Here is a 57,671-nt window from a genome sequence, read left to right as displayed (position 1 = left end):
AGGGAAAACTCTTCGCCGGAAAGAAATTCTTCAATCACGACAGATGCGCTCGCATCACCGAATTTTTCATCTTCAAGAAAATCATGCAGACACGCGATGGCTTCTTCCTCCGTCATCGCAACGGTTACGCCTTTTCCAGCCGCCAGTCCGTCCGCTTTAATGACAATCGGAGCGCCTTTTTCCTGCACATAAGCCTTGGCTTTTTCAAAGGATATAAACGTGTCGTATTCTGCGGTCGGAATGTCGTATTTCTTCATTAAATCCTTTGCAAACTGCTTGCTTCCTTCGATGATCGCAGCGGCTTTTGACGGACCGAACACACGAAGACCGGCTTTTTCGAACTCGTCAACAAGGCCTTCAATTAAAGGAACCTCAGGTCCGACAATGGTCAGCCCGACCTGATTTTCTTTTGCAAATGAGACAAGCCCGGCGTGGTCGCTTTCCTCAATGTTTACAAGCTGTGCAGAAGATGCGATGCCGTCATTTCCCGGAGCGGCAAATACCGTATCAACAAGGCTGCTTTGCGCCACCTTCCATGCCAGCGTATGCTCTCTTCCGCCTTTACCGATAATTAATACATTCACGTCGTTTTCATCCCCTTAATGTTTGAAGTGTCTGATGCCGGTGAATACCATGGCAATGCCGTACTCGTCCGCTTTTTTAATGGAATCCTCGTCACGGATAGATCCGCCTGGCTGGATGATAGCTGTAACGCCCGCTTTTGCCGCTTCTTCGACTGTATCAGGCATTGGGAAATATGCATCTGATCCGAGTGCGCTGCCTTTCGCTTTTTCTCCGGCCTGCTCGATTGCGATTTTCGCTGATCCGACGCGGTTCATTTGTCCGGCTCCTACACCTACTGTCATGTTATCTTTTGCGAGAACAATCGCATTGGATTTCACATGTTTCACGACTTTCCAAGCAAGCTTCAAATCTTCCCACTCTTGCTCGTTCGGCTCTCTTTTTGTCGGAATGCTGATCTCAGCATCAGCAAAGCCGTGCATATCTAAATCTTGAATCAGCAAACCGCCTTGTACAGATGTCAGCTGTTTTTCTTTTTGAACGGCAGCTGTCACATCAAGTGTCAGCAGACGGAGATTTTTCTTCGCTGTCAGGATATCAAGCGCTTCTTGGCTGAATGAAGGCGCAATGATGATTTCTAAGAAAATATGATGAAGCGCTTCGGCTGTTGCCTTGTCCACTTCACGGTTCAACGCGATAATGCCGCCGAAGATCGATGTTTTATCTGCTTCGAACGCTCTGTCAAACGCTTCTGCGATCGTTTCGCCAGTTCCCACCCCGCACGGATTCATATGCTTCACAGCGACCGCAGCAGGCTCAGTGAATTCACGAACAATTTGAACAGCTGCGTCCGCATCTTTAATGTTGTTGTAAGAAAGCTCTTTGCCGTGCAGCTGTTCTGCTTGCGCAATAGATCCTTTGACAGGAAGCGCGCTTTGGTAGAATGTGGCTTCTTGATGAGGATTTTCCCCATAGCGAAGCGATTGTTTTTTCTCAAACGTAACGGTGAATTGCTCTGGTTCTTTTTCACCGACAACATTTGTCAGATAGTCAGCGATCAGCGCGTCATATGCCGCAGTGTGGCGGAATACTTTTGCCGCCAGCTCGCGTTTTTTCTGAAGCGAAACATCGCCTTCTTCTTTGATTTGATTCAGAACAGGGCTGTAATCCGCTGGGTCAACGATAACCGTCACGTCCTGATGGTTTTTCGATGCCGCACGCAGCATGCCAGGTCCGCCGATATCAATGTTTTCAATAGCCTCTTCGTACGTCACATTCTCTTTAGAAATCGTTTCTTTAAATGGATAGAGGTTGACGACAACCAGGTCAATTGGCGCAATCCCGTGTTCATTGATCTGCGCCATATGCTCTTCGTTGCCGCGAACTGCAAGAAGACCGCCGTGAATATTCGGATGAAGCGTTTTTAAGCGCCCGTCCATAATTTCCGGAAAACCTGTCACTTCAGAAATTCCGATGACATCAACACCGTTTTCTTGAAGAAGCTTTTTTGTGCCGCCGGTTGAAATAACTTCAACGCCAAGCTCTGTCAGTTCTTTTACGAAAGGAACAAGATTTGTTTTATCTGAAACACTGATTAGTGCGCGTTTAATGGTCATGCCTTTTCACCTCTGTTATTTAATCCTAATAGCTCTTTAATCACACTCGGATACCATTTGTGCTCAAGCTTGTGAATGTGATGTTCAATGGTTTCTAATGTATCATCTTCGGTAATTTCAATTGCCTTTTGAGCGATGATCGGCCCTGTATCCATTCCTTCATCGACATAATGAACCGTAATCCCGGCAACCTTCACACCCGCCCGGTATGCCTGTCCGACTGCGTCTATTCCAGGGAAAGCGGGAAGAAGGGAAGGATGGATGTTGATGATTTTCCCTCCGTATGCCTGAAGCAACGTATCACCGATCAGTCTCATATAGCCGGCAAGAACGATCAATTCTGCTTCATGAAGATGAAGCTGTTCAATAATGGCCCGTTCAAATGCGGCCTTGTTTTCATAAGACTTCGGCTCAAATGCAAAGGATGGAATCTGGAATCTTTCCGCCCGCTCGATGACTTTTGCCTGCGGCTTATCGCAAACGAGGAGCGAAACGGCTGCATCCCAGTTCTCCTCTTTCAAACGCGTGACGATGGCTTCAAAGTTTGAGCCGTTTCCGGATGCAAATACCGCAAACTTTTTCATGAAAGTGCAGCACCGCCGAATGTAACGCCTTCACCATGTTTCACTCGCCCGATCAAATAGGCTTTTTCGCCGTGGCTTTCAAGCGTTCCGATGACTTCGGTGAGATGTTCTTCTTTTACTGCAAGAACAAATCCGATGCCCATATTAAAGACGTTAAACATGTCTTCTTCTTTCAGCTTGCCATGTTCCTGCAAGAAAGAGAAGATCGGCGGGATCGGCCAAGAGCCGTGATCGATTTCCGCACTTAAGCCTTCAGGAAGCATACGCGGAAGATTTTCGATAAATCCGCCGCCTGTTACGTGCGCCATTCCATCAATGAATCCGCTTTTCACAGCCGCAAGCACAGGCTTCACGTAAATTCTTGTCGGCTCAAGCAGTTCTTCGCCGAGCGGGCGTTCAAACGGCGCATACGTTTTGTCGAGATCAAGCTCTGCATCGTCCAGAAGCACCTTTCTCACAAGGGAAAAGCCGTTGCTGTGAAGGCCGCTGGAGCTCAGACCGATTAAAAGGTGGCCTTCCTTGATGTTTTCGCCGGTCACGATTTCATCCTTTTCCGCCACACCAACCGAGAAACCTGCAATATCGTATTCATCAGCTGTATATAATCCAGGCATTTCAGCGGTTTCTCCGCCGACCAAGGCTGAACCTGATTGCTCACAGCCATCCGCAACACCTTGTACGATCTGCTCGATTTTCACAGGGTCCGCTTTGCCGACCGCTAAATAGTCGAGAAAAAAGAGCGGCTCCGCACCTTGCGCAAGCACGTCATTGACACACATTGCAACAGCGTCTACACCAATCGTGTCATGTTTATCCATGGAAAAAGCCAGCTTTAATTTTGTGCCGACACCGTCTGTTCCCGAAATTAAAACAGGTTTCTGATAAGAAAGCTCCGACAGATCAAACATGCCGCCAAAGCCGCCAAGGCTGCCCATAACGCCAAGCCTTTTCGTGCGCTCCACATGTTTTTTCATCCGTTTTACAGCTTCATATCCGGCTTCGATGTCAACTCCTGCTTTTTTATATGCTTCAGACATCCTATTCACTCCTTTAAGGCGCTTTTCAAAATATCTCTCCGAACAAGGGCAGAAAGAGAAAGGCAGCCAAACTGCGCTGCCTTTATGTCATTTTCAAGTTTTATTTGGTTAACACCGCTTCTTTTACATGAGGAAGCACAGTGTCCTGATAAATTTCAGTCGGATATTTCCCTGTAAAGCAAGCAAGACATTGCCCGCAATTCGAGTCTTCGTATTTTCTGCCGATTCCTTTCAGCAGCCCTTCGACACTCAAAAATGAGAGAGTGTCGGCTCCGATTTCCTGACGGATTTCTTCAACCGAGTGGGAAGACGCGATCAGCTCTTCATGTGTGGACGTATCAATGCCGTAAAAGCACGGATGAGCGATCGGCGGCGAACTGATTTTCACATGCACTTCTGTCGCACCCGCTTCTCTGAGCATCGTTACGATCCGACGGCTTGTTGTTCCGCGCACGATGGAGTCATCCACCATAACGACGCGTTTCCCTTCTACAACACCGCGCACCGCAGAAAGCTTCATTCTGACGCCCTGCTCACGAAGAGCCTGAGACGGCTGAATAAACGTTCTGCCCACATAACGGTTTTTGATTAACCCAAGCTCGTACGGGATGCCTGTTGCTTCCGCGTAGCCGATCGCCGCTGAAATACTGGAATCCGGAACGCCTGTCACGACATCAGCTTCAACCGCTGATTCCTGAGCGAGCATTTTTCCAAGGCTTTTACGTGCACTGTGCACGTTAATGCCGTCAATATTGCTGTCAGGTCTTGAGAAATAAATGTACTCCATGCTGCAAATGGAACGGTTGATATTCATGGAGAAGCGCTCTGATTTCATGCCATCATCATTGATAATCAGCATTTCTCCCGGCTCCACCTCACGAAGGTACGTCGCACCGACGACATCAAATGCGCATGTTTCTGAAGCGACGACATAAGCGTCTCCCATCATGCCGATTGACAGCGGTCTAAGCCCGTTCGGGTCAAGCGCGACGATCATTTCTGTTTCAGTCATGATCAGGAACGCGTAGGCGCCTTTCAGCATAGAAAGCGAGTTTTTAATCTGATCCTTCAGCGTGAAGTGGCCGCTTCTTTTGATCAGGTGAGCCAAAACCTCTGTATCCGAAGAAGTCTGGAAGATGCTCCCTTGATTTTCAAGCTGCTGCTTCAGCTGAGTGGCATTCACCAAGTTTCCGTTATGGGCAAGCGCCAGGCTGCCGTTGTTTTGAGAGCGGAAGAGGAGCGGCTGAACATTTTCATATCCGCCGCCGCCAGCCGTTGCGTACCGAACGTGCCCGATTGCGCCTTTCCCCTTTACTTTGCTGAGCTCACCGTTTTGAAATACTTCAGTGATCAGCCCTTGGCCTTTATGTGCCGTCAGCTTTTCACCGTCAGTCGCCACAATGCCCGCGCCCTCCTGTCCTCTGTGCTGGAGGCTGTGAAGGCCGTAATACGTGATTTGCGGGGCTTCTTCATGCCCCCAAATCCCAAAAACGCCGCATTCTTCATTTAAGCCTTTGATTTCAGCAAGCATGGGATAGCTCCTTTCCACGCGCGTTCAAGCTCTTTTGTCTGCGCGTGAATCAATTGTTGTCCGTCTTGGTTTTGAATCGCCAGAAGTCCGTCAGCTGTTACCTCACCGATATGAACCGCATCTTGTACAGCTGCTTCAAACGCTGCTTGATGTTCTTTTTTCACAGAAACGACGAAGCGGGATTGAGATTCAGAGAATAATAACGCTGCTTCCCCTTCAACAGTCACGTTAGCGCCAAGGTTTTCCGTCGTCATGACACTTTCAGCAATCGCTACACCTAAGCCGCCTTCAGATACATCGTGCGCTGATTGAACAAAGCCTTGTTTAATCGCGTCAAGCAGTGCCTTTTGGCGTGCCTGTTCTACATCCAGATCGATTTGCGGCGCTTTGCCGTAAATGCGGCCTTCTGTCATTTTTTGCAGCTCGCTTCCGGCAAACTCAGGATTTGTTTCGCCGATGACGTACACGAGGTCGCCCGCTTGTTTGAAATACTGCGTTGTGATGTGTGCTGTATCTTCAATTAAACCGACCATGCCGATCACAGGTGTCGGGTAGATCGCCGTGCCGTTTGATTCGTTGTAAAGCGATACGTTTCCGCCGATCACAGGTGTGCTGAGAACGTTGCACGCCTCACTGATGCCGTCAGCCGCTTTTTCAATCTGCCAGAAGATTTCCGGTTTCTCCGGGTTTCCAAAGTTCAGGTTATCTGTAACCGCAAGCGGTTCTGCACCTGAGCAAACGATGTTGCGCGCCGCTTCAGCGACAGCGATTTTTCCGCCGACCTCTGGATCAAGGTAGAGATAACGGGCGTTACAGTCAGTTGTCATCGCCAGCGCCTTTTTCGTTCCGCGGATTCTGAGAACACCCGCATCAGACCCAGGAGCGACAACTGTATTCGTCCGCACCATGTAGTCATACTGGTCGTAAACCCACTCTTTGCTTGCGATCGTCGGCTGCTGCAGGAGCGCCTTCAGTGTTTCATTCGCATCGTCAATTTGAGGAGCCGGGACATCCGTCTCTAAAAATTCACGGTAGTAAGCAGGCTCTTGAGAAGGCTTGTGGTAAACCGGCGCCTCTTCTGCCAAGGCATCAACAGGGAGCTCGCATACAACCTCACCTTTATGTGTCAGGCGCAGCAGTTTATCATCTGTTACACGTCCGACAGAAACCGCTTCAAGATCATACTTGTCAAAAATATCGATGATTTCCTGCTCACGTCCGCGCTCGATAACAAGCAGCATCCGTTCCTGTGATTCAGAAAGCATCATTTCATAAGCAGTCATGCCTGTTTCACGCTGCGGAATCAAGTCAAGATTCATTTCAATGCCTGAACCCGCTTTACTTGCCATTTCCGCGCTTGAGCTGGTCAGACCGGCAGCTCCCATGTCCTGAATGCCCACTAGGGCGTCACATTGAATGACTTCCAGACATGCTTCAAGCAAAAGCTTCTCCATAAACGGATCGCCGACTTGAACCGCGGAACGCTTTTCTTCAGAAGCATCAGACATTTCTTCAGACGCAAACGTAGCGCCGTGAATTCCATCACGCCCTGTTTTAGCGCCGACGTACATGACCGTGTTGCCGACACCCTTTGCCTGGCCTTTTTTGATGTCTTCATGATTGATTAATCCGACGCACATTGCGTTGACAAGCGGATTTCCTTCATAGCTGCTGTCAAATTGCACTTCGCCGCCGACTGTCGGGATTCCGATGCAGTTCCCGTATCCGGCGATACCCGCTACTACTTCTTCAAACAAGTACTTCACGCGCGGTGAAGTCAGTTCACCAAATCGAAGAGAGTTTAATACAGCGATAGGACGCGCACCCATTGAAAAGACATCACGGATTATGCCGCCTACGCCAGTCGCAGCGCCTTGGTACGGTTCGATGGCTGATGGATGGTTATGCGATTCAATTTTGAACACAACCGCTTGGTTGTCACCGATATCAACGATTCCGGCACCTTCCCCCGGACCTTGCAGCACGCGTTCGCCGCTCGTCGGGAATTTACGCAAAATCGGCTTTGAGTTCTTGTAGCTGCAATGCTCTGACCACATGACAGAAAAAATTCCGATTTCTGTGTAGTTCGGCAATCTGCCAAGAATGGATTCAATCAATGCAAACTCATCATCACTGACACCCATTTGCTGATAGATTTTCTCTTCTTTAATTTGTTCTTTACTTGGTTCAAGCAGTAGTGACATGAGTTTCCCTCCAATTTTTCACGATAGACTGAAACAATTTAAGACCGTCGGCGCTTCCAAGCAGTTCATCGACCGCGCGCTCCGGATGAGGCATCATGCCTAATACATTTCCTTTTTCATTTACAACACCGGCAATATCGCTGACACTTCCGTTAATATCTGAACCGTATGTGAAAGCAATTTGATTGTTTTCTTTTAATGAAGCAAGCGTTTCGTCATCACAGTAGAAATTCCCTTCACCGTGGGCAACCGGAATCTTAATCGCTTGGCCCTTTTCATAGGAAGAGGTGAATAATGTTTCGTCGTTCTGGACGATTAATTCAACCGGACGGCAAATGAACTTCAAATCTTTGTTGCGTCTCATTACACCTGGCAAAAGGCCAAGCTCCTGTAAAATCTGAAATCCGTTGCAGACGCCGAGGACAGGTTTTCCTTCAGCCGCTGCCTGTTTTACAGCTGGCATAATATTCGCAAAACGGGCGATGGCGCCGCATCTCAAGTAATCTCCGTAAGAAAAACCTCCCGGAATTAACACCCCGTCAAAGCCGTCAAGGCTTGTTTCCTCGTGCCAGACGTATTCCACATCATGACCGAGTTCATCCTTTACAGCGTGAAACATATCGATATCACAGTTAGAGCCAGGTAACACAATCACCGCAAATTTCACTGTGCGACTACCTCCTCAACCTCGTATCTGTAATCTTCAATCACTGTATTCGCAAGAAGTTTTTCGCACATTTCTTTGACTAGCACGTCAAGATCACGGTCAGACTTTTCGATTGTTAGCTCCATGTATTTCCCGATGCGCACGTCTGCGACTTCCTTGTAAGACATACTGTGCAAGGCATGCTGGACAGCGCTCCCTTGTGGATCCAATACACTTTCTTTTAAGCTGACATAAACTTTTACTTTATACATGATGAATGCCTCCCAGTCTTTTGAAAATCTCTTCGTATGCGTCGGTTAAGCTTCCCAGATTGCGTCTGAATAGATCTTTGTCCAGCTTTTCGTTCGTGTCTTTATCCCACAAGCGGCATGTGTCAGGTGAAATTTCATCCGCCAAAAGCACTTTCCCGTCTGCATCTAAACCGAATTCAAGCTTGAAATCTATTAATCTGACGTGACAATCGTCAAAAATGCTTTGAAGCTCTTCATTTACTGTTTTTGTAATGGACTTAATGGTTTCTACCTGTTCAGGAGTCGCCGCTTTTAAGAGCCAAATATGATCTTCTGTGATGAGCGGATCACCCAGCGCGTCATCCTTGTAGTAAAACTCGATAATCGGCTGTTCAAGCTTCGTGCCTTCTGGAATGCCGAGACGTTTGGACATGCTTCCTGCCACAACATTTCTGACAACGACTTCCAGCGGCACAATCGTTACCTTTTTAATGAGCTGCTCTGTTTCCGAAATGCGCTCGATAAAGTGGTTGTTAACCCCTTTTTCGTGAAGGTGTTTGAAAATCAGGCTTGAGATCTCATTGTTTAAGCGCCCTTTGCCGCTGATTTCCGCCTTTTTTTCTCCGTTAAAGGCAGTTGCAGAATCTTTATACACCACATACAGCGTGTTTTCGTCATCGGTTTTGTAAATCTTTTTCGCTTTTCCTTCATATAAAAGTTCATTCTTCGCAATATTCACGGAAGGCCTCCTAACCCGAATGTTTGGAATTTTCAAACTAAGGCGGCACGGAAGAAGCCGCCTAAAAGCTTCTTCTATGCTAAACCTAAACGTTCAAAGATCAGATCCACATTTTTCAGATGGTAGTTGTAATCAAAGCAGTCAGCAATTTTTTCCGGAGAAAGGCGGGAAGTGATTTTCTCTTCCGCTTCCACAAGCTCACGGAACGGTACTTGCTTTTCCCAGGCCTCCATTGCTTTCGGCTGCACTGTGTCATAAGCTTCTTCACGAGTCAGGCCCGTGTCAATCAATGCCAGCAGCACGCGCTGTGAGTAGATCAGCCCCAATGTGCGGTCCATGTTGCGCTTCATGTTTTTCGGGAAGACCGTTAAGTTCTTCACGATGTTGGAGAAGCGGTTCAGCATGTAATTCAGCGCGATTGTCGCATCCGGAAGAATAATCCGTTCCGCTGAAGAATGAGAAATATCGCGCTCATGCCATAACGGAACATTTTCGTAAGCTGTCATCATGTAGCCGCGAATGACACGCGCTATACCTGTCATGTTTTCAGAACCGATCGGATTCCGTTTATGCGGCATAGCTGATGAACCTTTTTGCCCTTTCGCAAAAAATTCCTCGACCTCGCGTGTTTCACTCTTTTGCAGTCCGCGAATTTCAACCGCGAATTTCTCAATGCTTGTCGCAATCAAAGCAAGTGTCGCCATATAATCAGCATGGCGGTCGCGCTGAAGCGTTTGTGTTGAAATCGGTGCGGCTTTCAGGCCGAGTTTCTCACAAACATACTGCTCTACAAACGGATCAATGTTCGCATATGTGCCGACAGCACCGGAAATCTTACCAACCTCGATGCCTTCCTTCGCTTGTTTAAAGCGTTCCAGATTGCGTTTCATTTCTTCGTGCCAAAGCGCCAGTTTTAAACCAAATGTTGTAGGCTCTGCGTGTACGCCGTGTGTACGGCCCATCATGACTGTGTATTTATGTTCTTTCGCTTTTTCTTTTATAATGTCAACAAATCTCTCAAGGTCCTTGAGCAGAATGTCATTTGCCTGTTTTAATAAGTAAGAAAGAGCGGTATCTACGACGTCAGTTGACGTTAAGCCGTAGTGCACCCATTTTCTTTCCTCGCCCAGTGATTCGGATACAGCGCGCGTAAAAGCAACTACGTCATGGCGCGTGTCCTGTTCGATTTCTAATATGCGGTTGATGTCAAATGACGCGTTTTCGCGCATCAGCTTTACGTCTTCTTTTGGAAGAACGCCAAGCTCCGCCCACGCTTCACAGGCAAGAATTTCAACCTCTAACCATGCTTGAAATCTGTTTTCATCCGTCCAAATCGCGGACATTTCAGGTCTTGAATAACGTTCGATCATTCTGCTTGTCCTCCGTCTCTATTTCTCCATTTATTTGTAATCTCCTGAATCCATTCGTCTTCAGGCTGCTTCATAAAAGTAATATGCCCCATTTTGCGGCCTTTTTTGATTTCATGTTTTCCGTATACATAAAGCTTTGCTTCTTTTAAAAGCTCTGGCTCTTCCTCTGGGATCTTCACTTCATCGCCGAGAAGATTCACCATCATGCCAGGCTTCAGCAGCTCCGTTTTTCCAAGCGGAAGGCCGCAGACCGCTCTGATATGCTGTTCAAACTGGCTTGTTTCGCAAAGATCCAGCGTGTAATGTCCTGAATTGTGCGGTCTTGGCGCCAGTTCATTTACCAAAAGCTCATCGCCCTCTGTCAGGAACATTTCAACAGCAAGCGGTCCGACAAGGTTCAGCTCATCTGCGAGCTTAACGGCCAGCTCAGCAGCCTTTTCCTGAATCCTTTCTTCAACCCGTGCAGGCACGATGCTTTGGAACAGAATATTATTGTGGTGAATGTTTTCTGCGGCCGGGAACGTCGAAATCTCTCCGTTTACCGATCTGACAACAATCACGGACAGTTCCATTTTAAAAGAAACCCAGCTTTCGAGAATGCAGGTTCCGTGCTCTAAAAGAGCCGAAGCCTCTTCTATTTGTGACGCTTCCTTGATGACAAATTGGCCTTTGCCGTCATATCCGCCGCGGCATGTTTTCAGCACTGCGGGAAGCCCCAGCGACTGAACCGCCTCTTTCAGCTCACCCTTTGTTTTGACGATGCGGTAAGGTGCAACTTCACAGCCCGCGGATTGAATCGCTTTTTTCTCTGTTTCACGGTTTTGGGTAATGAGCAGCAGCTCACTTCCTTGCGGGAGATACGCATGACCTTTCAGCCAATGCAGCGCATCATAATCGATGTTTTCAAACTCATACGTGATAATATCGCTGATCTCAGCCAATTTCCGAATCGCTTCGCGGTCGTTGTATGAAGCGGTGATTTCAATATCCGCGACCTGCCCGCACGGCGAGTCTTTTACCGGATCGACGACCGCGACTTTATACCCCATTTGTTTTGCGGAGACAGCCATCATTTTTCCAAGCTGTCCGCCGCCGATAATGCCGATGACGGCTCCCGGATAGATGATTTGATTAGACAAGCTGATCACTGCTTTCTAACACTGTTTGTTTTGTATTTTCTCTTCTTTCATCTAACTTTCTGGCCAGATCCTCGTCAAAAGCTGACAAAATTTGCGCCGCTAACAGACCTGCGTTCACAGCGCCCGCTTTTCCGATGGCTGTTGTGGCAACTGGCACGCCTCCAGGCATTTGCACGATGGAAAGAAGTGAATCGAGTCCGTTCAGCGCCTTGGATTGAACCGGAACGCCGATGACCGGCAGCGTCGTTTTAGCAGCTGTCATCCCCGGCAGGTGCGCCGCTCCTCCCGCACCCGCGATAATGACCTTGATGCCTCTTTCTCTGGCTGTTTCAGCGTACTCAAACATGAAATCAGGCGTCCGGTGAGCGGAAACCACCTTCTTTTCGTACGGCACTTCAAGTTCTTCAAGTATGTCGCATGCGTTTTTCATTGTCTCCCAATCGGAAGTGCTTCCCATGATGATTCCTACTAGCGGCTGCATTCTGTTCCCACCTTCTAATGCTTTAGTTTTCAGAAAATAAAAAATACCCGGCTTTGTATTGACTTATGAGGAAGCAATACAAACCGGGCATGGTGCATGTATCGGCAGTCGTTCGCTTCTGCGATATATCCATGTCAGTTTTATCGATCACTTTCCTGCATAGTCCGGCAATTTACGGTTGCCGGGTAGAAACTTATGGGCCATATTCCCAAGATTATATGAGGTCGTGTTTTGATTTCATGTTTATCTTAACAACGGACTTGGATAATGTCAACGATATTATCGAACGATACAAAAATTCATTCTTCTAATGTTCGTGTTTTAGATCAATTTCCCTTCAAATACGATTTTTTTTCCGCACGGAACGATCTGAATTGACCCATTTTCCATCTTTTCCTTAAAAATCGGCTCTTCCATTCGACGTACAGGCATATATCCTTCTTCTTTCATTTGCTGAAGCACTGCTTCTATCGTTTGCTGTTCTGTCACTTCAAACTTTTTCTTCTTCGGCTTTGCCATTATTCTTTAATTCTCCTCTTCTTCACCGCTTTGACCCAGAAGCCGCCGTGGATCGTTTTTGGTTCATACGCAATAATAAAAGCTTTCGAATCAAGCGTTTTAATCGTATCATACAGCTGCAGCTCATATCTTCTCGGCGTCAAAATCTGCAGGGCCGTGCGGTCGCCTTCAAGCCCGCCGGCCACCCAATTCGTTACGCCGTAGCCTTTTTCACGAAGCTGCCTTGGAAGATCGAGGTCAAGCTCTTTTGTAATCACATTGACCATAATATAGCCAAGCGCCAGTTTTTCTTCGATTTTCATGCCGACAATAACGCCCAAACCATAGCCGAGTGCGTACGCAATCACGTTTTGAATCTGGTCTAAGTTATCAAGCACAAGGCTCAGCCCTGTCACATAAACCAGAATTTCAATGGTGCTGATTCCGGCCGCTAAATACCGCTGGCCTTTCAGTGTTAAAATCATTCTTATCGTAAAAAATGATACATAAACAACATTGATAATCAGAATAATGAGAACCATTGCTAATCCGTTTGATAATAAGGTTTGCATCATTTTATAAAACCTCCTTACTCATTCAACTTACGTAAAGCATTCATATTCTACTAGAGAAATGAACCCTTTACAATCAGCTATGGCCGTCATCGCAGGCAAAATTTTTCGACACACTCTCTTCATCACTCAGCAATAGTTTACCCTCTTTCTGTCCTTTTCAAAATCCAAACAAAAAAGCCCGCTTTTCAGCAGACTCATTTTTCTTTATCTATTGTCACATCTCTTTTTTCATTTTCCGAAGGGAATCATATTCTTTCTCAAGTTCACTCAGCGTATAATCAGCGAGCTGTTCCCCTCTTCCGCGATAAAATTCTGAGAGCATTAATTTGGTTTTTAAAAATTCCTTCTTTTGATAAATCGCCTGACGAAGTAAATGGGCCATGTCCATCATCCTCCACCGCATTTTCCTCATCATACACGGATTAATCCTACAATTCAACTGTGTTTTTTAGATATATTTGTAAAAACTGTGACATCAAAAAAACCGGCCTTTTCAGCCGGTTTTTTTACATTAAAGCGGGATAAGCGATGCCGTAAAATATTCAGAAATAAACGGCCAAGTCACTGCCGCAAACAGCAGCGCAACGGCTAAAACAGCAAACACACAATAGATATAGTCAATCGGTGCCTCGCTTGCCGCCTGATACAGACGCTGTACATACAACGCCATCATAAAGAAGATCGAAAACAGGATTAACACTGTGAAAAGGACAGTCAGCATCGGTACATTCACGATCGCAAATATCATCCAAATGATTGAAACGGCGATCACCGGAACAAGCAATGAGCCAAAACCAGCTGCAGCTTCCTTGAACGATACCTTTTGCTTCATCATATACCGAGACACGGCCCATATCGAGAAGACCATAACAGCAAAAAAGACGAGCATATACACAAGAACAACAAAAAATCCGTCATAAAACGCGTGATGGCGCTCTCCAAAACCAAGCGGCCTGTTCCAGCTCGCCTTTAACTGAAACCAGTTTCCGATTGAAAAAACGATACTGAATATGAGCATTGAAATAAGACCATATTTATAATGAGAGAAACCATCTGCCACAACCGTTTTCGCCGGAGATTTCAATATTGAAAAAGCAAAGCCGCAATATCTGTTAATGGCTGCCCAAACAGAGGCTAACTTTTCTTTCGCAGACGATTCTACGCGTTCCTTATGTTGTTTCTGCTTTTGTTTCTGCTTCTGCTTGCTTTGGCGGCTGGCCTTTCTGGACATCCGCGAAAGCGGCTCTTCATCTATTCCTTCATTCTGGTTAACTTCTTCTTCAAACGTTTCTTTTCTTTCTTCCGTCATGTTAGCAACTCCTATCAAAAATATACGGCGGAATACCATTCAGTAAGAAAATAAAACACTTATATAAGGTACCGAAGCCTTCCTGAACAGTCAAGTCATTTCCATTTAAGTAAACAATGGCGGCACATCTACATGACGGTATATGATATGAAATGGTTTTGCCTTTCGCAACAAAATAAAAAACCAGCCGCAACATCGCAGCTGGTTTTCATTCATTATTTCAAGAAAATAAAGTAAAGAATAAATACAACAAACAGTCCGTACATGATCGGATGAACCTCTTTGGCTTTACCTTTGCACACCATTGTAATCGGGTAGAAAATAAATCCGATCGCAATCCCAGTCGCAATGCTGTACGTTAGCGGCATCATGATCATTGTAAGGAAAGCGGGAACCGCCACTTCGAACTTATCCCAAGCGATTTTTCCAAGCGGCGCTACCATTAGTGCACCGACAATGATCAGTGCCGGAGCTGTTACATTTGACGTAACGACTGATAGAAGCGGCGAGAAAAACATAGCGAGTAAAAAGAGAAACCCAGTCACAATTGCCGCAAATCCGGAACGAGCGCCCGCAGCAACACCCGAGCTTGATTCCACATAAGACGTTGTCGTAGACGTCCCAAGCACGGAGCCGATAACGATGGAAGTTGAGTCAGCTAAAAGCGCACGGCCCGCACGCGGCAATTTGTTTTCCTTCATTAAACCAGCCTGTGTTGCCACAGCAACCAGTGTACCAGCCGTATCAAAAAATCCGACAAACAAGAATGTTAAAATGACGATCAGCATTTGCACAGAGAAAATATCCGGCAAGTGAATCCAAGCTTGTCCAAAGGTCGGTTCAAGGCTCGGCACACTTCCGACGATTTGAGACGGAACCGGAACCAAACCGAAAATCATCCCGGCAATCGCCGTTAACAGCATCCCGATAAACACGCCAGCGTTCACGCGAAGCACCATCAAAATAACCGTTACGATGACACCGAAAATCGTTAACAGCACAGGACCGCTGTGAATGTTTCCGATTGTGACAAGGGTTGAAGGATTCGATGCAATAATTCCTGAGCCCTGCAAGCCGACAAATGTAATAAATAGACCAATCCCCGCTCCGACTGCCAATTTCAGCTCAGGCGGAATGGCATTAATGATTTTTTCACGAAAACCTGTTAAAGAAAGAGCAACAAAGATAAGTCCTGAAATGAAAACACCAGACAAAGCGGCCTGCCAGGAAATCCCCATACCGAGAACAACAGAAAACGCAAAAAACGCGTTCAGCCCCATACCGGGCGCAATGGCAATCGGATATCTCGCAATCAATCCCATTAAGATACAGCCTGCTGCAGACGCCAAAGCTGTCGCCGTAAAGACCGCGCCTTGATCTATTCTCAATGCTTCCGGAAAATCTTTCACACTTTCCAAAGCAAGCGTAATCGGATTGACGAACAGGATATACGCCATGGATAAAAAGGTCGTTAATCCGCCGATGATTTCGTTGCGATAGCTGGTGCCCAGCTCATCAAACTGAAAAAACTTTTTCAAGCTATATGACTCCCTTCACTCTTTGCTATTTATCCTGCCCTGAAATCGCCAAATAAAAAACGCCCCAATACATTTTGGGACGCTTGACTACAGACGGATTTCAGTTTGAATAAATAAACCTGTTTTATTTATATCAAACGAAAGAAATGTTTACGTAGTCAAGCCATTTACGGTAGCTTGGTAGAAACTTGCGGGCCATATCCCCGCGATTATACGAATTCACCTTATTTGATTTCTGAGTCTATTGTACCAACTTCAATTTGAAATGACAATATAAATAACGAACATTACTTATTAAAAAAATTGGTTTATTCGTCTATTGACTAATGGGCGACAAAGATAAAAACCGTATGCATGACTGCATACGGCTTTTCAACTTTTAATTATTTTTTTCGGCAGGCTGACTCACCTGATGCACGGGTACAGTAAATGAGAATGGCTTTAGTTGAATCAAGTGATTTAAAACGCCGTTATCAATATACAGACCGTACTCACTAAGCTCAAAATGCTTTAAAGACAGCTTATCATTATAATCATCATCCAGATCAAAAGTAGATACCATTTCGGCTGTGTTCATATTTTTCACTTTAGCTATATTTGCTTTCAAATAATAACCTTCTTCATAATCACCCACTGGATCAGGCCAAGATTGCATTTTTTTCATATCACCAAGGCCAATCGTTTCACCTATATTCACTAAATCATTTTCATTCATGCTTGATGTATCAATTCCAGTGAAGCGGTAATGAACCAATACTTTCCTCCCTTCTTGTTTAATGTTCTCGATTTCAATCCCTATGTTTTGATGGTTTGTTTCTGAAACATGAAATGGCATCTCTGCATTTAGCGGGACGATTTTACTGACCTCTGCCTCAGATTTAATGTTTGCTATTAATGTTAGCTTTTTCGCTTTTGGATTGATTGGTGATTCTAACAGTGTTTGTCCTTTTGCTCTTACCGTTCTCTCGTTTACTTTTTTGCGGTCTCCAAGTTCGATGTTTGACGATGTCATCTCATATGTGTTTCCTAAATCATCTTTGACTTCGTTAATTTCAACCGTATCATGCTTTGCTATGCCTTGATAATCTATTGTAAATTGAAGGACAGAACCGAGCTTTCCGTTCTCTACTTGAATATTGGAAAATTGATAACGATTGTGATGCACTGATACTACTTTTGAGCTTTCTAAATAACTCGCATTCTTTTTGGTAATAGGCAGTTTGAAACTCCAATTCCCCTGTATTTCATTGATATGAGTAATCACAAAAGGCGTGGTATCCCCATTTTTTATTTCGGCTCCTTTTGTATAAAGCCTTAATTGACCAGCGTATTGTTTGTTATTTAATTTTTTGAGCATTAAGGAATCAAGATCGATTGAAAAATGATCGTTAAAACTCGCTTTGCTCACATTATAGCTGAGCTCTTTTTCATCAGACTGGAGGTTATCAACAGCAAAGTTATAGACAAGCTGTCCGGCATCGTAGTATGAACTGTTCACAGATATAGTAATGCCTCGCGACTCCGCTTTTTCATTCAGATTTGTAACCAAATTGCTTTTAAACAATGATAGGCCAACTTTATCTTGAAACTCCTTATAAATTTGGCCGACAATGGGTATGCTTCCCATCGCTTTGTTAACAGATGGCAGAAAAAGACCGGACGTTAAATACAGTATACCTACCACAGCAGCAACAGCCATTCCATTTGTAATGGTTCGTCCCCATTTAAAACGGCGCTTTGTGTTACTTTCATTTTCAGCACGAACGACAGCTTGATGTATTGCTTTTTTGAGTGCTCTCTTTGGCACTTCTATGTCATCATACAACTGCTTTACTTGGTGTTTTTCCATATTTTTTTATCCTCCTTTTCCAGCTCCTGTTTTAGTGATTTTCTTGCTCTATGTAAATGTGTTTTTATCGTGCCTTCTGCCATTCCTGTTTGTTCAGCTATCATTGAAATCGAATAATCTTGAAAATAATAGAGCTGAATCGTGAGCTGAACATGTTCATCAAGTGAATCAATCGCATTTCGCAAATCCATGTATTCCTCAATATTGGCTTGATCGGTTCCAGTATCATGATGCTGCTCAAACGGAACCAAATCGCCTTTCTTTTTATTCATGGCAAAAATGGAATTGATCAATATTCGGGTTAGCCATGTTAAAAAATACTTTGGCTCTTTTAGTTTTTCTATATTCATAAAAGCTTTATAAGCCGTTTCCTGTACAGCATCAAGTGCATCTTCTTTATTTCTTAAATAGAGATAGGCTGTTTTATATAGAGTCTCCTGATGTGCCAGCATAAGCTTTTCAAAGGCTCGAGTATTTCCTTTTCTCGCCTTTGTAATCAATCTTTCTTCCTTCACCTTATCCACCTCCTATGTTGTTAGATATAAGAACTGCCAAAACGGTTTCAAAAAGTTAACAAAAAAAACGCCCCTTTTATAAAGGGACGTTTTTCTTAGGTATTTACTTATTCCCACTCAATCGTCGCAGGCGGCTTACTTGTAATATCGTACACCACGCGGTTGATATGCTTTACTTCATTTACGATACGTGTAGAAATGACTTCAAGCACATCCCAAGGGATACGCGCCCAGTCAGAAGTCATGCCGTCAATCGATGTAACGGCGCGAATTCCGATTGTGTAATCATACGTTCTCGCGTCACCCATAACACCAACGCTGCGGATGTCCGGAAGAACAGTGAAGTATTGCCAGATATCACGCTCTAAACCATGATTAGCAACTTCTTCACGCAAAATCGCATCTGATTCACGAACGATTTCCAGTTTTTCTTCTGTTACTTCGCCAAGAACGCGGATGCCGAGTCCCGGTCCTGGGAACGGCTGGCGCCACACGATTTCATCCGGAATGCCGAGCTCTGTGCCAAGCGCGCGCACTTCGTCTTTGAAGAGCGTGTTTAACGGCTCGATCAGCTCAAACTGCATGTCTTCAGGAAGCCCGCCGACATTGTGGTGAGATTTGATCGTTTGCGCCGTTGCTGTACCGCTCTCGATGATATCTGTGTAAAGCGTACCTTGTGCAAGGTAGTCGATGCCTTTGAGCTTGTCCGCTTCATCATCGAATACGTAAATGAATTCATTACCGATGATTTTACGCTTTTGCTCAGGATCAGAAACACCTTTTAGCTTATTTAAGAATCTGTCTTTTGCGTCTACTTTAATCACGTTCATGTTAAAGCCTTCGCTGAATGTTTTCATAACGCCTTCAGCCTCGCCTTTACGGAGCAGGCCATGGTCTACAAAGATACAAGTCAGCTGGTCGCCGATCGCTTTATGAATCAAAACAGCCACAACAGAAGAATCAACGCCGCCGCTAAGCGCGCAAAGAACCTGTTTGTCTCCGACCGTTTCACGGATTTTTTGCATTTCGATATCGATAAAGTTCTCCATTGACCATTTGCCTTCGCATTCGCAAACGCCGAATACAAAGTTTTTCAGAAGGTCATTGCCGTATTCAGAATGGCGCACTTCCGGGTGGAACTGAACGCCGTACCATTTTTTATCCGCTTTGCTCATTGCTGAGTTCGGGCAGTGATGGCTTGTCGCATCAACAGTGAAACCTTCAGGCACTTCTACAACCAAGTCACCGTGGCTCATCCAAACCACTTGTTCATTCGGAAGATCTTTGAACAAATCAGGTGTTCCTTCGATGTGGATGTTCGCTTTACCGTATTCACGCTGGCTGGCAGCTTCTACTTTACCTCCAAGGTAATGAGTCATCAGCTGCATGCCGTAGCAAATTCCCAATACAGGAACATCTAATTCGAAGATTTTCTCGTCACAGCGGAAAGAGCCTTCATCATATACACTGTTCGGACCGCCGGATAAAATAATTCCTTTTGGATTCATTTCTTTAATTTCTTCAGCCGTCAATGTATGCGGATGCAGCTCACTGTATACACCAAATTCACGGATGCGGCGTGTAATCAGCTGATTGTACTGACTGCCGAAATCAAGGACAAGAATCATTTCATTCACTAACTTTGTCATGGTTGTCACCTAATCTCCTCTAAGTTTTTTGACACAGAAAAAAACGAGGACAGATATGAAACACGCTCCGCCCTCTTTGGCAAGGCCGTTTGCCGGAGTCAGGCAACTCGCTCCCAGACTCCGATAATATTCACTAATTCTAACAACACGTCGATAAGCGGTCAAGACCATCTTCTTTTAATTAAATTTTCCCATAACTCTCTGGAATCATTCCAAAGCTTTGCCGAATCGTCATTTCTGTACAGCGCCCGTTCATAGTTTGCTGTCAGCTTTAACATGTCTTCAGAATGATATGTTTCGTTGATTCGTTTTGCATACTCCCGCAGCGTTTCGCTGTCACGTTTAGGCAGGCCTCTTCTTTTCATCTGTTTCAGAAGCGCGCCGTATGCCTCAAAAAACACATGCTGATCACTGCGGTGCTTCAATTTTCTCACTGTGAAAACAGGAAGCCATAACGAACGGAAAACATAAAGCAAAACCGCTGTCAAAAGAATCGCAGCCATGGCGGCATACCAGCCTGCTCCAACGCTTGCATGCGCAGACGGCGTTTTTTTGGAAACGGCAGGCTCACGTTTTTCCTTTTGTTTTTGCTCTTTCTCCGGCTGTTTTCTCTTTTCTTTCTGTTCCTCTTTTGCTTTCTCAGGCGAGCTGCTGCTTTCGCTGCCGGAATCCTTTGTATCAGAGGAAGCAAACTCAGCCGGATTTGTGAACCCTTTTGTCGGCTCAAAAGTGACCCATCCCTGCTCTGGAAAATACACCTCTACCCAGGAATGGGCGTTGTTATTTGTCACTTCATAGATGCTGCCGTTTTTGTTCCCCGCTTCTTTATATTCACCAGACGTATATCCTTTTACCCAGCGTGCCGGAATGCCGGCCGAACGCAGGAGCACCACCATCGAGGACGAAAAGTTATCACAATAGCCCATCTTTGTTTCAAACAGAAATTGATCCACATAATCTTCATCATCTTTAGGGATCGTGACGTTTTCTGTTTCATAGGTGAACTCGTTTGATCCTAAATAGTCCTCAACAGCTTTGACCTTATCAAACATATTATCGTGATCCTGAGTCAGCTTGATCGCTAGCGTTCTCACCCGCTCAGGCAGAGTATCCGGCAGCTGCATATAGCGGTCGCTGAAGGTGTACTCCTCACTGTTTTGTCTCACTTTCACCTTTTTCAGCTCATCCTGTTTATAGACCGGGGAGTTGTACGTCACTGTATAACTGCCCATATTCCGAATATCACCGGTCTGCTCACTGATCGGAGAAATTTGTTCAGTGTTCCCGTTCATTTCAAGCGAGACAGCCTGCTTAGGCTTAATATTTTGCGCACCAATCGGATACATTACATGGTTATATCCGTAACGCTCATCGACCTTCACGCGTACAGTGTTCCGCTCTGTGGAAACCTTATGATCAAACCACAAATTTTCAACGTTGCCTCCGCTAAGCTGATACGACATGCCCGTGTCTGTTTCAATCCAGCCTTTTCCCGTATACGTATCCTTTGTTTCCACGCGGAAATATGTGCGCTCTTTTCCCTGCCATGTGAAAACAGGGGTAGCGTCCTGCTGAAACGGACCGCCGAGCGATTCATCGTGATTCCCGTATCCGATTTTGCTTTCTCCTGCCGGCACACGATCATGATTGGTGACTTTTTTGAGAAAAGGAACGGGATCCGGCCAATTCGGATCTGATTTCGGCGCGGCAAGCCCAAATCCCACCGCGGCCAAAATCAGCACAGACAGGGGGAGAAACCATTTCAGAACAGCCGCTTTCGGTAACGATATTCGTTCCATCAGCTTAATGCGTTCCAAATACAGAAGGCCCAGCATAAAGAAGCCAATCAGCACGATACGGATAACAGCGTAAGCGGCGTCATAAGGCGTAAATGTATCAAGAATCGTAATATACGCCACTGTCATCATAAAGAAAAATAAGATCCTCCTCTGGTAAATCACCCAGTAATGAAGGAGATAGACCAGCAGCCACAGCAGCACAAAAAACAGCAGGGTCCGAAAAGAAGGAATCATATTATTCCATTGTCCAGTCTGAATAAACGTGATATTCAAATAGACATCCTGTAAAAAAGAGCTGACCCAGCTTAAGTCAAAAATAGATCCTTCGTAAAACAGAATGTGTATCGAAATGAACGTAAATAAGACACAAAAAGGAACGGTGACAAACCACCTCATCCTGAAAAAAGTCAGCAGAAACGTCAAGCCGATAAAGACAATAAAAAAGCCTGTATGCTTCGTGTCTGTAAAATGGTCCAGCGGCCTGAGCCACTCCCACAGCAATAAAAAAGCCAGAAAATAAAATAACAGCAAGCTCAAACGGCTTCCCTTCTGGTCATCAAGCGGCATGTACACCGTCACCTCTCTTTCTAAACAACACGCGAAGCTCGGCCGCCTCTCATGATTTGAACTCTGATTTGGTGTTTCAGCATGCGTTCGATCATCATATGCTCACCTTGGGAAGGATCGGCGTCTTTCTCTTTTGCCAGTATAATGGTAACCGGGCCGATCCCTGCTTCTGACATCTTCATCAAATCCTCCGTGATCTGTCCCGTGACAATCACTTTATCAGCCTGGCGAACAGACGGCTTCCCAAGCTCCTCACGTGCATAACGGCTTACGCGGTCAGCAGCATTACACTCACAAATCGCTAAGTGATGGAGCATGTGTTTAAAATGATGCTCTCCCTCCTGAATCGGAAAAATGGACCTTTCCTTTCCAACTGAAGCCAGACCTGCTCCTGCGCCATTTTTCAAAACAGAATGAAGAATCGAAGCTGTCACGGATACGACCTCTTCGAAAGCGTCAGAGCTAAAACGGTCCATCAGAAGAAACAGGTTTTTGCTTCTCGACGGTTCAAATTCTTTCGTCATCAGCTGGCTCCGTCTCGCCGAAGTCTTCCAGTCTAACGCCGCAAAACGGTCTCCCGGCTGATAGTTCCTTACACTCGCTGCGACAGAAGAATGGTGCTGATGAACAGGTGATGCCCCGCTTACGCCATCTTCCTGATATCGCTCATTCAGCTGATACTGAAGAGGCTGAAAGAACGGGTAAACAAACACCGCATCGTCTGCCCCATAAAACGACGTTTTTTCAATCAGTCCGAGGACATCCCCGGTCCGCACCCTGACGGCATGAAAATGATGCTCTCCACGCGGTACTGGCGTTATTTGATATGACATCGTGATGCTCCGTTTAAACCACGGGAACACCAGCTGTTTGGCCAAAGCTTCATCTCCGTTTAATGGCTCTAACCCTGACGGCAGACAATCTTCAATCACCATATACATCAGGGGAAACGGCAATTTTCTTTTAAGCGTAATCGAAGCTTCCAGCCTGTCTCCCGCATGCAATTGCGTTTTGACGATATGCCGCGACACCTGAAAGGAGCGGAGCGGGTACATCGCCAGCAGCCCGGCGTATACAACAAAAGGGAGACATGAATAAAACAAAAACCAGCTGACAAAGCCGCCCTGAAACATCGCATAAGAGAAAACAGCACCCGTCAATAACGTTAATACGAGCAGTTTCCACCCGTACATTAACCATTGAAATTTCTTTTTCATCAGCGGACCGACGACCTTTGAACCGGAACTTTCACGCCAGACATGATCTCCCGTATGATTGTTTCTGCCTGGATCCCTTCAAATTTTGCTTCCGGCTGCAGGAGCATCCGGTGCGGCAGCGTATAAGGGGCAAGATATTGAATATCATCCGGAATGACATAATCGCGGTCATGGAGCAGCGCAAATGCCTGAGCCGCTTTCATAAGAGCGATGGATCCGCGCGGACTGACGCCTAAGTGAACAGAGGCATGCTGTCTCGTCTTTTGCACGATTTCGACAATATATTCCTTCATGCTGTCATCGGCACGGACATCCTGCACTTCTCTCTGCAGGCGGATGAAATCTTCTTTTGAAATTACAGGCTCGAGTGTCTCAATCGGATGGCTTTTTTCCTGAAGAGATAAGACATCCAATTCCTCTTCAAAGGACGGATAGCCCATACGAAGTTTAAATAAAAAACGGTCAAGCTGGGCTTCCGGCAAAGGATATGTCCCTTCATATTCCACAGGGTTTTGCGTTGCCATAACAAAAAATGGAGCGGCAAGCGGCATTGTGTTGCCATCTACCGTGACGCTTCCCTCTTCCATCGCTTCAAGCAAAGCAGACTGTGTTTTAGGGGATGTTCGGTTGATTTCGTCAGCCAGCACGATATTCCCCATAATCGGGCCCGGCCGGTATTCGAACTCCATTGTTTTCGCATTATAAATAGAAACACCCGTTACATCGGAGGGCAGCAAATCCGGTGTGAATTGAATTCGTTTAAAATCTGCGCCGATCGATTTCGCCAGAGCGCGAACCATCATCGTTTTCCCTACACCCGGCACATCCTCAAGCAGCACATGTCCTTTGGCAAGAATAGCTGCTAAGCTGAGTTTTGCGATGTCCCGTTTTCCAACCATTACTTTATCGATATGTTCAACTGCTTTCCCCAGCAAAGGATGCAGGTCTTCTTGGTATGACATTTTCTTCCTCCTAGTCATCTACAAAAATCATCATATAGTAACCTAACTTTACCACAAAAAACGACCTGTATAAAAAAACGATTCTAGCAAATTACTGCCAATACATACAGAGCAATCAAACAAAAAAAGCCTCCCATGACAGGAAGCTCTCATTACCCAGTTATTTGTTTTGCAAAGGCTCCATATGAACATGCGAATAATCAATCGCATGCTCCTCCTTCATTCTCCGCTCAATTTCATTCGCAATATCATGGCTTTCTGTAATATTTAACTCTGATGACACTTCAACCACTACATCTACGTGCACAGAGCTGCCCAAATATCTCGCCTTGATGTCTTTTAACCGGCTGACACCGGAGATTTTTTCGATCGTCTGTTTATAATCGGACATGTCCTTTACGTCAAAGCCATCAGTCAATGAATGCGATGATTCCTTAAAAATATCCCATGCCGTTTTGCAAATGAGAAGGCCGATGACGAACGCAGTCACCGTATCAATCCATGCAAGATGGAATTGCGCGGCCAAAATACCGATAAACGTGCCGACACTGACGAATGCGTCCGATTTATTATCAGCCGCCGCCGCAAGCAGCGCTTGGCTGTTCACCTTTTTGGCAAGCCTTTTGTTGTACTGATAGACAATCAGCATCATGATTGCCCCGCCTGCAGCCGTCCAAGCTGCAATCATATCCGGTGTTTCTTCTTTCACAGAAAAAATAGATTCACCGGCGCTGAAAAGCACTTGCAGGCCGACAACCATCATAATAAAAGATGCGATAAGTGATGCGATTGTTTCCGCCCGAAAGTGGCCGTATGGATGATCTTCGTCAGGAGGCTTTTGAGAGATGCGGAGACCGATCAGCACAGCAACAGAAGCAATAATGTCTGTTGTGTTATTTAGCCCGTCTGCCGTAAGAGCTTCCGAGTGAAATACATAGCCGATGATCAGCTTAATCGCGGACAGCACAAGATACGCGGCAATACTGACCAGCGCCCCGGATTCTCCCTTTTTCAGTTCATCATATCTCTCCATAAAAAACCTCCTCTCCGCTCATGTTTTCTATCATTATGATACAAAGCTGAACCGCAGTGGGTCTATAGAAACATGATTCACTCACCACAGAAAAATAGTGACGATAGAACAATTTTTACTCTAAGCAACTTATTTTCATTTGTAAAAAGTGTTTCAAATCCAATGATACCAATACTTCTAGCCATCCAACACTTTTTCAAAAATATAACAAATCAAAAATACGGGCAATTGACGGAAAATTTTTTCTTTTATTTCGAACATATTCACTCCAAAAACAGCAAACAAAACCCTACAAATTTGAAATAAACTGTTATATTTTCTGACATAAATTTTCGACAAAATGTATATTTATGTTACAGTTTCAATTATCATAATATTCAGTAATAACTTTAATTTTCGAGGAGGTAACATATGAACCAGTCTCAATCAGGATTAAAAAAAGAATTAAAGACCCGACATATGACGATGATTTCTATCGCCGGCGTCATCGGAGCCGGATTATTTGTTGGCAGCGGTTCAGTGATTCACTCGACCGGGCCCGGTGCCATTGTCTCTTATGCATTAGCCGGATTATTGGTCATCTTTATCATGCGAATGCTTGGTGAAATGTCGGCTGTAAACCCGACAAGCGGATCATTCTCCCAATACGCTCATGACGCTATCGGACCGTGGGCAGGATTTGCAATCGGCTGGCTCTACTGGTTTTTCTGGGTTATTGTTATCGCTATTGAAGCAATCGCGGGAGCAGGCATTATCCAATACTGGTTCCACGATATTCCGCTGTGGATGACGAGCTTAATTTTGACGATTTTACTCACACTGACAAACATCTACTCTGTTAAATCATTTGGTGAGTTTGAATATTGGTTCTCCCTCATTAAAGTTGTTACAATCATCGCATTCTTAATCGTAGGTTTTGCATTTATTTTTGGCTTCGCCCCAGGCAGTGATCCAGTCGGTTTCGCAAATATTACGGGCCAAGGCGGATTTTTCCCGGAAGGCATAGGCTCTGTATTGCTCGGAATTGTTGTCGTGATCTTCTCCTTTATGGGAACGGAAATTGTGGCGATTGCTGCCGGTGAAACATCAAACCCGGTCCAATCTGTAACAAAAGCGACTCGATCCGTTGTATGGCGCATCATTGTCTTTTACGTTGGTTCAATCGCCGTTGTCGTTGCGCTTCTGCCTTGGAATTCAGCGAATATTTTAGAAAGCCCTTTCGTCGCTGTTCTCGAACATATTGGAGTGCCGGCAGCCGCGCAAATGATGAACTTTATCGTCCTCACAGCTGTACTGTCTTGCCTGAATTCAGGTTTGTACACCACATCCAGAATGCTGTATTCACTTGCAGAAAGAAACGAAGCGCCGCGCCGCTTTATGAAACTGAGCAAAAAAGGAGTTCCCGTACAAGCAATTGTCGCCGGAACATTTTTCTCTTATATCGCGGTCGTAATGAATTACTTTTCACCTGACACCGTCTTTTTATTTTTAGTCAACTCATCAGGCGCAATCGCCCTGCTCGTTTATCTTGTTATCGCTGTTTCCCAGCTGAGAATGAGAAAAAGCCTCGAAAAAACAAACCCGGAAGCATTGAAAATCAAGATGTGGTTCTTCCCGTTCTTAACCTACCTGACCATTATTGCCATCTGCGGTATTTTAGTATCCATGGCATTTATTGAATCGATGAGAGATGAACTGCTGCTGACAGGCTTTATCACAGGCATTGTATTGCTTTCTTATCTTGTGTTCAGAAAACGCAAGGTGACTGAAAAAGCAGCAGCCAAACCGGTCACTCAGCAGCAGCCCGATATCCTGCCTTAACGGCAGGATTTTTTTTGTCACCATCACGTCCTTAATGTCATTAACTATAGTACCAATTAGGGAATATTTAGATAAGGACAGATGAAAATGACACTTGAAAAATTTGCGGATGCTCTCCCAATCCCAGATACACTAAAGCCGGTACAGCAGTCAAAAGAAAGCACATACTACGAAGTAACCATGGAGGAATGCTATCATCAGCTTCACCGCGATCTCCCTCCAACCCGCTTGTGGGGCTATAACGGTTTATTCCCCGGTCCCACCATTAAGGCCAAAAGAAATGAAAACGTTTATGTGAAATGGATGAATAACCTTCCTTCAGAGCATTTTCTTCCGATTGATCACACCATTCATCACAGTGACAGCCAGCATGCAGAACCCGAGGTAAAAACCGTCGTTCATTTACACGGCGGCGTCACTCCAGATGACAGCGACGGTTATCCTGAGGCCTGGTTTTCTAAAGACTTTGAACAAACAGGCCCTTATTTTAAACGAGAGGTTTACCATTATCCGAATCAGCAGCGCGGAGCTATTTTATGGTATCACGATCATGCCATGGCGCTCACGAGGCTGAATGTGTATGCCGGGCTCGTCGGTGCTTATATCATCCATGAACCAAAGGAAAAACGCCTGAAGCTCCCATCAGGTGAATACGATGTGCCGCTTTTGATCATGGACCGTACGATTAATGATGATGGCTCTTTATTTTATCCGAGCGGACCGGAAAACCCTTCACCGTCACTGCCTAATCCGTCAATCGTTCCAGCCTTTTGCGGAGATACAATTCTCGTCAACGGGAAGGCATGGCCATACATGGAGGTCGAACCGAGAAAATACCGCTTCCGCGTCATCAATGCCTCTAATACGAGAACATATAACCTGTCACTTGATAATGGCGGAGAATTTATCCAGATCGGTTCTGATGGCGGACTTTTGCCGCGTTCCGTCAAGCTAAACTCCTTCAGTATTGCGCCGGCTGAGCGCTTTGATATTCTCATTGACTTCGCCGCGTTTGAAGGACAATCGATCATTTTAGCAAACAGCGAGGGCTGCGGCGGTGACGTTAATCCGGAAACAGACGCAAACATCATGCAATTCCGAGTCACAAAACCGTTAGCCCAAAAAGACGAGAGCAGAAAACCAAAATACCTGGCATCTTACCCTTCAGTACAGCATGAAAGAATACAAAACCTCCGAACATTGAAGCTGGCAGGCACTCAAGACCAATACGGAAGACCCGTCCTTCTTCTTAACAACAAACGCTGGCACGATCCTGTCACTGAAGCACCGAAAGCCGGTTCTACCGAAATATGGTCGATTATCAATCCGACTCGCGGAACACATCCGATCCATCTTCATTTGGTCTCCTTCCGTGTATTGGACCGGCGCCCATTTGATACAGCCCGTTTTGAAGAGCGCGGAGAACTGGCCTACACCGGACCCGCCGTTCCGCCGCCACCAAGTGAAAAAGGCTGGAAAGACACAGTTCAGTCCCACGCCGGTGAAGTCCTGAGAATCGCCGTAACATTCGGGCCGTACACTGGGCGGTACGTATGGCATTGCCACATTCTTGAGCATGAAGACTATGACATGATGAGACCGATGGATGTAATTGACCCCCATAAATAAGTCCCATAAAACTTGCCTGCTGCAGGCAGGTTTTTTTATCTATGAAACTTTTTTCTTCCATAAATCGTATAACTTAGAAACAGCGAAGAAAGGAGCGGCTTTTTATGCTGACAAACGATCTCAAAGATAAAACAAATCAATACATTTCAATTTATGACGAATTAAAATCAAAATTAAGGTGGAAAGTTGCTCATAATCAGATATTAATGCTCATCTCCTCTGCATATATTGTGAATAAAAGAGATTTTGATTTTCAGCGCTTTTATGATTTAAGCAGCTATATAAAATCAAACATCGGCAGCTTCTCAACACTCAATTCTCACCACCGCTTTACTGTCGCTTCAATTCTGGATATTCATTTTCAGCATGAGGCGAAGCAAGCGTTTCTTACTTTCATCGATGTATACAGCCAAATGGTGAAGCATGGATATAAACGGGATATTTTCACGTACCTTTCCGCTCTGATCCTGCTCACCGGCAAGACCGAAACGATAAACCAAAGAGAACAGATGAACATGGGGCTCTCTGTTTATCAGCAGATGAAGAAAAATCACTATTTCCTCACTTCAACTCAAAATGTTCCGCTTGCCGTATTGCTTGCCCAAAACGGAAATGGTTTGCGGGCGCTGAACAAGGCAGAAACATGTTATCAGCTGCTGTCCGCTAACGGCTTTAAAAAAGGCCAATACTTACAACACGTCAGCCATATTCTTGCCCTGCAAAGTGAAAAAGACCCTGAAACCCTTGTTTCCCAATGCAAACTGATCTTTCAATCCATTACTGAATCTCATAAAAAGCCAAAAGATTTTCATTATCCCGATCTCGCCCTTCTCACATTCTTGGAAGAGCCGGACATCAAAACCGTTTTAGGCATCACTCATGAGCTGAACCAAGAAAAAGCATTTAAATGGGAAAAGGATATGAACTTCAAAATTGCTGTCAGCTTATATCTCAGCGAGTATATGGAGAAAAATCTGCTGATGGAATCAGGCCTTTACACAGCTATTGAAACGGCCATCCAAGCACAGCAGGCAGCCGCAACAGCTGTGATCATCAGTTCATCAGCCATTCATTCACATGACGGAAACTAAAGGAGGAGAAAACATGCCATATATCACATTAGAAGATCAGACCCGCCTATACTACGAAACTCACGGGAGCGGGACACCGATCCTATTTATACACGGCGTGCTTATGAGCGGACAGTTTTTCCACAAACAACTTTCAGCGCTATCTGCCAATTATCAATGTATTCGTCTTGATCTTAGAGGGCACGGCGAATCCGACAAAGTTCTTCATGGACACACCATTTCCCAATACGCCCGTGATATCAAGGAATTTATGTGTGCGATGGAGCTTGAGCCTGCCGTCCTTGTTGGCTGGTCAATGGGCGCTTTCGTGGTATGGGATTATATCAATCAATTTGGGAATGATAACATACGAGCCGCTGTTATCGTCGATCAATCGGCTTCCGACTACCAATGGGACGGCTGGGGACACGGCCCGTTTGACTTTGACGGCTTGAAAACAGCGATGCACGCTATTCAAACTGAGCCGCTTCCATTCTACAAAAGCTTCATCAATAATATGTTCGCAGAGCCGCCAGCATCAACAGAAACAGAATGGATGCTTGCCGAAATTCTGAAACAGCCGGCAGCCATTTCAAGTACGATTTTATTTAATCAAACGGCAGCTGATTATCGCGAAACCATTCAAAACATTCATGTGCCGACATTGTTATGCTTCGGAGAAGACCGCAAATTTTTCTCAATAGAAGCCGGAGAACACCTGCGTGAACATATACCAAATGCAAAGCTCGTTACATTTTCTAAGAGCAGCCATTGTCCGTTTTTAGAAGAACCGGATGCTTTCAACAGCACGCTCCTGTCCTTTTTAGATGAGCAGATTGGAAAGTCATAAAGAAAAAGGAATTAGGAGATTAGGGCAAAGTATGAGACAATAAGAAATGTGCAGTAAAATACATGAGGGAAGAAGTGACTTTATGTCTTACTATAACAAACGAAATCAAGAACCGCTGCCAAAGGAAGATGTGAGTACTTGGGAATGCACAAAAGAAGACTGCAACGGCTGGACCAGAAAAAACTTCGCCAGCAGTGACACGCCATTGTGCCCTTTGTGCGGAAGTAAAATGGTCGACGGCATCCGTTCATTAGTGAATCTCCAAAACAACAGCCAAACGAAAACAAGTTAGCTCTTCCCTTTTTTAAAGCAGTCTCTATCAGCAAACAATCCTCGATCAGAGATACGAATTTTATATCCAATAGCACGGCTTCCCGATTTGACGAGAAGCCGAGATAATGAAGCCCAAAACTGTAAACGTTTCGGGCTTTTTCACTTTCTGTTATGGTATAATATGGATATGAGGGGTGATGATGTGATCAAAAACCAACAGCAGGCTGACCTGAAGAAACGAGCTTCAGCCAAAAAGTTGAACTTGGCTATAAACTCATGTGCGGAACTTATGAATTGGTCAATACCGATCATTCGTTTCTTTAAATGGCTCGGATCATTTGCCCTGCACCTCGTCCATTAAAAAATCACTCAGCATTTGCTGAGTGATTTTTTCAGTTGATGACAGAAAAGCTGTTGATGATGCCATTCGGATTTTCCCATACTTTTTTGAACGTCTTCGTGTCAAGGTCATAAGAATAAATTGTCCGAACCTTGGCTTCACGCCCTGTTTCGTCCTTCAGCTTTTTAGCCCCTTTGGCTTCGGCAAGGAAATAAATCTTCTTTCCGTCCTTGGAGAACTGGGGCTGCGCGTCAATTAACAGCTTAAATGTTTTCTGATTTGAAATGATTTTTTCATAGGTTTTCGTGTCTGCATTCAGCATTTGAATAGACGCCGTTTGCTCCGTTCCTTTTTGTGTATATGACGTAAACAGAATACGTTTATCGTCATCAGAAACAGCAATGTCACTGATAAACTGCTCCAGGCTCTTAAGCTCATGAAGGCGGCTTTCATGACCGGCCGAAAAATGAATCTTTGTCGGTTCAGGATCGATTCCCTTCTCATTGGCTTCATCCGTTTTTTTGTAATCTTCTTCTACAGAATAATGAAGCAATGCAAATGAATCTGTTTTTTGGTTATAAAAGAAGCTGCTGACACTGTCATCCTGGTCAGTAGCGGCAGGATACAGGTTTTTGTACTTCTTCGTTTTCAAATCAAAGGATGCGATACGAAAATTACTTTCGTCCGCTTTCCCTAAACGAAAATAGATTTTTGAGCGATCCTTTGATAAAAACAAGCTGTCCGCGCTTTCCGGACCTTTATAAAGCATAGTTTTCTTATCAGACTTAAGATCAAGCTTAAAAAGCCTCATCTCATTTTGATCGTTATTGCTTGTATAATAGAGCGCCTGCTGCTCTTGGTCCAAGGCAAATGCCGGATAGCTGGTCAGCTTCGCCTCGTGGATCACCTTATCATTTTCATAATACTTCGTCAGAAGATCGGTATCGGTAATCGAAACCAGAAGCTTCTCACTGTTCTCCATGTTCACGGAAACATCGTCGGCACTCTCACTGCCTTTATCTTTAAAAGAATAAAACATAAAACCCGCAGCTGCCGCCAAAACAACGATGATTGCCAATAAAACGATTCCTTTTTTCATCTCTTATCTCCACCAATAGAAAAAGCAAGAATGCGACTTCTTGCTTTACAGATTTAAACTATGTATTAATAGCTGTAATGTCCCGCTACTTTTCCTTTGCTTAATGGGTATCCCAGCGCTTTAAACGCTTTAGGGCTTACATCCAGCACTGCGTGAGGCATTCTGCCAACATCATTTTTATAAACCGTAATCACCTTTTTAGGCTTCGCTTTAGCATAAGCTCTGATTTTTGTCCCATTTCTAGGTACGTCAAATCCGATCTTTGTCGCACAGTCCCAATGTCCAAGTTTTTTACCTGAAGAGCCTTTTTTCCCAACTCCGTTATACCAAGTAATATTTCCGTTCACGTGTTTTGCACTGGCATCTGCCGAAAAACTGAAAGCTCCCAAAGTACTTCCTACTAAGATAAAAGCGGCTAAAATGACTTTCTTCAACATTTCGTCCCCCTGTTTGTTAACATCTAGGAAAAATTATACACGATCAACCAGGGATTTTTTATTTCAATATCCTTACAGTAATGTTACAAAGTCGAAAAAATTCCCTCTGCTAAAATAAACCATGGAAGATTATCCTATTATAATTACAGCATTAGCGTTATAATTGTTGATAGAGTAGTTGTCGCATTCAATATGAACGAACCATTACCGTATTGTTCAAGCCAAATTCATAGTTATGTAAACCAATCATACTCTCTCATCATAAAGAAAAAAGAGTGTGCGAGACTCTTTTTTCTTCAAAGTTTCTTTTTTCAAAAAAACGTAGATTATATTATATATAAGTTTTATCTTTTTTTGGTTTTTAAAAATGGCGATTTTGTGAACAGTTCATATTGATCGGTGCGGAATTACTCATATCAAAAGATATAGGAGTGGTAATCCATGAAGGCAGCTAGATGGCATAACCAAAAGGATATCCGTATTGAAAATATTGAAGAGCCAAAAGCGGAACCGGGAAAAGTCAAGATCAAAGTCAAATGGTGCGGCATCTGCGGCAGTGATTTACACGAGTATTTAGGAGGCCCGATCTTTATCCCGGTGGACAAACCCCATCCTTTAACAAAAGAAACAGCACCTGTCACAATGGGGCATGAATTCTCCGGTGAAGTTGTTGAAGTCGGGGAAGGCGTTGAAAACTATAAAGTCGGAGACCGAGTCGTTGTGGAACCGATTTTTGCAACACACGGACATCAGGGTGCGTACAACCTTGATGAACAAATGGGATTCCTCGGCTTAGCCGGAGGCGGCGGCGGATTCTCTGAATACGTTTCTGTAGATGAAGAGCTGTTATTCAAACTTCCTGAGGAATTATCATATGAACAAGGCGCACTCGTTGAACCTTCTGCGGTCGCTTTATACGCTGTCCGCTCAAGCAAAATCAAAGCCGGTGACAAAGCGGCTGTATTCGGCTGCGGCCCGATCGGACTTCTTGTCATTGAAGCGCTGAAAGCTGCGGGTGCTACTGAAATTTATGCTGTTGAGCTCTCACCTGAGCGCCAGCAAAAAGCTGAGGAGCTCGGCGCCATTATCGTGGATCCGTCCAAAACAGACGATGTAGTGGCACATATCGCAGACCTTACAGGAGGCGGCGTTGACGTAGCCTTTGAAGTAACCGGGGTTCCAGTCGTTTTACGCCAAGCGATCCAATCTACAACAATCGCCGGTGAGACAGTGATCGTCAGCATCTGGGAAAAAGGCGCTGAAATTCATCCAAACGATATCGTAATCAAAGAGCGTACAGTGAAAGGAATCATCGGGTACCGTGACGTATTCCCAGCTGTATTGTCATTAATGAAAGAAGGCTATTTCTCAGCCGATAAACTCGTTACGAAAAAGATCGTCTTAGACGATTTAATCGAAGAAGGCTTCGGAGCTCTGATCAAAGAGAAAAACCAAGTGAAAATCCTTGTCAGACCAAACTAAACATACAAAAAAAGAATCCGCACTTGAATGCGGATTCTTTTTATTCCACTTAGCCAATCACTTCAGCGCCGGACTCTTCTTTAACCTCACTGCGATCATGAGCACGGAAGCTTTCCTCAAGCTGCTCAAGCGAAAGACCTTTTGTTTCCGGTAAAAACTTGTTCACAAACAGAATCGAGCAAATTCCCAGCGCAACGAAGATGAAGAACGTTGTTGATAACCCAATGCCTGCCATCAAAATAGGGAATGTCAGGCTGACTGCGAAATTGACCATCCACAAGCAGAATACCGTAACACCCATTCCCAGACCGCGAAGGCGCAGCGGGAAAATTTCTGAAAGCATCAGCCATGTCACTGGTGAAATCGCACCCTGCTGAAACGCCAGGAACGAAACCGTTAATGACAGAACCACATATGGAAGCACAGGCGATCCTTCCAGCACAAGTGAAAATATCCCGATCAGCAGCAATGCCGTTGTCGTTCCGATCAGCCCTGTAATCAGCATCGGCCGGCGACCGACTTTACCGAGCAGCCAAATTCCGACGAACGTGGCCAGGACGGAGATCACACCATTGGCAATATTTCCAATCAGCGCTGCTTCCGTTTGGAATCCGGAATCTCTTAAAATTTCAGTGCCGTAATACATGATGGAGTTTACACCCGTAATTTGCTGTACAATTGCAATTCCGATTCCTATAAATACAATCCGGCGCACCCATGGCACTGCAAGATCTTTAAACGTAGCTTTCTCAAGTTTATCCTCTCTTTTGAAAGCGGATTCAATTTCAGCCAGCTCAGAAGCAGCGCGTTTTTCGTCCCTGATTTTCTTCAAAACCCCTAAAGCATCTTCATTCCTTCCTTTTGAAACAAGCCAGCGAGGACTCTCAGGCATTCTGATCATTCCAAAAAACAGGAATATGGCCGGAAGAGACGCTATCACGAGCATAAATCTCCATACATTGGAGCTGTCTCCCATTGTCGTCCCGAGGATGGCATTAAAAACAAAGGCCAACAGCTGTCCGGATACAATCATTAATTCATTCTGGGTCACCATCCGTCCTCTGCTTTCCACAGGTGACATTTCCGCTAAATAAGCAGGCACCGTCACTGATGCGCCCCCGACGGCAATTCCAAGCACAAAACGGGAGATGATCATGATTGTTACGTTTGGAGCCAGTGTACACCCAATCGTTGAGATAAAAAATATAATGGCGAGGAAAAGAATATTTTTACGGCGTCCGTTAAAATCAGACATTCTTCCGCCAAGCACAGCTCCAAGTGCAGCTCCAAAAAGAAGAGAACTGGTGACGAGCCCCTCTGTGAAAGCATTAAGATTAAGCTGATCAGGCTCACCCATATATGGTAAAGCTCCATTTAATACCCCGGTATCATAACCGAAGAGAAGCCCGCCGAAAGTCGAAACTAAAATAATTGTGCGTAAAAATGACATTTGACTGCCTTTTGTATTCATACCGTTTCCCCCAGTCTTTTTCAAAATCGGTCACTGCGTATTTCAAAAACGTATTCTAGGGCTGCCGCCTTCCTCAAATGCCGTGAGCAGGCCGCAGAAAAAAGTTCAAAATGTCTTTTTTCACTGGCTTTATAACCTTCCCTTCTTTTTCAGCATGTGTTGAAGTCAATGGTTTTGGAAGCGATTTCATTTATTACTAAACAACAATGGGTATATTTTTGGTGTCTGACTTAATGAATTGTTATTTTATAGTCACTTTATAGTGTTGTTATAGTAATATCATAGTAATATATTTGTCACTTCTGATATTATCATAATTTCAAAAACGCTTTCAGTCAATATAAATTTCTGAAAATTCCTTAACTTCACGTCAGTAAAATGACCACTTTATGGGGAAATTGAACTTTTTTCTTGCCGGAAATGTGGAATCAGTATGTATTATCTGTGAATTTCTGTTTCATTTCTGTCTTCATCAAAATGAGTAAGTGTTGGGTAACTTCTCCTGCACAAATCTTCTCTGCATGATTCGCTGCTCAAACATTCAAATGATTGTTTCAGATTCAAGATAAAAGGAAATAGAAGAGGAAAATAAAGATGGCTAAATGGCTGGCTCTTATTGAATAGGAGGAGGCAATAAAATTGAATGAGATTTATATCTTTGCAGGAATTTTATTGTTGGCAGCGGGGATGATTGATTTTATATGGACAACATTATGGCTTGAAAGCGGAGCCGGTCCGATCACAAGATGTTTGTCTGCATGGCTGTGGAAAGGCTTCCGTAAGATCAGCGGAGATCACGCAAAGGTTCTCAGTACGGCAGGGCCGCTGCTGTTATGCATGACATTATTGGTGTGGATCGGTTTATTTTGGAGCGGCTGGACTTTTATCTTCTCAAGTGATCCTCACTCTCTCGTAGTTACTCAAAGTAAAGAACCAGCCTCCTGGTCAGACCGGGCTTATTTTTCTGGATATGTGATGTTTACATTAGGAAATGGTGACCTTACACCGAACGGTGCCCTTTGGAAGCTTGTGACAGTCGGTGCTACAGCTGAAGGTCTGCTTACGATTACTTTTTCTGTCACGTACTTGATTTCTGTCTTGAGTGCGGTTAATCAAAAGCGCTCATTCGCCCAGAGTGTACTGAGTCTTGGGCATAACGGAACAGCGATTGTCCAAACTGCGTGGAACGGGAGACATTTTCACGACATGGATTTGCTTCTCGTCACATTTTCTTCAGAGCTGGGAAAGCTGACCGCTCAGCATAACGCCTTCCCTATTCTTCATTTTTACCATAGCACACAGCGCGAGGAATCTTCCGTCATTGCAGTCACTGTATTGGATGAAGCGTTAACCATTTTGACATATGGCATTCCAAAGCAGTACCTTCCGAATCAGCTCCACATAAAAGAAGCGCGCTCAAGTGTCAAAAACTACTTAGACACCGTTCATACAGCATATATCCATCCGGCTGAACAAGAACCGCCGGAGCCCAGCCTCTTGAAGCTAAGGGATTGCGGCATCCCAACCCTATCGGAGCAAACATTTCGAACAGCGGTCAAATCTTTAAAAGAACGGCGGCAATTGCTTTTGGGCATTGTTCAAGCGGGTGCGCGTAAGTGGCCTGCACAAGAGTAAGGGCTAAAAAAGAGGATGCCTCCCAAAAGTCAAAAAGACTTTTAAGAAACATCCTCTATTTTTATTACAAAGATAAAGAAGCTTCAATCTCTTCCATACGCGGCAGCGCATCAATCGCTCCAATTTTGGTGCAGACAAGAGCGCCCACCTTATTGGCAAAAGACACGATATCACGCAGCTGCTCAAAATCAGTTTCTGCCGACTGAACCTTATCTGTACCAGCTAATTTGAATAAAGCCGCTCCGACAAAAGCGTCTCCCGCTCCTGTAGAATCAATCGAAGTGACAGGAATACTCGGAATGATTTCATGTTCCTTGCCATTAGACAGCAATGTTCCGTTTTTCCCAAGGGTCACGGCAACCATCTTGGCTCCGATACCATGGAGGATATTGACGCCCTCTTCATGATCCTTCGCACCAGTGATGATCTCCAGCTCCTCGTCACTCACCTTAACAAAATCACTTAAAGCAATGGCTTTTTTTGCAGCACTAACAAACTCAGAGACTCTTCCCTTCCATAAATCCCCTCGATAGTTAGGATCAAATGAAAGAAATTGCCCGTTATCCTTCGCAATGGACATAAGCCGTAAATAGGCTGTACAAAATGGATCAGATAACAATGCCGTCGCTGAGCCAAAATGAAGGATTTTCGCTTGATTCATTTTATCCTGATCGACATCTTCGATCGTAAACAGAGCATCCGCGCCTCTATTGAAAACAAAATCGCGCTCTCCATTATTCTTTAATGAAACAAAAGCAAGCGTTGTAGGTGCTTTCTCATCCATCACCAGCATAGAGGTATCAACATGAACAGCATCTAACGTTTGCTTCAGAAAATACCCAAAGGGATCCTTCCCTACTTTTCCTGCGAAAGCAGCGTCCCCTCCCAGCTTGGCAATCGCCGCTGACACATTAGCCGGTGCACCGCCGGCACTTTTTAAAAATTGACGCCCTTTCTTTAAATCAACGTCCACATCGGTACAAAAGAAATCGATCAATAACTCCCCAATACAAACAACAGACTGACTTCGCATGTTATCACACTCTTTTTACATATTCTAGATTACAGTCTCAGTATATTACTTTCAGTCATAAATACAACCTTTTACATCGAATATTAGAAATATTAAATATATTCACTTACCTGGATTTCTTCTCAAGCTCAGTGATGATCTGTTTATATCTTTTTTCAGTTAAAGGATAAAAGGCTATGATGATGATAGAGAGTAAAATAAATAGACCCGGAATTAAGGCATTCATATGTTTAATCGCATTCAGTGACGTCACGGTTTGATCAGTATTCGCCACATATCCTGCGATTCCTAAATAGATGGCAGAAAACGAACCGGCCAGTGCAACACCTAACTTATTGATAAAACTCATACTGGAAATCACCACTCCGTCGGCACGAACCCCTGTCTTCCATTCCGCATAATCAACACAATCGGCAACCATTCCCCAAGCAAGCGTATTTAAAGGGGTTGTAAAGAACCCTGAAGCAAATAGCCAGATGAAAATGAGCGTCACCGAAGAATACGCCGTAAAATGCAGACCTGCATACGAGATCAGTGACAAAGCAGCCGATATGATCATCACATTTTTCCTGCCCCATTTCTCAGAAAAGTATGGAATAAACAAGTTACTGATGAGGGCTGCGCCAAAAAATAAAACGGTTCCAAAGAACACCAATTCCTTTTGATTCACGTTATACGTAAAGTAGTACACCATTGTACTGATTTTAATATTAAACCCGATTGCAAATGCTAAAAATGATGACGTTAGAATCAGCAAAGGTTTGTTTTGAAACAAAACGGATAACGTCTTTTTCATTCCCTGTTTCTTTGTTTTCTTAGGCGCAATCCGCTCACGCACAGTAAAGAAACTAAAGAGATTCAAAGCGATGCTTACAATGGCATAGACGAGAGCCGTCATCTGAAACCCAAATGCCTGGTTCTCTCCTCCCAAAGCTGCTGCAAGCGGTGTTGCACAGGAGATGGATAGAAGGATTCCGACATAAACCAAGATCATACGAGTCGTTGTTAATACCGTTCTTTCTTTTACAGAATTCGTAATCCGGCCCGTTAAGCTGTTCACTGGAATCGTTTGCATACTAAAGGACATGCCGAGCAGAATATAGGTAATATACGCATATATGATGTTTCCCGTTGCTCCAAAGTGAGGAGTGGTGAAACACAGGACAGTAAATAATGCGAAAGGAAATGCAACCCATAGCAGATAAGGCCTTGCCTTTCCCCACCTTGTGTTCGTTTTATCTAAAATAACCCCCATAATCGGGTCAAAAATAGCATCCAGCACCCGCACAACAAGAAATAATGTGGCGATGACCGCAGGCTGTATGCCGCCGATGTCGGTATAATAAAACAGCAGGTATGCGTTTACAAATTGAAACACAATATTATACGACATATCACCGAAGCCGTACCCGATTCGTTCAAGCCAGGACAGACCGGCACTGGATTTTGTTTGATGTTTCGCCTTCATTACCGTTGCTTTTTCTGTTTGAATCATCTTTTCCACCCCATGAATCCGTTTTCAATATTGAGTACAAATCCAGTAAATAAGAGGGAGAATACGAGATTCTCCCTGTTCACTCAGCTATTCGGATAAACCATCACTTTTAAACATTCATTCTTAAATTGCAGTGCCCGCTCCATCGCCTCTTGCGTATGCTCCAGCGCATATTGATCCGTCACAAGGTGCTTCGTGTCAACAATACCCGAAGCAAGGAATTCAATTCCTTTTGGATACGTATTGGCATAACGGAAGATGCCGTATATATCAATCTCATTGTCTGCGATAAATGGCACATTTAGCGGAATTTCATTCTGAGAAGGCAAACCGACAATCGCAAGCTTTCCGCCGCGTCGTACAGAAGCCAATGCAGATTGCAGTGCCGCAGGATTCCCCGCTGTTTCCCAAGCAACGTCAACGCCTCTATCATTTGTGATTTTTTTAATTTCTTCAAGAGCATCCTGTTCACGGATATTAATCACATGAGTAGCTCCCATTTTTTTCGAGGCATTTAACCGCAGCGGCTCTAAGTCGGTCACAATGATTGTACTTGCTCCAAATGCTTTAGCGGCCGCGACAGCCATTAATCCAACAGGGCCCATCCCCATAATCGCAATCGTTGATCCTGGCTGAAGCTTCGTTCTCGCCGCTGCATGAATGCCGACAGAAAACGGTTCAATCAAGGCAGCATCCTCATAGGAAAGTGAATCTGGAATGGAGAAAACAAAGTCCTGTCTGATTTTGATATATTGTACAAACGCGCCGTCTACCGGCGGTGTGGCCAAAAACTGTACATCCGGACAAAGGTTATAACGCCCTTCTTTGCACGCTTCACAGCGTCCGCACGTAACACCAGGTTCCACAGCGACGCGGTCACCGACTTTGAATTGATCAACAGACGAGCCGACAGCCGCGATTTCTCCCGCGCACTCATGTCCGAGGATAAATGGCTTCTCCACTACATAATTGCCTATTCTGCCGTTTGTATAGTAATGCAGATCCGATCCGCAAATCCCGACAGCCATTACCTTAATCAATACTTCATCATGGCTGATGTCAGGTACAGGCAATGTTTCTATTCTGATTTCTCTTGTGTTATGCATAATAGCAGCTTTCATGGTTTTAGGTACTGTGTGAGTCATTACGGCAAATTCCTTTCTTTATGAATACTTCTAACGGCATATGGCCGCTTCTCAAGAAATGTAAGTGCATACATTTTTGCGTTTTCTGTTACTGCCCTCATTTTATCTGCTTTTCAGCACGTTCAACAGCCTTTCCTGCTGTATAAAAGGACAGCCGCACTGTACTTTTTGATTTTTCATATACAAAACTAGCAGGATTGATAAAATAGTACTAATAGGAGGTGCAGGTTTTATGGCTGAACTTGAAGATCGAAAACAATTTGCGGAATTGCTGGCACCTGGCGTAAAGTCATTAAAACTTCATCCAGATTATAAAGTCAGAAGGAATAAGAACGAAAAAACAGGACAGTCTTATTTAGACAACATTTCACACCAGCTGGGAGTTTCCCCAAACACGATTAAAAGCTGGATCGGACAGATGGGTGTGAACTATGTCCCCGGAAGAATCGAAGACGGAAAACTGTTCGGAATGATCTGGATCATTCTTGAAAAAACCGATATGAATATACAGTGGTTTACCGACCTGCTTGAGACCACCACTATACCGGTAATCAAACCTGCACTGCCTGTATGGGCGGCCTCATGCCTTAAAAAAGCGAAAATAGTACGGCAGGACAACTCATTCGGAGCACCGCTTGATCAAGATATTGAAAAAACAGTCAAACGTTTATTTCCCGATATTCTCGACCATAAAACGAATGCGCTTACAGAACAGATGCCTTTGACACACAACTTACCGTCACGCTGGTCGGGTCACTTTATAGGACGGAGATTTGACATCGAGGCGATACGGCAATGGATGCTTTCCCCATCACCCGTCTGTTTAATTACCGGATGGGCAGGCATGGGAAAAACGACAACTGCTCTAGAAGCAGCCTATTCCTGTATCGGCGATTCCTCAGATTGGCCGGCATTCAACAGCATCATCTGGCTCAGTGCTGATTGGAAAGGATTAAGCTTTAGCGATTTTTTAAATACGATTGCATACCAGCTCGGGCGAACGGAACAAATTGATAAATCCATAAACGAAAAACGATTTGTCGTCCGCAATGCTTTGGCCAATTACACCAGAGAAAAACCGGTACTGCTGATCGTGGACAGCATAGACACTGCCGAAAGAGACATTCACGAATTTATCACCAGCCTGCCCCAAGGCGTGAAAGTCCTCCTCACAGCACGTGAAAACTTGAAGCAAACCTATCGGGAAGGCTTCGGAGAAATGGTAACCATCCAGCTGAGCGGCCTTGACCAAACAGATGCCCTAGAATATTTTCATCAAGAAGTGAACCGCTGCCTGCAAATGTGCAACGACCCAACTAAACGAGCAAAGCTGGCGCAGCTGCTGGAACTGTCTCCAGAACTGAAGAGCGAGTTCATTTCAGCAACTGCTGGAAACCCGAAAGCCATGGCACTCAGCATCGCCTATATGTCAGACGATGACATGCCCGCTCGGCAGCTGATTCATGAGCTCGGAAAAGCAGGCTACTCACTATTAGATCTGTTTGATTTTCTATTTGGGCGCACATGGCACAGATGCAATGAAGACACCCGGAAGCTATGGCAGGCGCTATGCTTTTTCAGCAAGCCGCCAGATGAAAAAAGCCTGGCGGCAGCAGCCGGATTAGACGCTCGCCGTTTCCATTACGCAGTTGAACAAATGCGGTCTTTTGCTCTGATTCAGCCCGAACGAAGCAAAGGAAGTACACAGTACTTCGCCCATCAAACCGTTGTCGCCTACGGAGAACAGCACTTATCCGAAAATCAGAAGTATGAAAAAGAAGCCCGCAGCCGCTGGGCGCACTATTATATTCATTATGCAGAAACCCACTTAAAGCGGGAACAGCCAAACTCTATCTATTGGAGCTATCTCTTGGGACGTGATTTGGACCAAATCAAAAAAGAATGGCCAAACATCCTAAAGGTGATCAAATGGTCAAGTGAAACCGGACAAAATGAAATCTTAATTGAACTCATCACCCGCATCAGCCATTTTCTAAGCAGAATCAACCTGCCCCTGCGTATCGAATACGGACGCAAAGCCGCCAACGCAGCCCATCAATTAGGCAAACACACGCTAGAAGCGTTCTTCCGAATCGACACAGCAGGCTGGGCACTGATGGAAGTCAATGATTTAGACGGGGCACTTCAACAAATTGTAGACGGACTGAAGATTCTGGAACAATCAGACACTGAAGAGCAAGACGTTCACGATCTAAAGGTATGGGGACTCGCACTGCAATCGAGGCTGTTTTTAAAAGCCGGAAGTCATGAAAAAGCAGAAGCGATTTTAACCGAAATCAAAGATAAACCGATTTCCCCTGCGATTCAGCACAGAGTTCTATTGGTTCGCGGAGATCTGGGCTTTGCGAAAGGTCATAATGAAGAAGCCATTCAATTATACGAAGCGGCAAATCAAATCAGTTCCATGTATGGGGGCGAAAAAACGATAGAAGCCTATTTCAATCTGGGTGTCGCTTACGTGAAATGTGGTCAGTTTGAGAAAGCGGAAGAAGCTTTTGAGCAAATGCTTTATGACAAACATAACGCGAATCAGGTTGAGTTGATTTATTATTATTATGGGATGGCGCAGCTGTTGCATCGTAAAGGAGATCATGCGGAAGCTATGGAATCAAATCAAAAGGCGATTCGTTTGATTGATTCGTGGGAGCCTGCGATTGGGATTCGGGGTGAGGTGGAAGAACTGGCAATGGTGATTAAGGAAAACGCATAGTAGTCCTGTCAGCAATCTCACTCAGTTTCCTTATTATAAATAGGAAAGGCCAACTGAAGTCGCAGCTGGCCTTTCGTTTCTTATTAGGTCTACAAATGTACTGAACCAGATTTTCCCGTATGTATTCTTTCTTGTATAAAGGAAAGCGTATCATTTGCCAGCTTTTTGCGACAAAGAACAATGCCGGAATGACCACAATTATATACATATCTTTCCGGTTTCCCCCAACTTTCCCATAAAGAATCTGCATCTTTTAAGTCAATATACTGATCGTGTTTAGCAGAAATCAGCAGAATGTTATCTTTATTAACTTTCGGTAAAGCTTGACTAGCATCTGTGATATTCCAATACGTCACTAAATCTTCATAAGTCACACCATTTTGTTCTAATTCTTCTCTTATGAATTTACCTGGGATCGTGTTCCATATTGAATAAGAAAGGCGATTGGCATAAAAGATTGATACCACTACATCAATTTGGGATTCTAGGGTTGCAATTAGATTAGTAACCCATCCCCCTAAGCTTACTCCCACTATGATAACAGGTCCTTTTTTATTTGCTTTTATCCAGTGAATTAACGCCCGTAAATCGACAATGGCCTGTCTTGTCGACTCAATTGTACGATCAATATTTGCACTAATCATCAACTCGCCACTATACAGTGAATTTTCCGGTTCTCTTTCAAAATGGTATGGAAGAGAATAATAATACATGTTCCAGCCTAAATCGTTCATTATACGATTATGAAATATTTTTTTGATCCTATTGTACGAATCCATGCGCCAACCGTGTACAAAGATGACATTGGGTTGATCTAGATCATTTTTATTTAAAAAAACCTCCCCTTTTAAAGTATCATTAACAAGATTCCCAGTTTGAATTAAGGATTCATAACTAAATGTACCAACCCTATAACTTTTTTTAGATTTATTCAAATCAATTGAAACATCAGCTATATTTGCACTGTAAACTTCCTCTCTATCATCTATATTGGCTGTAAAAGCAGCAGAAAAGTGTTTATCCTTGCTTCTTTTTCTGTGTAAATCATATAAAGCCAAACGATCTATCATTTTTGAGAAATGCACTATTAAGTCCTCCTTGATAATCAAAAAAACTAATATTAGAGTTGATAATTGGATTGTCTGTCTCCATAGAGTCGGGACGGATTTTATCAAGATGTTGTTGGACGAATCTAACTCCATCGAAAGTGAATTTTTGGGATCAGATGTCATTATTCTGTCGCTCTTTATATTTAACACAAAAGACGATTTCCTTATTACAAGGAAAACATTGTCTTTAGTAGCTAAAAAAAGCAGCACAAATAGACTTTTTAACAGGATTTCTCTTTGAGTGCTTTCCTAGGGGAAAACGTCTAAGAATGTTGGTGGCACTATTTATCTAGATAACGGGGTCTTTTTTGTCGTATGAGAGTATACCAATATTGTCTCCTGTCTGCAATAGAGAGAAAGGTAACAGAGGTTGGGACGAATAATTTTCAACCCCATAAGTGAATGGATATAGAAAATGACCAAAAATAAATAACTCAATGCCCTTCCTCTTTGTGGATAAGGGCTCTTATTATTTCAATTACTTATTGTTTCACTTTTGTTTTAGTCCGCTCATAATATCATGGATAAGCCCAGAATAGGCTGGAACCTTCTCGCTGCATTCCAAATAATGCCTCGTGTTATTTTTTGAGACGATGGAATTCAACTCACTTCTGGTTTTCAGCAGTCGAAGACGAGGTCCTGCGCGTCATTAAAAATCACAAAGTAAATCAAAACAAAGTCAAGGTGCAAATAAAGCATGAATTGTATGATGAGAATTTTGTATTTTAGTCGATAGAATAGTCTATATCGAGGTTACCTACCGTTTATCAAAACTATTGAAAATCGATATAAAACAGTGCTAAAAAAATCAAACCACAAAAGACAGAAAAAAAAAGAAGCCTCTCACAAGTTCAGTGAACTCATGAGAAGCCTCGAAAATCTATAAATGGCATCAAAAGGGCATCAAAAATGACGTCCGTTGCCGACAAACCCTTGTTTATCAAGGATTTTTTGTCGGGTTACATCATTCCGCCCATACCGCCCATGCCGCCCATGTCAGGCATTCCTGCGCCGCCGGCATTTTCTTCCGGTTTGTCAGCGACAACAGCTTCAGTTGTTAAGAGCATTGCTGCTACAGAAGCTGCGTTTTGCAGTGCAGAGCGTGTTACTTTCGTTGGGTCAACGATACCTTTTTCAATCATGTTTACCCATTCGCCAGTTGCAGCGTTGAAGCCTACGCCGATTTCTTCGTTTTTGAGGCGCTCAACGATGACAGATCCTTCAAGACCAGCGTTGTGTGCGATTTGACGGATTGGCTCTTCAAGTGCGCGAAGCACGATGTTGATACCTGTTTGCGCATCACCTTCAGCTTCAACTGCAGCGACTTTGTTATATACGTTTACAAGCGCTGTACCACCGCCGGATACGATGCCTTCTTCAACAGCTGCACGAGTTGAGTTCAGGGCGTCTTCGATGCGAAGTTTACGCTCTTTCAGCTCAGTTTCAGTTGCAGCGCCGACTTTGATGACAGCTACGCCGCCAGCAAGTTTAGCAAGACGCTCTTGTAATTTTTCTCTGTCGAACTCAGAAGTTGTTTCTTCCACTTGAGCGCGGATTTGAGTGACGCGTGCAGAAATTTTATCTGTTTCGCCAGCGCCTTCAACGATTGTTGTGTTTTCTTTTGTAACCACAACTTTAGAAGCGCGTCCCAATTGTCCGATTTCAGTAGATTTCAGGTCAAGGCCAAGGTCTTCTGTGATGACTTCTCCGCCAGTAAGGACAGCGATGTCTTCAAGCATTGCTTTACGGCGGTCACCGAATCCAGGAGCTTTAACAGCCACTGCGTTGAATGTGCCGCGAAGTTTGTTCACAACAAGTGTTGCTAGAGCTTCACCTTCAACATCCTCAGCGATCAGAAGCAATGGTTTGCCTTGCTGAACAACCTGCTCAAGCACAGGGAGGATTTCTTGAATGTTTGTGATTTTTTTGTCTGTGATTAAGATGTAAGGATTGTCAAGAACCGCTTCCATCTTATCAGAATCAGTTACCATGTAAGGAGACGCATATCCGCGGTCAAATTGCATACCTTCAACAACTTCAAGCTCAGTTGTGAAGCCTTTAGACTCTTCGATTGTGATAACGCCGTCGTTGCCTACGCGCTCCATTGCTTCAGCGATAAGGCTTCCGACTTCCTCATCAGCAGCAGAGATCGCAGCAACCTGAGCGATAGATTCTTTGCCTTCAATTGGCTTAGAAATTTCTTTCAGATTCTCGATCGCAACGTTTACAGCTTGTTCCATACCTTTACGCACGCCTACAGGGTTAGCGCCTGCTGTAACGTTTTTAAGGCCTTCACGGATCATTGCTTGCGCAAGAACTGTCGCAGTTGTTGTACCGTCACCGGCAACGTCGTTTGTTTTGCTGGCTACTTCAGCTACAAGCTTAGCACCCATGTTTTCAAACGCGTCTTCAAGTTCGATTTCTTTAGCGATTGTTACACCGTCATTAGTGATTAACGGAGAACCGAATTTTTTCTCTAGAACCACGTTGCGTCCTTTTGGTCCTAAAGTTACTTTTACAGCATCAGCAAGTGCATCAACACCGCGAAGCATTGCGCGGCGAGCTTCTTCACTAAACTTAATATCTTTTGCCATGTGTACGAAACCTCCTCGAATTTTTAAGTATTTGTTTATTTAAGAATTAGCCGATAACAGCTAAAATGTCGCTTTCACGTAAGATTAAGTATTCAGTACCTTCGTATTTCACTTCAGTACCTGCGTATTTTGAGAAGATAATGCGGTCGCCCTCTTTTACTTCTAAAGCAACGCGCTCTCCGCTTTCTAACACGCGACCTGAACCAGCTGCCACGATTTTGCCTTCTTGCGGCTTTTCTTTTGCAGAATCCGGTAACACAATTCCGCTGGCAGTTTTTTCTTCAGATTCTACGAGTTCAATGACAACGCGATCACCTAATGGCTTTAACAATGTAATAACCTCCTCAATAGTATGAATATGTAATTTTAGCACTCAGCACTAAAGAGTGCTAACACAATTCTTATAATAAAGAATCTCACTTCCAATTTCAAGTGATAAGATAAAAAATTTTTCACGCTTACATCATTCTTTTCCGCTCAGATATCCCTTGGCTTTTTCACCCCCGATTCAATTATGTTACAATAGCTGTAGACAAAAGAAACCCATTTAACAAAGGAGTACATACCATTTGAGAAAACAGTATTGGTTTATTATTTTGACATATATCATCATGCAGTTTTCCGCAGTAATCGGGATTCCCTTGTTATTTAAATTCGGTTATGCGGGAGGACAGCCCACAAAAGAAAATCTGCTGTACGCGCAGGGATTATGGTCCGTCATCAGTTTTATTGCCTGTCTGATTGTTGTTTTGCTCATTCTCAGAACTGTGCCTAAAACTACGCTGCGAAACGAAAAGAAAGACTCGGTCGGACTTTCGATCCTTTGGGCGATAGCCGGTTTTTTCATAGCCCTTTTCTCTCAAGGAATAGCCGGTTCTATTGAATATTATGTATTTGGCATCGGAAGAGAATCAGAAAATACAAAAGCCATCCTGGATGTGATTCAGGCAGTTCCGCTCATGATTATCGTTTCTTCTATCATCGGGCCTATATTAGAAGAAATCATCTTCAGAAAAATCATTTTCGGCGCGCTGTACGAAAAAACAAATTTCTTTATTGCCGGACTGATCAGCTCCATTATTTTCGGAATTGTTCATGCTGATTTGACGCACCTTCTGCTGTATACGGCAATGGGCTTTACCTTTGCATTTCTATATGCGAGAACCAAACGGATTTGGGTGCCGATTTTCGCCCATGTAATGATGAATACATTCGTCGTCATTATGCAGCTTGAGCCTGTTCAGAAATACCTTGAACAGCAAAGCACACAAATGCAATTGATTATTGGAGGATTATTTTCATGAGAAACCCGATAGTGTGGGGAATGATCTACTTTGCCGTAGGGTGCATCTTTACTTATCTCGCCGCAAGCTCGCCAGGCAGCATATGGTCATTTTACTCCATCCTGCTGATGGTGTTCGCTGCATACAACATCAGCATTTCTTTTAAGATGTTCGCCTTTTCTTTTAAAATAAAGAAGAACCAGAAATAAAGAAAATCCATTTCTCTTCTACGAGAAATGGATTTTTTATGTTGGCTAAGAAGAAACGTCCTGATCGGCAGCACTGCTTTTCTGCGCTTTCCGATAGGCAGCCTTCGATATTAAAATACTGATTTCATACAAAATCAAGAGCGGAACAGTCACCATCATATGAGACAAAAGCTCAGGTGGTGTAATCAGAGCAGCAATCACAAGCAGCGTAAAGTACGCATACTTTCTGATTTTCGCTAAGAACATCGGTGTCACAATTCCAAGCCTTGTCAAAAACATAAGGATGACCGGCATTTGAAACAACAGTCCAAATGGAATCGTCAGCTGCAGAAGAAAATGAAAATATTCATTAATTCCAATCACCTGAGTGACATTCAAATCCTGAGAGATCCGTTTCATAAAATCGACAACAAAAGGAAATAAAATATAATAGGAAAAAGATAAACCCGCTAAAAACAGCAAAATAGAGATCGGAATGTAGCTGAGCGTTACTTTGCGCTCCTTTTCATAGAGGCCCGGGCTCACAAAAGCCCAAAGCTGATAAAGAATAACCGGCGAAGTCAGGACAATCCCGATGATAAACGCAAACTGCATAAACACATAAAGCGGGTCTGTCAGATTAAACGCGTTGAGCGTGAGCTCCTTCGCTTCATCCGTTTCTTGCAGATACACTATAATCGGCTTCGCTAAAAAAAATCCCGCGATAAAGAAAACGACAAACGCCAGCGCCACAACCAGCAATCGTTTTCGAAGCTCCGCAATATGCTCCAGCAGCGACATTTGATTCACTTTCATTTGTGTCATCCTAACTTACTGATTCTCTTTCTTTTTTTCCTCATCATCACTTGCTAATCCTTTAGTAGCGTTTTTGAATTCACGAAGTGTGTCTCCAGCCGCTTTTCCCAACTCAGGCAGCTTTTTGGGACCAAAGATAATCAGAGCAACGATTGCGATAACAGCAAGGCTTCCAGGACCGATCGGCATATTTGGGCTCCTCCTTTCCGGTTACTCGATTTCCTCTAAAACAGAATAATGCTTCAAGAAATAAACCAGTGACTGCAGCTCTACAGCTAAATCTATATGATGAATTCGAATGTGTTCCGGCACATTCAAACGGGCCGGCGTAAAATTAAGAATACCCTTGATCCCTAACGCAACCAATCTGTCGGTAATCGATTGGGCCGCAACTGCGGGCACTGTCAGAATGGCAACTGATTCGCCTGTTACATGTTTTTCAAGATCATCGAGGTTAAAGACGGGCACACCGCCTACCTCAGTTCCTATTTTACTCTCATTTATATCAAAAGCCATAGAAATTTTTGTGTTATTATTTTTTGTGAAATTATAGTGAAGAAACGCTGTTCCTAAGTTTCCGACACCAATCAGGATAACGTCTGTCATTTCATCCTGATCCAGCGTTTTTCGGAAAAATGACAGCAAATAATCGACATTATATCCGTATCCTTTTTTGCCAAGAGCTCCAAAATAGGAAAAATCCCTGCGAATCGTGGCAGAATCAACCTTTACGGCATCGCTGAGTTCAGCGGATGATACACGCTGTTTTCCTGACGCATGCAGATTCTTTAAAAAGCGATAATAAAGCGGCAGCCGTTTTGCCGTCGCCTGCGGAATTTTTGATTGATCCTTATTCATTTTTGGTCCTCCAAATTATACTCGGATAGTTCTCTTTTAAAGTCACCGTTTTTCCCGCCTGTCTTTTCCAGCAAGCAGGTAGGGCCGATGACCATCCCCTTATCAAGCGCCTTGCACATATCGTAAACAGTAAGGGCACACACCGATGCAGAAGTTAGCGCTTCCATTTCCACACCTGTACTCCCTTTTGTTTTGACCTGTGCTTTTATATGAAGTATAACTTCTGTTTCTTTTATTTTCCAGTCAAACGAAATATCGACTCCGCTCAAGGATAGCGGATGGCACATCGGAATGATATTTGATGTTTGTTTCGCAGCCATAATGCCCGCTACCTGAGCGACAGCAAGTACATCTCCTTTGCCGATATCATGGCTTTTTATTTTCTCGTACACTTCACTCTTCATGTGTACGCTTGATACAGCCGCCGCAGTACGGACAGTCGAAGATTTTTCGCTGATATCCACCATCTGGGCTCTGCCCTGTTCATTAAAATGAGAAAATCCATTCATAGTAAAAACTCTCCTTAAACAGATCATACACTATTTTCTTCTCTATGTCTTATTCGGCCAATGTATTGTTTGCTGAGTTCTGGTTCATAAGCTACACTTAACTTATTATAGCAGAGGTGAAATAATATGATGATCTTACAAATTAATCAGCTTTCCAAATCATTTGGTGCTGATACTATTTTAAACAATATAAAGCTGGAAGTCAGAAACCGTGATCGCGTCGCAATTGTAGGAAGAAACGGCGCTGGGAAATCTACACTCCTTAAAATTATCGCAGGTCACCTTTCATATGAAAAGGGTGAAATGATCAAGCCGAAAGATATCACAATGGGCTATTTGGCCCAGCATACCGGCTTGGATTCTAAGCTTACCATAAAAGAAGAGCTGCTGACTGTTTTTGATCACTTAAAAGCGATGGAAAAAGAAATGCGAAACATAGAAGAAAAAATGGCGGCAGCTGACCCAAGTGAACTGGAAAGCATCATGAAAACCTACGACCGCCTGCAACAGGAATTTAAAGATAAAGGCGGCTATCAATATGAAGCAGATGTCAGATCTGTGCTGCACGGTCTCGGCTTCAGCCATTTTGACGATTCAACACAGGTGCAAAGCCTGAGCGGAGGTCAGAAAACAAGACTGGCCTTGGGTAAGCTTCTGTTAACACAGCCTGACCTTCTCATTCTAGATGAGCCGACCAACCATCTGGATATTGATACGCTGACCTGGCTTGAACATTATTTACAAGGCTATTCAGGCGCTATTCTGATTGTTTCTCACGACCGCTACTTTTTAGACAAAGTGGTGAACCAGGTGTACGAGGTATCAAGATCAGAAAGCAAAAAGTATCACGGCAACTACAGCGCTTATCTAGACCAAAAAGCTGCCCAATATGAAAAGGATCTTAAGCTGTATGAAAAACAGCAGGGTGAAATCGCCAAGCTGCAGGACTTTGTAGACCGAAATCTAGCGAGAGCCTCAACGACAAAAAGAGCACAAAGCCGCCGGAAACAGCTTGAACGGATGGACGTCATGTCAAAACCGCTCGGCGACGAAAAATCAGCAAATTTTCATTTCGACATTACAAAACAGAGCGGGAACGAGGTCCTGCGGGTTCAGGATCTGGCCATCAGCTATGAAAACCAGCCGCCGCTTCTGACAGATGTGTCGTTTAGGCTAACAAGAGGAGAAAGCGCCGCTCTTGTAGGTCCCAACGGAATCGGAAAATCAACCTTGCTGAAAACATTAATAAACACACTGAAGCCGGATCAAGGAACAATAGCGTACGGTTCAAATGTCAGTGTCGGTTACTATGACCAGGAACAGGCTGAGCTGACTTCCTCTAAACGCGTCATTGATGAGCTGTGGGACGAGTATCCGGAGCTTCAAGAGAAAGAAATCAGAACGTGCCTCGGAAATTTCTTATTCTCCGGGGATGATGTGCTTAAACCCGTCTATTCCCTAAGCGGGGGCGAAAAAGCAAGAGTGGCCCTGGCAAAGCTGATGCTGCAAAAAGCTAACTTTCTCATTCTTGATGAGCCGACGAACCATCTAGACTTAGACAGCAAAGAAGTTCTCGAAAACGCCTTGATCGATTATCCGGGCACATTGTTATTTGTCTCACATGACAGATATTTTATTAACAGAATCGCAACAAGGGTATATGAGCTTTCTCCAAACCATATTGAAGAATATCTCGGAGATTACGATTATTATACAGAGAAAAAAACACAGCAGCTGGAATTGGAGAAAATGAAACAGCAAGAGGAAACTGAAAAGGCAACGGCTGCAATGAAATCCGACTCTAAGCGTTCTTATGAGGAAGAAAAAGAATGGAAAAAGAAAGAACGCCAACGACTCAGACGCATAGAAGAAATTGAAACGACAGTTCAAACCATAGAAGAAAAAATCAGTCACAATGATGAATTACTTTGTGATCCGGAAGTATATCAGGACCACGAAAAGGTACAAGCTATCCACGCTGACAACGAGAAACTCAATCAAGAATTGGAAAACCTATTATCAGAATGGGAAGAACTATCCACAGAAGAAGATTAAAAAAGTCAAGCACCTCTTTTTTAGAGGTGCTTTTTATCCACAGAAAATAGCCTTATAAGCAAACGAAGAAAGCGGTTTATACACAGCATCCACAAAATATTCTGAATTTATCCACTTTATTAACAGCCTCTCAACCCCTTTATCCATCTATATCTCCATAATTACTCACAGATATGTGGATAAATTGAGAATTATCTGTTAATAACAACAAAAAAGCCTCACGCCATTATGTCGTGAGACCTTGGTAAGAAGTCAATTCAAGACCAGGCTGGCCATTCATATCATATGATCCGCGAATCCCTTTTTCAAAAGCAATTGTACCGGCCGCAGCAATCATTGCAGCATTATCCGTACATAAGGATAGCGGAGGGATGATGAGCGCCGTCCCCTCATGCTGGGAAAATTCCTTCTGTAACGCAGCTCTGAGTCCTCTGTTTGCAGCTACTCCGCCGGCCAAAAGAACCTGTTTGACACCATATTCCTTTGCAGCGCGTGCCGTTTTTGTCACTAAGACATCAATGACGCTATTCTGAAAACTGGCAGAAAGATCTTCCGGCGCAATTTCCTGTCCTTTTTGAGACGCGTTATGAAGCGTATTGATCACAGCTGATTTCAGCCCGCTGAAGCTGAAATTATAAGAACCTTCTTCAAGCCATGCGCGAGGCAGAGGAATAGTGTCATTCCCTGATTCCGCAAGCTTGTCAATCTGCGGTCCGCCTGGATACGGGAGACCCATTGTTCTCGCCACTTTGTCATAAGCTTCCCCCGCTGCGTCATCGAGTGTTTCCCCGATTACTTCAAATGAACCGTGTTCTTTCATATAAACCAATTCAGTATGGCCGCCGGAAACGACCAATGCAAGCGCTGGAAAAACAATCTCTTCTACCAAACGGTTTGCGTATATATGGCCCGCGATATGATGGACTCCAACTAACGGAATCTGATGCGCAAAGCTCAATGCTTTAGCGGCGTTTACCCCGATTAGCAGTGCTCCCACCAATCCCGGGCCTTCAGTAACTGCAATCGCATCTATGTCACGGTATGTCATGTCTGCTTTACGGAAAGCCTCTTCGATCACTAAAGTGATTTGCTCTACATGATGTCTTGATGCAATTTCCGGCACAACCCCTCCGAATCGTTTATGGCTTTCAATTTGAGAGGCCACAACGTTCGAGACGATTTCTGTTCCGTTTTTTACAATAGCTGCTGCCGTTTCATCGCAGCTCGTTTCGATTCCCAATATATAAAGATCTTTTTGCTCATTCATTTATCATCACCCACATAATTAACGCATCTTCCCCGTTATCAGTATAATAGTTCTTTCTTATTCCGCCGGGCTGCATCCCGAACTTTTTATATAAACTTTGAGCAGGGTGATTGGAAACCCTCACTTCAAGCGAAAGCCGCCTCGCCTCTTTTTCTTTACAAAGCTCGAGAGCTGAGCGAAAAAGTGCTTCTCCTAAAGACTGGCCCCTATACTCTGGTTTAATCGCTATATTTGTGATTTGGGCGTCGTCCATCACAATCCAAATCCCGCAATAACCCGCGATACAATCGTCCTTTTCAATCACGAGATAGTGGGCATACGGATTTTCAAGCAATTCATGATAAAACGAATCCTTCGTCCAGGGAGACGTAAAGGAGGATGTTTCAATTTCGTATACGCGATCAACATCATCAAGCTGCATTTTTCTGACTGCTGCTTTTGTTTTCATCCTACCACCCTACTTTTGACTTTCAATCCATTTCGCTTCAGCTTCTGCAAGCCGTAAATAATCCGGCACAAGCCCGTGAATATCAGCAGCTTCCCTATCCGCACCCAAGTAAGCCAATTCTGAAGGGCGGGGATTATGCTGAACCGCAGCCCCTATGATTCCTTTTGTCCCTAATACATCCAGTATCGTCTCCTTGTGTATGGATGTATCATATCCTAAAAACAAAACAGGGCGATCCTTCTCTTTTAGCATCTCCAGCCACTCTGTCAGCATCACATTTTGATCCGGCACAGCCTGTTCTAAAAGACCGTTTTTATATTCATAAAGACCTGTATACACCTGTCCGCGTCTCGCATCAAATATAGGGCTGATCAGACCGTCAAAGTGACGTCCATTTGCCGCCAGCGCTTCAAGACTTGAAACAGCAGAAATCGGAATGTTTAAAGACCAGGCAAGCGTTTTGGCAATGGTTACACCGATTCTCACTCCTGTGTACGAGCCAGGACCTTTTGCGACAACAATTTTAGAAAGATCCTGCGGGGTTGTATCACAATCATTCAGCAAAGAATGAACAGCAGGCATCGCTCTCACAGAGTGATTCTTTTTTAAATAAGTGATGTATTCTGCTATGACAGTGTTATCCCGAAGCAGCGCTATGCCTAAAGTATAATTCGATGTATCAATTGCTAATATTGTCATGTCTACTTATCTCCTCACAAAGCATTTCATACCGATTCCCCACAGCTGTAAAGGTGATCTCTCTTTCATCATCACCAGCTCTTTTAATGACAATTTGCAGTCGCTCCTGCGGAAGCTGCTCTTCAATTAAATGCGCCCATTCCACTAAGCAGACACCTTGTCCATGAAAATATTCATCAAGTCCTAAATCTTCACTCTCGTCTTCCATTCTGTATACATCCATATGATAAAGAGGAAGTGAACCACCGTTATATTCTTTTATGATCGTAAACGTCGGACTGTTTACAACACGTGTAATTCCGAGTCCTTCAGCAAAACCTTTTGTAAAGGTTGTTTTCCCAGCTCCTAAATCGCCCTCTAATGTCAGGACGTCCCCTGGCTTTGAAAACGATGCAGTCAGCTTCGCAATCGCTTTTGTTTCTTCAGGATTTACAGTTCTCCATTTTAATTGCTTCACACGAGTCACCCGTCTTATTTAAAATGATTATATCCTTTTTTCTCTAAAGTCATTGTTTCTTCATCTGTCTTTAATACGACATTGGATTCTGTCTTTTCACGGACACATCCAATCTTTGTAATTGGCAGTTGAAGTCTGCTGCACTCCTGCTGTAACACTTCCCAGTCTTCCTTTGAGATCGTCCCAGTCAGCTCAAAATCCTCTCCGCCAAACAAAGCCCATTCCTTCCATTTGGAATTTAACTTAGGCAAGTCCGGATGAACTGGAAGAAGGCTCTCGTCAATTTCTATTGAAACAGAGCTGGATTCAGCAATTTCATGCAATTCACTTGCCAATCCGTCACTAATATCATTAAGAGCCACACGCTGAACGTTCGAGCATAGTCTGCCAACACTCACTCTTGGGTGAGGCCTTTTATGCCTATTGATAAAGTAATCTGTTTCAAATGATGTTTCCGGATGGGAGGTCTCTTTTAGCAGCAATGAAAGTCCAGCGGCAGAAGAACCGATTTCACCAGTTACAAAGACAATATCATTCGGCTTTGCCAAACTGCGCAAACAGGCACGTCCCTTTTCAACTTCCCCAATCACAGTCACTGTGACGACTAGTTTATCGTTAGTAGAAACTGTATCACCGCCAATCAGGTCCATACAGTATAGTTTCGCCAGTTCATTCATTCCTTCATACATTGCCTTGATTTCTGATGCCGTCCATTTTGAAGGCACCGCAAGAGACACTAAATAAAACTTAGGAATACCTCCCATTGCGGCAATATCACTTATATTTATAGCCAACGCCTTATATCCAATGTCCTCCGGCGAAGAATAGCTTAATTTAAAATGCACGTCCTCTACCATTGTATCGACACATACAATTTCCTGCACACCGTTTTTCGCTGTGTAAAGAGCGGCATCGTCTCCAATTCCTACATCAACGGAAGAATGGTGAATGGTCCGCGGAGTAATACTATTAATTAAATCAAACTCATCCATTAACCAAACCTCCTTTTGGTCTGATTATGTTTTATATGTACTGTATCTAGTGTATCGGATTATGGTGAAATATCCAAGATATTGCCGATATAAAGAAAGCTTGGCTATCATACCAAGCAAAAGATGTAATAAAAGAAAACACAAAAAAAAACGAAAACATGATCGTTTCGTTTACAATAAATGGCGGTCCGGACGGGACTCGAACCCGCGACCTCCTGCGTGACAGGCAGGCATTCTAACCAACTGAACTACCG

Annotated in this window: 54 protein-coding genes, 1 pseudogene and 2 riboswitches (1 of these 57 running past the window's edge); of the genes and pseudogenes, 12 read left to right on the top strand and 43 right to left on the bottom strand. The window is 44.1% G+C overall.

The annotated features are described in order from the left end of the window. From purD to mneS, 24 genes are all read right to left on the bottom strand, one after another. Nucleotides 1-584, bottom strand: partial view of a phosphoribosylamine--glycine ligase gene (gene purD / locus MTN95_RS19820; protein WP_248339792.1) — the 5' end (the start) only. The gene continues 685 nt to the left of window position 1, outside the view; the window shows 584 of its 1,269 coding nt (coding positions 1-584); its start codon is at nucleotides 582-584; the stop codon falls past the left edge of the window. Nucleotides 585-599: 15 nt separating this feature from the next. Further along, a complete protein-coding gene (gene purH / locus MTN95_RS19815) occupies nucleotides 600-2,138 on the bottom strand; it encodes a bifunctional phosphoribosylaminoimidazolecarboxamide formyltransferase/IMP cyclohydrolase (RefSeq protein WP_227599321.1) in 1,539 nt (512 codons plus the stop codon). Next, complete coding sequence (purN, locus tag MTN95_RS19810; protein WP_059293371.1) at nucleotides 2,135-2,722, bottom strand: phosphoribosylglycinamide formyltransferase; 588 nt, start codon at nucleotides 2,720-2,722, stop codon at nucleotides 2,135-2,137. Before purN ends, purH begins: the two co-directional genes overlap by 4 nt. Next, nucleotides 2,719-3,759: a phosphoribosylformylglycinamidine cyclo-ligase gene (purM, locus tag MTN95_RS19805; RefSeq protein ID WP_248339789.1), complete on the bottom strand. Its 1,041-nt coding sequence runs from the start codon at nucleotides 3,757-3,759 to the stop codon at nucleotides 2,719-2,721. The genes purN and purM overlap by 4 nt, the downstream gene beginning before the upstream one ends. Nucleotides 3,760-3,859: 100 nt before the next feature. After that, complete coding sequence (gene purF / locus MTN95_RS19800) at nucleotides 3,860-5,290, bottom strand: amidophosphoribosyltransferase (protein ID WP_024120445.1); 1,431 nt, start codon at nucleotides 5,288-5,290, stop codon at nucleotides 3,860-3,862. Continuing rightward, on the bottom strand, nucleotides 5,266-7,494 hold the full coding sequence (gene purL, locus MTN95_RS19795; protein WP_248339788.1) for a phosphoribosylformylglycinamidine synthase subunit PurL: 2,229 nt from the start codon (nucleotides 7,492-7,494) through the stop codon (nucleotides 5,266-5,268). Before purL ends, purF begins: the two co-directional genes overlap by 25 nt. After that, nucleotides 7,478-8,161, bottom strand: coding sequence for a phosphoribosylformylglycinamidine synthase subunit PurQ (gene purQ / locus MTN95_RS19790; protein WP_248339787.1), 684 nt, complete (start codon nucleotides 8,159-8,161; stop codon nucleotides 7,478-7,480). The genes purL and purQ overlap by 17 nt, the downstream gene beginning before the upstream one ends. Continuing rightward, nucleotides 8,158-8,412, bottom strand: coding sequence for a phosphoribosylformylglycinamidine synthase subunit PurS (purS, locus tag MTN95_RS19785; RefSeq protein ID WP_010333246.1), 255 nt, complete (start codon nucleotides 8,410-8,412; stop codon nucleotides 8,158-8,160). The genes purQ and purS overlap by 4 nt, the downstream gene beginning before the upstream one ends. Then, entirely contained in the window at nucleotides 8,405-9,130 is a 726-nt protein-coding gene (gene purC / locus MTN95_RS19780; RefSeq protein ID WP_105991273.1) for a phosphoribosylaminoimidazolesuccinocarboxamide synthase, read from the bottom strand. The genes purS and purC overlap by 8 nt, the downstream gene beginning before the upstream one ends. 74 nt (nucleotides 9,131-9,204) lie before the next feature. Continuing rightward, nucleotides 9,205-10,500, bottom strand: coding sequence for an adenylosuccinate lyase (gene purB / locus MTN95_RS19775; RefSeq protein WP_248339784.1), 1,296 nt, complete (start codon nucleotides 10,498-10,500; stop codon nucleotides 9,205-9,207). After that, on the bottom strand, nucleotides 10,497-11,639 hold the full coding sequence (purK, locus tag MTN95_RS19770; RefSeq protein WP_105954732.1) for a 5-(carboxyamino)imidazole ribonucleotide synthase: 1,143 nt from the start codon (nucleotides 11,637-11,639) through the stop codon (nucleotides 10,497-10,499). Before purK ends, purB begins: the two co-directional genes overlap by 4 nt. After that, nucleotides 11,632-12,120, bottom strand: a complete 489-nt coding sequence (purE, locus tag MTN95_RS19765) for a 5-(carboxyamino)imidazole ribonucleotide mutase (protein ID WP_024120439.1) — start codon at nucleotides 12,118-12,120, stop codon at nucleotides 11,632-11,634. Before purE ends, purK begins: the two co-directional genes overlap by 8 nt. Nucleotides 12,121-12,260: 140 nt before the next feature. Further along, a riboswitch (purine riboswitch) is annotated at nucleotides 12,261-12,362 on the bottom strand. A 79-nt stretch (nucleotides 12,363-12,441) separates the two neighbouring features. After that, on the bottom strand, nucleotides 12,442-12,639 hold the full coding sequence (locus MTN95_RS19760) for an NETI motif-containing protein (protein ID WP_044152785.1): 198 nt from the start codon (nucleotides 12,637-12,639) through the stop codon (nucleotides 12,442-12,444). Further along, nucleotides 12,639-13,193, bottom strand: coding sequence for a DUF2179 domain-containing protein (locus tag MTN95_RS19755; protein ID WP_024120437.1), 555 nt, complete (start codon nucleotides 13,191-13,193; stop codon nucleotides 12,639-12,641). The genes MTN95_RS19760 and MTN95_RS19755 overlap by 1 nt, the downstream gene beginning before the upstream one ends. Before the next feature lie 214 nt (nucleotides 13,194-13,407). Continuing rightward, nucleotides 13,408-13,575 carry a Fur-regulated basic protein FbpA gene (locus MTN95_RS19750; protein WP_202853375.1) on the bottom strand — a complete coding sequence of 56 codons (168 nt, stop codon included), beginning with the start codon at nucleotides 13,573-13,575 and terminating at the stop codon, nucleotides 13,408-13,410. Between the two features lie 129 nt (nucleotides 13,576-13,704). Continuing rightward, nucleotides 13,705-14,502: a hypothetical protein gene (locus tag MTN95_RS19745; protein ID WP_248339782.1), complete on the bottom strand. Its 798-nt coding sequence runs from the start codon at nucleotides 14,500-14,502 to the stop codon at nucleotides 13,705-13,707. Between the two features lie 215 nt (nucleotides 14,503-14,717). Next, nucleotides 14,718-16,040 carry a hypoxanthine/guanine permease PbuG gene (gene pbuG / locus MTN95_RS19740; protein ID WP_202853374.1) on the bottom strand — a complete coding sequence of 441 codons (1,323 nt, stop codon included), beginning with the start codon at nucleotides 16,038-16,040 and terminating at the stop codon, nucleotides 14,718-14,720. Nucleotides 16,041-16,175: 135 nt separating this feature from the next. Continuing rightward, nucleotides 16,176-16,277: riboswitch (purine riboswitch) on the bottom strand. Between the two features lie 142 nt (nucleotides 16,278-16,419). Next, nucleotides 16,420-17,889 (bottom strand): DUF4179 domain-containing protein, encoded by a 1,470-nt coding sequence (locus MTN95_RS19735; protein ID WP_248339778.1) that lies wholly within the window; start codon nucleotides 17,887-17,889, stop codon nucleotides 16,420-16,422. Further along, nucleotides 17,871-18,404 (bottom strand): sigma-70 family RNA polymerase sigma factor, encoded by a 534-nt coding sequence (locus tag MTN95_RS19730; RefSeq protein ID WP_248339777.1) that lies wholly within the window; start codon nucleotides 18,402-18,404, stop codon nucleotides 17,871-17,873. Before MTN95_RS19730 ends, MTN95_RS19735 begins: the two co-directional genes overlap by 19 nt. Nucleotides 18,405-18,511: 107 nt before the next feature. After that, nucleotides 18,512-20,053: a glutamine-hydrolyzing GMP synthase gene (gene guaA / locus MTN95_RS19725; RefSeq protein ID WP_105954874.1), complete on the bottom strand. Its 1,542-nt coding sequence runs from the start codon at nucleotides 20,051-20,053 to the stop codon at nucleotides 18,512-18,514. Between the two features lie 161 nt (nucleotides 20,054-20,214). Further along, on the bottom strand, nucleotides 20,215-22,419 hold the full coding sequence (locus MTN95_RS19720; protein WP_248339775.1) for a DUF4129 domain-containing transglutaminase family protein: 2,205 nt from the start codon (nucleotides 22,417-22,419) through the stop codon (nucleotides 20,215-20,217). Nucleotides 22,420-22,439: 20 nt separating this feature from the next. After that, nucleotides 22,440-23,636: a DUF58 domain-containing protein gene (locus MTN95_RS19715; RefSeq protein WP_248339773.1), complete on the bottom strand. Its 1,197-nt coding sequence runs from the start codon at nucleotides 23,634-23,636 to the stop codon at nucleotides 22,440-22,442. Further along, nucleotides 23,636-24,598, bottom strand: coding sequence for an AAA family ATPase (locus tag MTN95_RS19710; RefSeq protein WP_024120431.1), 963 nt, complete (start codon nucleotides 24,596-24,598; stop codon nucleotides 23,636-23,638). Before MTN95_RS19710 ends, MTN95_RS19715 begins: the two co-directional genes overlap by 1 nt. 160 nt (nucleotides 24,599-24,758) lie before the next feature. Then, nucleotides 24,759-25,631 carry a cation diffusion facilitator family transporter gene (gene mneS / locus MTN95_RS19705; RefSeq protein WP_248339771.1) on the bottom strand — a complete coding sequence of 291 codons (873 nt, stop codon included), beginning with the start codon at nucleotides 25,629-25,631 and terminating at the stop codon, nucleotides 24,759-24,761. Between the two features lie 411 nt (nucleotides 25,632-26,042). Between mneS and gabP the strand changes: the two genes are divergently transcribed. The 6 genes from gabP (at nucleotide 26,043) to MTN95_RS19675 (ending at nucleotide 31,635) form a co-directional block, all read left to right on the top strand. Then, nucleotides 26,043-27,452, top strand: coding sequence for a GABA permease (gene gabP, locus MTN95_RS19700; RefSeq protein WP_105954725.1), 1,410 nt, complete (start codon nucleotides 26,043-26,045; stop codon nucleotides 27,450-27,452). Nucleotides 27,453-27,539: 87 nt separating this feature from the next. Next, nucleotides 27,540-29,081 carry an outer spore coat copper-dependent laccase CotA gene (gene cotA / locus MTN95_RS19695; RefSeq protein ID WP_248339766.1) on the top strand — a complete coding sequence of 514 codons (1,542 nt, stop codon included), beginning with the start codon at nucleotides 27,540-27,542 and terminating at the stop codon, nucleotides 29,079-29,081. 104 nt (nucleotides 29,082-29,185) lie between these two features. Beyond that, a complete protein-coding gene (locus tag MTN95_RS19690; protein ID WP_248339765.1) occupies nucleotides 29,186-30,172 on the top strand; it encodes a DUF4003 domain-containing protein in 987 nt (328 codons plus the stop codon). Nucleotides 30,173-30,185: 13 nt separating this feature from the next. Further along, nucleotides 30,186-31,001 (top strand): alpha/beta fold hydrolase, encoded by an 816-nt coding sequence (locus tag MTN95_RS19685; protein WP_248339764.1) that lies wholly within the window; start codon nucleotides 30,186-30,188, stop codon nucleotides 30,999-31,001. Between the two features lie 82 nt (nucleotides 31,002-31,083). Continuing rightward, on the top strand, nucleotides 31,084-31,293 hold the full coding sequence (locus MTN95_RS19680) for a cold-shock protein (protein ID WP_003234008.1): 210 nt from the start codon (nucleotides 31,084-31,086) through the stop codon (nucleotides 31,291-31,293). Nucleotides 31,294-31,476: 183 nt separating this feature from the next. Further along, a complete protein-coding gene (locus tag MTN95_RS19675) occupies nucleotides 31,477-31,635 on the top strand; it encodes a hypothetical protein (protein WP_164848134.1) in 159 nt (52 codons plus the stop codon). 31 nt (nucleotides 31,636-31,666) lie between these two features. On the opposite strand, the gene MTN95_RS19670 is transcribed toward MTN95_RS19675, so the two are convergent. Further along, entirely contained in the window at nucleotides 31,667-32,713 is a 1,047-nt protein-coding gene (locus tag MTN95_RS19670) for a hypothetical protein (protein ID WP_248339763.1), read from the bottom strand. A 65-nt stretch (nucleotides 32,714-32,778) separates the two neighbouring features. Next, on the bottom strand, nucleotides 32,779-33,150 hold the full coding sequence (gene walM / locus MTN95_RS19665; RefSeq protein ID WP_081638245.1) for a cell wall metabolism protein WalM: 372 nt from the start codon (nucleotides 33,148-33,150) through the stop codon (nucleotides 32,779-32,781). Between the two features lie 441 nt (nucleotides 33,151-33,591). Between walM and bdhA the strand changes: the two genes are divergently transcribed. Continuing rightward, a complete protein-coding gene (gene bdhA, locus MTN95_RS19660) occupies nucleotides 33,592-34,632 on the top strand; it encodes a (R,R)-butanediol dehydrogenase (protein ID WP_024120423.1) in 1,041 nt (346 codons plus the stop codon). Nucleotides 34,633-34,681: 49 nt separating this feature from the next. Here the strand turns inward: bdhA and MTN95_RS19655 are convergent, their stop codons facing one another. Then, on the bottom strand, nucleotides 34,682-36,103 hold the full coding sequence (locus MTN95_RS19655) for a sugar porter family MFS transporter (protein WP_105991260.1): 1,422 nt from the start codon (nucleotides 36,101-36,103) through the stop codon (nucleotides 34,682-34,684). A gap of 639 nt (nucleotides 36,104-36,742) precedes the next feature. On the opposite strand from MTN95_RS19655, the gene MTN95_RS19650 reads away from it, so the two are divergent. Next, nucleotides 36,743-37,738, top strand: a complete 996-nt coding sequence (locus MTN95_RS19650) for a potassium channel family protein (protein ID WP_101863711.1) — start codon at nucleotides 36,743-36,745, stop codon at nucleotides 37,736-37,738. 64 nt (nucleotides 37,739-37,802) lie between these two features. Here the strand turns inward: MTN95_RS19650 and MTN95_RS19645 are convergent, their stop codons facing one another. The 3 genes from MTN95_RS19645 to gutB form a co-directional block, all read right to left on the bottom strand. Then, a complete protein-coding gene (locus tag MTN95_RS19645) occupies nucleotides 37,803-38,771 on the bottom strand; it encodes a carbohydrate kinase family protein (RefSeq protein ID WP_248339762.1) in 969 nt (322 codons plus the stop codon). Nucleotides 38,772-38,877: 106 nt separating this feature from the next. Continuing rightward, nucleotides 38,878-40,266 carry a glycoside-pentoside-hexuronide (GPH):cation symporter gene (locus tag MTN95_RS19640; protein ID WP_248339760.1) on the bottom strand — a complete coding sequence of 463 codons (1,389 nt, stop codon included), beginning with the start codon at nucleotides 40,264-40,266 and terminating at the stop codon, nucleotides 38,878-38,880. Between the two features lie 83 nt (nucleotides 40,267-40,349). Then, entirely contained in the window at nucleotides 40,350-41,411 is a 1,062-nt protein-coding gene (gene gutB, locus MTN95_RS19635; RefSeq protein ID WP_248339759.1) for an NAD(P)-dependent alcohol dehydrogenase, read from the bottom strand. A gap of 232 nt (nucleotides 41,412-41,643) precedes the next feature. Here gutB and MTN95_RS19630 point away from each other — a divergent pair, with 232 nt between their 5' ends. Continuing rightward, nucleotides 41,644-44,142: a tetratricopeptide repeat protein gene (locus tag MTN95_RS19630; RefSeq protein WP_248339756.1), complete on the top strand. Its 2,499-nt coding sequence runs from the start codon at nucleotides 41,644-41,646 to the stop codon at nucleotides 44,140-44,142. Nucleotides 44,143-44,231: 89 nt separating this feature from the next. Here MTN95_RS19630 and MTN95_RS19625 read toward each other — a convergent pair whose 3' ends face one another. From MTN95_RS19625 to groES, 4 genes and pseudogenes are all read right to left on the bottom strand, one after another. Next, the gene (locus tag MTN95_RS19625; RefSeq protein WP_242521275.1) at nucleotides 44,232-44,855 is read right to left on the bottom strand and encodes an alpha/beta hydrolase; all 624 of its coding nucleotides are present in this window, start codon (nucleotides 44,853-44,855) and stop codon (nucleotides 44,232-44,234) included. 210 nt (nucleotides 44,856-45,065) lie between these two features. After that, a pseudogene (locus tag MTN95_RS19620) lies at nucleotides 45,066-45,401 on the bottom strand (abhydrolase domain-containing 18); the annotation flags it as partial. A gap of 809 nt (nucleotides 45,402-46,210) precedes the next feature. After that, nucleotides 46,211-47,845 (bottom strand): chaperonin GroEL, encoded by a 1,635-nt coding sequence (groL, locus tag MTN95_RS19615; protein WP_010333214.1) that lies wholly within the window; start codon nucleotides 47,843-47,845, stop codon nucleotides 46,211-46,213. 46 nt (nucleotides 47,846-47,891) lie between these two features. After that, entirely contained in the window at nucleotides 47,892-48,176 is a 285-nt protein-coding gene (gene groES, locus MTN95_RS19610) for a co-chaperone GroES (RefSeq protein WP_003155970.1), read from the bottom strand. 238 nt (nucleotides 48,177-48,414) lie between these two features. On the opposite strand from groES, the gene MTN95_RS19605 reads away from it, so the two are divergent. Together MTN95_RS19605 and MTN95_RS19600 are read left to right on the top strand one after the other, a co-directional pair. Next, nucleotides 48,415-49,149: a CPBP family intramembrane glutamic endopeptidase gene (locus MTN95_RS19605; RefSeq protein ID WP_024120411.1), complete on the top strand. Its 735-nt coding sequence runs from the start codon at nucleotides 48,415-48,417 to the stop codon at nucleotides 49,147-49,149. Then, entirely contained in the window at nucleotides 49,146-49,337 is a 192-nt protein-coding gene (locus tag MTN95_RS19600; RefSeq protein WP_202853694.1) for a DUF4305 domain-containing protein, read from the top strand. Before MTN95_RS19605 ends, MTN95_RS19600 begins: the two co-directional genes overlap by 4 nt. A 45-nt stretch (nucleotides 49,338-49,382) precedes the next feature. Here MTN95_RS19600 and tatC read toward each other — a convergent pair whose 3' ends face one another. From tatC to moaC, 4 genes are read right to left on the bottom strand one after another with little or no spacing between them, the layout of a single operon-like run. Further along, nucleotides 49,383-50,141 (bottom strand): twin-arginine translocase subunit TatC, encoded by a 759-nt coding sequence (gene tatC / locus MTN95_RS19595; RefSeq protein ID WP_082687911.1) that lies wholly within the window; start codon nucleotides 50,139-50,141, stop codon nucleotides 49,383-49,385. 6 nt (nucleotides 50,142-50,147) lie between these two features. Next, entirely contained in the window at nucleotides 50,148-50,321 is a 174-nt protein-coding gene (tatAY, locus tag MTN95_RS19590; protein ID WP_010333210.1) for a sec-independent protein translocase protein TatAY, read from the bottom strand. 21 nt (nucleotides 50,322-50,342) lie between these two features. Further along, nucleotides 50,343-50,990, bottom strand: a complete 648-nt coding sequence (locus tag MTN95_RS19585) for a redox-sensing transcriptional repressor Rex (protein WP_105954702.1) — start codon at nucleotides 50,988-50,990, stop codon at nucleotides 50,343-50,345. Then, a complete protein-coding gene (gene moaC / locus MTN95_RS19580; protein WP_010333208.1) occupies nucleotides 50,987-51,499 on the bottom strand; it encodes a cyclic pyranopterin monophosphate synthase MoaC in 513 nt (170 codons plus the stop codon). The genes MTN95_RS19585 and moaC overlap by 4 nt, the downstream gene beginning before the upstream one ends. A 126-nt stretch (nucleotides 51,500-51,625) precedes the next feature. Between moaC and MTN95_RS19575 the strand changes: the two genes are divergently transcribed. Continuing rightward, nucleotides 51,626-53,554, top strand: a complete 1,929-nt coding sequence (locus MTN95_RS19575; protein ID WP_248339755.1) for an ABC-F family ATP-binding cassette domain-containing protein — start codon at nucleotides 51,626-51,628, stop codon at nucleotides 53,552-53,554. Nucleotides 53,555-53,780: 226 nt separating this feature from the next. On the opposite strand, the gene tsaD is transcribed toward MTN95_RS19575, so the two are convergent. Genes tsaD through thiL form a run of 5 tightly spaced genes read right to left on the bottom strand, consistent with a single transcriptional unit; the run spans nucleotide 53,781 to nucleotide 57,417 of the window. After that, on the bottom strand, nucleotides 53,781-54,821 hold the full coding sequence (tsaD, locus tag MTN95_RS19570) for a tRNA (adenosine(37)-N6)-threonylcarbamoyltransferase complex transferase subunit TsaD (protein WP_248339754.1): 1,041 nt from the start codon (nucleotides 54,819-54,821) through the stop codon (nucleotides 53,781-53,783). Further along, a complete protein-coding gene (rimI, locus tag MTN95_RS19565; protein ID WP_105954698.1) occupies nucleotides 54,814-55,269 on the bottom strand; it encodes a ribosomal protein S18-alanine N-acetyltransferase in 456 nt (151 codons plus the stop codon). Before rimI ends, tsaD begins: the two co-directional genes overlap by 8 nt. A gap of 9 nt (nucleotides 55,270-55,278) precedes the next feature. Continuing rightward, nucleotides 55,279-55,968, bottom strand: coding sequence for a tRNA (adenosine(37)-N6)-threonylcarbamoyltransferase complex dimerization subunit type 1 TsaB (gene tsaB / locus MTN95_RS19560; RefSeq protein ID WP_248339751.1), 690 nt, complete (start codon nucleotides 55,966-55,968; stop codon nucleotides 55,279-55,281). Further along, the gene (tsaE, locus tag MTN95_RS19555) at nucleotides 55,949-56,425 is read right to left on the bottom strand and encodes a tRNA (adenosine(37)-N6)-threonylcarbamoyltransferase complex ATPase subunit type 1 TsaE (protein ID WP_248339747.1); all 477 of its coding nucleotides are present in this window, start codon (nucleotides 56,423-56,425) and stop codon (nucleotides 55,949-55,951) included. The genes tsaB and tsaE overlap by 20 nt, the downstream gene beginning before the upstream one ends. Nucleotides 56,426-56,439: 14 nt before the next feature. Next, nucleotides 56,440-57,417, bottom strand: coding sequence for a thiamine-phosphate kinase (gene thiL / locus MTN95_RS19550; RefSeq protein WP_248339744.1), 978 nt, complete (start codon nucleotides 57,415-57,417; stop codon nucleotides 56,440-56,442). Nucleotides 57,418-57,671 lie beyond the last annotated feature (254 nt).

This window comes from Bacillus sp. 2CMS4F (assembly GCF_023161785.1).
GTDB lineage: Bacteria > Bacillota > Bacilli > Bacillales > Bacillaceae > Bacillus > Bacillus halotolerans.
This window is presented reverse-complemented; position numbering and strand designations above follow the sequence as displayed.

What these genes read in the sequence shown, in the direction of transcription:
- purH (WP_227599321.1), bottom strand. Translation starts at nt 2,138, where the DNA reads ATGACCATTAAACGCGCACTAATCAGTGTTTCAGATAAAACAAATCTT.
- purN (WP_059293371.1), bottom strand. Translation starts at nt 2,722, where the DNA reads ATGAAAAAGTTTGCGGTATTTGCATCCGGAAACGGCTCAAACTTTGAA.
- purM (WP_248339789.1), bottom strand. Translation starts at nt 3,759, where the DNA reads ATGTCTGAAGCATATAAAAAAGCAGGAGTTGACATCGAAGCCGGATAT.
- purF (WP_024120445.1), bottom strand. Translation starts at nt 5,290, where the DNA reads ATGCTTGCTGAAATCAAAGGCTTAAATGAAGAATGCGGCGTTTTTGGG.
- purL (WP_248339788.1), bottom strand. Translation starts at nt 7,494, where the DNA reads ATGTCACTACTGCTTGAACCAAGTAAAGAACAAATTAAAGAAGAGAAA.
- purS (WP_010333246.1), bottom strand. Translation starts at nt 8,412, where the DNA reads ATGTATAAAGTAAAAGTTTATGTCAGCTTAAAAGAAAGTGTATTGGAT.
- purB (WP_248339784.1), bottom strand. Translation starts at nt 10,500, where the DNA reads ATGATCGAACGTTATTCAAGACCTGAAATGTCCGCGATTTGGACGGAT.
- purE (WP_024120439.1), bottom strand. Translation starts at nt 12,120, where the DNA reads ATGCAGCCGCTAGTAGGAATCATCATGGGAAGCACTTCCGATTGGGAG.
- MTN95_RS19760 (WP_044152785.1), bottom strand. Translation starts at nt 12,639, where the DNA reads ATGGCAAAGCCGAAGAAGAAAAAGTTTGAAGTGACAGAACAGCAAACG.
- MTN95_RS19755 (WP_024120437.1), bottom strand. Translation starts at nt 13,193, where the DNA reads ATGATGCAAACCTTATTATCAAACGGATTAGCAATGGTTCTCATTATT.
- MTN95_RS19750 (WP_202853375.1), bottom strand. Translation starts at nt 13,575, where the DNA reads ATGGCCCATTTACTTCGTCAGGCGATTTATCAAAAGAAGGAATTTTTA.
- MTN95_RS19745 (WP_248339782.1), bottom strand. Translation starts at nt 14,502, where the DNA reads ATGACGGAAGAAAGAAAAGAAACGTTTGAAGAAGAAGTTAACCAGAAT.
- MTN95_RS19735 (WP_248339778.1), bottom strand. Translation starts at nt 17,889, where the DNA reads ATGGAAAAACACCAAGTAAAGCAGTTGTATGATGACATAGAAGTGCCA.
- guaA (WP_105954874.1), bottom strand. Translation starts at nt 20,053, where the DNA reads ATGACAAAGTTAGTGAATGAAATGATTCTTGTCCTTGATTTCGGCAGT.
- MTN95_RS19720 (WP_248339775.1), bottom strand. Translation starts at nt 22,419, where the DNA reads ATGCCGCTTGATGACCAGAAGGGAAGCCGTTTGAGCTTGCTGTTATTT.
- MTN95_RS19715 (WP_248339773.1), bottom strand. Translation starts at nt 23,636, where the DNA reads ATGAAAAAGAAATTTCAATGGTTAATGTACGGGTGGAAACTGCTCGTA.
- MTN95_RS19710 (WP_024120431.1), bottom strand. Translation starts at nt 24,598, where the DNA reads ATGTCATACCAAGAAGACCTGCATCCTTTGCTGGGGAAAGCAGTTGAA.
- mneS (WP_248339771.1), bottom strand. Translation starts at nt 25,631, where the DNA reads ATGGAGAGATATGATGAACTGAAAAAGGGAGAATCCGGGGCGCTGGTC.
- gabP (WP_105954725.1), top strand. Translation starts at nt 26,043, where the DNA reads ATGAACCAGTCTCAATCAGGATTAAAAAAAGAATTAAAGACCCGACAT.
- cotA (WP_248339766.1), top strand. Translation starts at nt 27,540, where the DNA reads ATGACACTTGAAAAATTTGCGGATGCTCTCCCAATCCCAGATACACTA.
- MTN95_RS19690 (WP_248339765.1), top strand. Translation starts at nt 29,186, where the DNA reads ATGCTGACAAACGATCTCAAAGATAAAACAAATCAATACATTTCAATT.
- MTN95_RS19685 (WP_248339764.1), top strand. Translation starts at nt 30,186, where the DNA reads ATGCCATATATCACATTAGAAGATCAGACCCGCCTATACTACGAAACT.
- MTN95_RS19680 (WP_003234008.1), top strand. Translation starts at nt 31,084, where the DNA reads ATGTCTTACTATAACAAACGAAATCAAGAACCGCTGCCAAAGGAAGAT.
- MTN95_RS19670 (WP_248339763.1), bottom strand. Translation starts at nt 32,713, where the DNA reads ATGAAAAAAGGAATCGTTTTATTGGCAATCATCGTTGTTTTGGCGGCA.
- walM (WP_081638245.1), bottom strand. Translation starts at nt 33,150, where the DNA reads ATGTTGAAGAAAGTCATTTTAGCCGCTTTTATCTTAGTAGGAAGTACT.
- bdhA (WP_024120423.1), top strand. Translation starts at nt 33,592, where the DNA reads ATGAAGGCAGCTAGATGGCATAACCAAAAGGATATCCGTATTGAAAAT.
- MTN95_RS19655 (WP_105991260.1), bottom strand. Translation starts at nt 36,103, where the DNA reads ATGAATACAAAAGGCAGTCAAATGTCATTTTTACGCACAATTATTTTA.
- MTN95_RS19645 (WP_248339762.1), bottom strand. Translation starts at nt 38,771, where the DNA reads ATGCGAAGTCAGTCTGTTGTTTGTATTGGGGAGTTATTGATCGATTTC.
- MTN95_RS19640 (WP_248339760.1), bottom strand. Translation starts at nt 40,266, where the DNA reads ATGATTCAAACAGAAAAAGCAACGGTAATGAAGGCGAAACATCAAACA.
- gutB (WP_248339759.1), bottom strand. Translation starts at nt 41,411, where the DNA reads ATGACTCACACAGTACCTAAAACCATGAAAGCTGCTATTATGCATAAC.
- MTN95_RS19630 (WP_248339756.1), top strand. Translation starts at nt 41,644, where the DNA reads ATGGCTGAACTTGAAGATCGAAAACAATTTGCGGAATTGCTGGCACCT.
- MTN95_RS19625 (WP_242521275.1), bottom strand. Translation starts at nt 44,855, where the DNA reads ATGTATTATTATTCTCTTCCATACCATTTTGAAAGAGAACCGGAAAAT.
- groL (WP_010333214.1), bottom strand. Translation starts at nt 47,845, where the DNA reads ATGGCAAAAGATATTAAGTTTAGTGAAGAAGCTCGCCGCGCAATGCTT.
- MTN95_RS19600 (WP_202853694.1), top strand. Translation starts at nt 49,146, where the DNA reads ATGAGAAACCCGATAGTGTGGGGAATGATCTACTTTGCCGTAGGGTGC.
- tatC (WP_082687911.1), bottom strand. Translation starts at nt 50,141, where the DNA reads ATGACACAAATGAAAGTGAATCAAATGTCGCTGCTGGAGCATATTGCG.
- tatAY (WP_010333210.1), bottom strand. Translation starts at nt 50,321, where the DNA reads ATGCCGATCGGTCCTGGAAGCCTTGCTGTTATCGCAATCGTTGCTCTG.
- MTN95_RS19585 (WP_105954702.1), bottom strand. Translation starts at nt 50,990, where the DNA reads ATGAATAAGGATCAATCAAAAATTCCGCAGGCGACGGCAAAACGGCTG.
- moaC (WP_010333208.1), bottom strand. Translation starts at nt 51,499, where the DNA reads ATGAATGGATTTTCTCATTTTAATGAACAGGGCAGAGCCCAGATGGTG.
- MTN95_RS19575 (WP_248339755.1), top strand. Translation starts at nt 51,626, where the DNA reads ATGATGATCTTACAAATTAATCAGCTTTCCAAATCATTTGGTGCTGAT.
- tsaD (WP_248339754.1), bottom strand. Translation starts at nt 54,821, where the DNA reads ATGAATGAGCAAAAAGATCTTTATATATTGGGAATCGAAACGAGCTGC.
- rimI (WP_105954698.1), bottom strand. Translation starts at nt 55,269, where the DNA reads ATGAAAACAAAAGCAGCAGTCAGAAAAATGCAGCTTGATGATGTTGAT.
- tsaB (WP_248339751.1), bottom strand. Translation starts at nt 55,968, where the DNA reads ATGACAATATTAGCAATTGATACATCGAATTATACTTTAGGCATAGCG.
- thiL (WP_248339744.1), bottom strand. Translation starts at nt 57,417, where the DNA reads ATGGATGAGTTTGATTTAATTAATAGTATTACTCCGCGGACCATTCAC.